We start from the raw sequence: 57,671 nt of genomic DNA, 5'->3' as shown, positions 1-57,671 counted from the left end.
AACCTGATTTTGACTATACAGAGACAGGGGTTGTGACCTATATTGGTGATGGAATCGCCCGTGCCCATGGTCTAGACAATGCCATGAGTGGAGAACTACTCATCTTTGAAAATGGCACCATTGGAATGGCTCAGAATCTCGAGACGGTGGATGTAGGGATTATTATCTTAGGTCCCTTTACTGACATTAGGGAGGGTTCTGTTGTTCGCCGTACAGGAAAGATTATGGAAGTGCCAGTTGGCCCAGCCTTGATTGGACGTGTGGTCAATCCGCTCGGCCAGCCTGTGGATGGTTTGGGTGACATTCGGACCAGTAAGACCAGACCGATCGAGTACCCAGCGCCAGGGGTTATGCAGAGAAAATCTGTTAATGAACCCCTACAAACAGGTCTGAAAGCTATTGATGCCCTCGTGCCAATCGGTCGTGGACAGCGGGAATTGATTATCGGAGATCGTCAGACAGGGAAAACGTCGATTGCGATTGATACCATCTTGAACCAAAAGGATCAGGATATGATCTGTATCTACGTGGCCATTGGACAAAAGGAATCGACTGTTCGGACTCAGGTAGAAACGCTTCGCCAGTATGGGGCCCTCGATTATACAATCGTGGTAACGGCTTCGGCTTCTCAGCCTTCACCCTTGCTCTTTTTAGCCCCTTATGCAGGCGTTGCGATGGCAGAAGAATTGATGTACGAAGGTAAGCATGTCTTGATTATCTACGATGATTTATCAAAACAAGCAGTTGCCTATCGGGAATTATCTCTCCTTCTTCGCCGTCCCCCAGGTCGTGAGGCCTACCCAGGAGATGTTTTCTATCTTCACAGTCGTTTGTTAGAGCGCTCTGCAAAGGTGTCAGATGAATTAGGTGGTGGGTCTATTACAGCCCTACCATTTATCGAAACCCAGGCAGGAGATATTTCGGCCTATATCGCAACCAATGTTATTTCGATTACAGATGGACAAATTTTCTTAAAAGATGACTTATTCAATTCGGGGATTCGCCCAGCGATTGATGCTGGTTCATCCGTATCGCGTGTCGGTGGCTCAGCTCAAATCAAGGCCATGAAAAAGGTTGCAGGAACACTCCGGATTGACCTAGCCTCTTATCGCGAATTAGAGGCCTTTACCCAATTTGGTTCGGATCTAGATGCAGCAACACAGGCAAAGTTGAATCGTGGACGTAGGACGGTAGAAGTTCTCAAACAACCCCTTCACAAGCCCTTACCAGTTGAAAAACAGGTGTTGATTCTTTACGCTTTGACAAACGGCTTCCTAGATTCCGTGCCAATCGATGATATTTTGGCCTTTGAAGAAGAGCTCTATGCTTACTTCGACCTGCACCACGACAGTCTGTTAGATACGATTCGTATCACAAAGGACCTGCCAGATACAGATGAATTAAGTGCTGCGATTCAAGAGTTCAAAGATCAATCGGTCTTTCAGTAAAGGAGAGTATGATGGCAGCTTCTCTCAATGAAATAAAAACCAAAATTGCCTCCACAAGGAAAACCAGTCAAATCACGGGTGCTATGCAAATGGTGTCCGCTGCCAAGCTAGCCAAGTCAGAGCAATTAGCTAAGTCTTTCCAGATTTATGCAAATAAGGTGAGGAAAATCACAACGGACTTACTCCGCGGAGAGTTGATGGAAGGCTCGACCAATCCCATGTTGATTCGCCGTCCCATTCAAAAATCGGGCTACATCGTGATTACTTCTGATAGTGGTTTAAAAGGTAGCTATAATGCAATGATTTTAAAAGCTGTTATGGAAATGATTGAACAAGATCATGCCAGTAAGGATGAATATGAAATCATTGCGATTGGTGGTATGGGAGCAGATTTCTTTCGGGCACGTGGTATCCAGCCTATCTTTGAATTGCGTGCTTTAGCGGATAATCCAAGTTTTGAGGATGTCCAGAAAATCATCTCAAAATCCGTTGAGATGTATAAGAATGAAATTTTTGATGAGCTATATGTCTGTTACAATCACCATATCAACAGTCTAAGTCGCCAAGTCCGTGTGCAACAGATGTTGCCTGTGGAAGACCTAGATCACAATGAAGCAGATGGTTACACTGCTACCTTTGAATTGGAGCCGAATCGGGAAGCCATCTTAGGGCAACTCTTGACTCAGTATGCAGAATCCACTATCTATGGTGCCATTTTGGATGCTAAAACGGCTGAAAATGCAGCCGGTATGATTGCGATGCAGACAGCGACAGATAATGCCAAATCAGTTATCAATGATTTGACCATTCGCTATAATCGTGCCCGTCAAGCAGCGATTACACAGGAAATTACAGAGATTGTTGCAGGAGCGAGCGCTCTTGACTAGATGAGAAGTCGGCAATTGTAGGAAGATGGGACCTAGTTGCCTAACCACTGGAAAGAGAAGGTTTGGCTGCTGCTATCGATATAGGAAGGTCCTCCTATCTTGTGGAATTGAGTTCAGCCTAAAACCTTGGAAAAAAGATAGGCAGCTGTTTCAGCTTTAGCTGATTACAGATGGGAATCCCTTTGAGGATAAATCTCATTGGTTGCAAAGCAACCTACTTCGATTTCCTATTTTTCATTCGGTTTTTAACGGCTTCACATCTTATGTAATTGAGTTCGGGCTAAGGCCTGTGTGAAAAAGATAGGCAGCTGTTTCAGCTTTAGCTGATTACAGCTGAGAATCCCTCTTTGGGGATAATTCTTCCTAGCTTCAAAGGTATGGTATACCTTTGAAGGCGAGAAATAGGAGTTTGCCTCAGCAAACTCTCTGTTAGACTCTGCGTCAGAATTCCTATTTTCACTTAGACCTTTTAACGTCCTCACATCTTAGTAAAGGAGAAAAAATGAGTTCAGGCAAAATTACTCAGGTTGTTGGTCCAGTCGTCGATGTTGTATTTTCGGCCGATGATAAACTTCCTGAGATTAACAATGCACTTGTCGTTTATAAGAACGATGAATCAAAACAAAAGGTCGTACTTGAAGTTGCTTTGGAGCTAGGTGATGGTGTTGTTAGAACCATTGCGATGGAATCGACAGACGGCTTGACTCGTGGAATGGAAGTTTTAGACACGGGACGTCCGATCTCTGTTCCTGTAGGGAAAGAGACTCTGGGTCGCGTCTTTAACGTTCTAGGTGATACCATTGACTTAGAGCCACCATTTGACGAGACAGTAGAACGCCAGCCGATTCATAAAAAAGCTCCTACTTTTGATGAATTGTCAACTGCGACAGAAATTTTAGAAACTGGGATTAAGGTGATTGATCTCCTCGCCCCTTATTTGAAAGGTGGGAAGGTCGGACTTTTTGGTGGTGCCGGGGTTGGTAAGACCGTTCTTATCCAAGAATTGATTCACAATATCGCTCAAGAGCATGGTGGTATCTCTGTATTTACCGGTGTTGGAGAGCGGACACGTGAAGGAAATGACCTTTACTGGGAAATGAAAGAATCTGGTGTTATTGAAAAAACAGCCATGGTATTTGGCCAGATGAATGAGCCACCAGGAGCTCGGATGCGGGTTGCCCTAACTGGTTTGACGATTGCAGAATATTTCCGTGATGTGGAAGGGCAGGATGTGCTTCTATTTATCGATAACATCTTCCGTTTCACGCAGGCAGGTTCAGAAGTATCGGCTCTCTTGGGACGGATGCCGTCAGCGGTAGGATATCAACCGACCCTGGCGACTGAAATGGGTCAGTTACAGGAGCGGATTACTTCGACCAAAAAAGGTTCTGTAACCTCTATCCAAGCGATTTACGTTCCAGCGGATGACTACACGGATCCCGCGCCAGCAACAGCCTTTGCCCACTTGGATTCGACCACTAATTTGGAGCGGAAATTAACCCAGTTGGGTATCTATCCAGCGGTAGATCCTCTTGCCTCCAGTTCTCGCGCTCTGGCACCTGAAGTTGTTGGAGAAGAACATTATGCAGTAGCCATGGAAGTCAAACGTGTCTTACAACGCTACCAAGAATTGCAAGACATCATTGCCATTTTAGGGATGGATGAATTATCAGAGGATGAAAAGACCTTGGTTGGTCGTGCTCGCCGAATCCAATTCTTCCTGTCACAAAACTTCAATGTTGCGGAGCAATTTACCGGTATGCCAGGTTCCTATGTGCCAGTTGCAGAAACGGTACGTGGCTTCAAAGAAATCTTAGACGGCAAGCATGATAAGTTGCCAGAGGATGCCTTCCGCAATGTGGGTTCCATTGATGATGTTATCGCCAAGGCAGCTAAAATGGGATTTTAGAGGTGTTTTATGGCACAAATGACAGTACAAATTGTAACGCCAGACGGTATTCGCTATGATCACCATGCGGCTTTCGTACTAGTTCGGACGACAGTAGGTGAGCTAGGAATCTATCCTGGTCACGTGGAGTTGATTGCTGTTCTTGCTATTGATGAAATCAAGGTACGGCGGATTGACGATGAAAATCATGTAGATTGGATTGCAGTTAATGGCGGTATTATTGAAATTTCCAAAGATTTGATTACCATTGTTTCAGATTCGGCAGAACGTGCACGAGATATTGATGTCAGCCGTGCGGAACGTGCGAAACTCCGCGCAGAAAAAGCATTGGAAGAGGCTCAGCATGCCCATAATATCGATATGGAAAAACGGGCAACCATCGCTCTTCAACGCGCGATTAACCGAATTCGTGTCGGAAACAAGTAAGGGGAGTGGCTGACTCAATGTAGGAAATGATGGAGAGGTCGGGATTTGTCCCGTCCTCTTTTTACCTCTAGCAACATGCGAAATTTCAGACATTTTTTGGTATAATAGGAGCATGATAAACTTACTAGTTACGATTTGTAGCCGTCTCCTGTTCATCTATATCGCCCATTCATTACTGATATCAGTAGTAGATTGGTCAAAATGGCTAAAAGGGACAGCAGAAAATCAAAAGAAAATTCAGCTATTCATTGTATTTTTGGCGATTGCCTTGGGCTACTTGGTGTCAGCATTCTTTCTGGATGTCTTATCCATTAGTCGAAATCTAACAGAAGCACTGCGCTAGAAGATGTATGAAAATCTGTCAAAAAATGGAATGAGAGGAAATGAAAAATGGATAAGATTATTGTCAGAGGTGGCAAGACACGCTTAGAAGGACAAGTTATTATAGAGGGAGCTAAGAATGCTGTCTTACCTCTCTTAGCCGCCACTATCTTAGCAAGTGAAGGACAGTCGCGCCTGTTCAATGTGCCGATTCTATCGGATGTTTTCACCATGAATCACGTAGTAGCCGGCTTAGGTGCCAAAGTTTCCTTCCATCAGGAGGAAAATGAGATTATCGTTGATGCTAGAGGTGGACTCGGTAGTCAAGCCCCCTACAAATATGTCAATCAGATGCGGGCTTCCATTGTCGTTTTAGGGCCTATCTTAGCCCGCAATGGCTATGCGAAGGTATCGATGCCGGGCGGTTGTACCATTGGTAGTCGGCCGATTGATCTGCATCTAAAAGGTCTGGAAGCCATGGGAGCTACGATTCACCAGCGGGCAGGCTATATTGAAGCAAGAGCGGAGCGCTTGCAAGGGGCTCACTTTTATATGGATTTTCCTAGTGTGGGTGCCACACAGAACTTGATGATGGCGGCCACCTTGGCTGAGGGAACAACTGTGATTGAAAATGCTGCACGAGAACCTGAAATTGTTGATCTGGCGATTTTTCTTACTAAAATGGGGGCTAAGGTTAAGGGAGCAGGTACAGAAACCATTACGATTAAAGGTGTTACAACCCTTCATGGTGCGGAGCATCAGGTGGTGCAAGATCGTATTGAAGCAGGAACGTTTATGGTTGCAGCAGCGATGACCGGTGGAGATGTCTTAATCAAGGATGCGATTTGGGAACACAACCGTCCCCTGATTTCAAAAATGCAGGAAATGGGTGTTGAAGTGACTGAGGAAGCTCAAGGTATTCGCATTCGATCATCTGTTGAGAAATTAAGGGCAGTTACTGTAAAGACCTTGCCTCATCCAGGTTTTCCGACGGACATGCAGGCTCAATTTACGGCTCTCATGGCAGTGGCCAGGGGTGAGTCGACAATGATTGAGACGGTCTTTGAGAATCGTTTCCAGCATTTGGAAGAATTACGTCGGATGGATCTACACTCAGATATTCTGCGTGATACAGCTATTATCACAGGTGGTACTCCCCTTCAAGGAGCAGAAGTGATGTCAACAGACTTACGAGCCAGTGCAGCCTTGATTCTAACTGGACTTGTAGCAGATGGTGTGACAACGGTTAGAAAACTCATCCATCTTGATCGGGGCTACTACCGCTTTCATGAAAAATTAGCGGCTCTGGGAGCAGATATTGAACGTGTTGAGGGAGAGGACGAATGAATCAGAAAGAACAGCTACGTTTTGTCGGTCATCAATTCTTATTGGTTCTCTTAGTCGCTTTCTTAGCGCTGATTCTATTTGCAATCGGCTTAATGGTTGGCTACGGTGTTATTGGTGATGGAGACAATATATGGGCCATTTTGTCAGCTGAGAAATGGCAAGAATTGATCGGGAAGTTTACAGGGAAATAGCTTGTATAGTCTTTTCGTTTACTTTTACTACTTAGCCTGAGCCTAAAAATTTGAGAGCGAAGTGGGCAAGGTTGGAAATAGGGAGACGGAGTTTCAGACGACCACTTTTTTAATGAAAGATGGCAGTCTGAAAAGCTCCAGTGGAGGTTTTCACTCGTCGAAGTAATAGAAGAGACGCAGCTGTTTCGGCTTTAGTCAATGACAGCTGTGGCTACCTTTAGGTATAAATGAAATGATGATACTTACGGTAGGCTAGATCTTCTACACAGATTGTGGTCTGCTGACGATTTCCTTGAGGATATTCTAACTATTTAAAGGCTGAAAACGATAGGAGGTTGGCTTAACCTCTTATACTATAAGAGGAGAGATATGGCAAAGAAAAAAGGAAAAAAACAGCAGCTTAGCCTGATGAGCTTGCTGCTGACGCTCTTGTTGGTGATGGGAGGGTATTTTTTTACAGGACATCCGATTAGAGATTCACATCAAGAGGCTATGGCTGTTGCCGAGAATGGTCAGACTCCTTCAGAGGAGTTGGCTGCCTCCGTTTTAACAGAAGCTGTTCGGGTCCAATTAGGAGCAGATCTTGTCTACAACGGAGCAGGAGCTTTTGTCGTTAATGGCAATAAAACTAATCTGGACGCTTCTGTAGCCAGTGTTCCTTATGCAGACAATAAAACGAAGATAGCACAGGGACAGGTTGTCCCCACAGTCGCTAACGCTTTGTTAAGTAAGGCGACGCGTCAGTATCAGAAACGGGAGAAAACAGGGAATGGGTCAACCAGTTGGAAGCCAGCAGGCTGGCATCAGGTCAAGGGGCTAGAGGGTGAATATGATCATGCTATTGATAGGGGACATTTACTGGCCTATTCTTTGATTGGAGGCTTAAAGGGTTACGATGCTTCCACTAGCAATCCCAAGAATATAGCTGTTCAGACAGCATGGGCTAATCAGGCCAATCGTCAAGAGGCGACTGGTCAGAATTACTTTGAGACACAGGTTCGTAAAGCCTTGGATATGAATAAGCGAGTGCGCTATCGTGTGACGCTGATTTATCAATCTAAAGAGGACCTAGTGCCTGTAGGCAGTCATTTGGAAGCCAAGGCGGCAGATGGAAGTCTTGAGTTTAACGTCTTTGTCCCCAATGTACAAAGGGGGTTAAAAATTGATTATCATAGTGGGCGGATTGACTCTACTCCGTAGAAGATAGTATGCTTGAAATGGATGAAACATTACGCTTATACTCAATAAAAATCAAAAGGATACTTCATCAACTTTTGATTTTTATTGAGTATTATTTTCCAGAAAGCCAAAAGAGAGCAAAGCCTTAGTCTGGTATCAAGATAGATTTGGTAGGGACCTATGGTTTAGAAAAATTACGGTGCATGTACGATTACCTTGATTGGTAGGGGAACTGTATACGATTGAGATTCGAGGACAGGAGGGCTGGAAAGCGATTGAAGATGTAAGCCTGTCGCCAGATGGTTTACCGACTGTAATTGGAGAGGTCACTTATCGTGGACAAGGGATAGGAAAAAGGGTGATTCAAGTCTTGATAGTAAAAGCACAAAGCCAAGGTTATTCAATGCTTGGTGTTCGTGAAATAGATAAGGAGAATCATGCCTTGCAGAAATGTTTTATGGTCTGCGGATTCAGACCAAACGCACCGATTGAGAAGGGGACTTCTTATTGTCGGAGATATTGATAGGATAAAATGGTAGGAGGACTATTGCAGCTTCCTATTATTTTTTTGAAATAAATCAGATGATTTTTACCTGATTTTTGCAAAAAAGGCGTTTTTTATGAAAAAAACAAAAAAATAATTGACAAAACATCAGATGAATTATACAATAAAGATACAACAAAAGCGCTTTCAAAAAATGTTGTAGAATTATTAAAGAAAACAGGAGATTTTCACATGGATAAAACAGTTGAGCAAAGAACAGCTGATGTTGCCTACAACCGTGCGAAATTATGGCAGATTATTCTATTTGCTATGAACAATTCGTCTACTAACATTTATCTGGTTGCCTTTGCCTTTGTGACTTACTTATCAACGGGTATACTTGGTTTAGCGGCCTTATTTGTTAGCCAACTAATGGGCTATATCCGTATTTTTGATGGTTTTATTGATCCGACTATAGGAGTGATTATCGACAAGACTGATACCAAGTTTGGTAAATACCGTCCGATTTTAGTGTTGGGGAATATCATCACTGCCAGCTCTCTTTTCATGATGTTAGGCTTGAGTGGGGTAAGCGAAGGATTGCGTCTCCCTCTCTTCATTCTTGTGATGATTGTCCATAAGATTGGCTATTCACTACAACAAACTATTACAAAAGCAGGACAAGTTGCCTTGACCAACGATCCCAAACAGCGCCCAATCTTTAACATTGTAGATGGAGTTGCGACTACTATTCTTATGACAGGAAGTCAAGTAGTCGTGTCTGGTGTTTTAGTTCCAAAATATGGTGGCTTTACTCTTGAATTTTTCACAACCCTATTTACCAGTGTAGTAATGATTTCTGCCCTACTAGGAATCTTAGCTATTATCGGTATCTGGGAGAAGGATAATAAAAAATATTTTGGTCTTGGTGAGAAAACACAGGAAACTAAGTTAAAAGATTACTGGCAAGTCGTTAAGGGAAATAAGCCCTTACAAGTCCTTTCTATTTCAGCTGCCTTTGTAAAATTTGTCGCCCAGTTGTTTGGCGATTCGGTTGTTGGTGTCATGCTCTATGGTATTGTTTTTGGAGACTACGCTCTTTCAGGTCAGATGTCCATGCTCTTGATTTTACCGGGAATTTTGGTGACAGTAGCGGTAGCTCAGCTCGCTCGTCGGAAAGGTTTGCGTTTCGCTTACGTAAGCGCTCTTCAACTTGGTATTGTAGGATTGGCTGTACTAACTGGTCTTTTGTTTGTTGCAAAGCCTGGTATGTTGGATTTGCGTAATTGGAATTTTTATACTATTACTTTCTTCATAGTATTTATCGTTGCTCGCTATGCTTCTAGTGCCCCGTCTGGCTTAGTATTAACTATGGGTGCCGACATTACAGATTATGAAACCTCTGTTTCTGGTCGATATCTGTCTGGTATGATTGGAACAATCTTCTCTTTAACTGACTCCATTGCCTCATCATTTGCTCCTATGGTGGTTGGATTTGTTTTGGCGACTATCGGCTTTGGTAAGGAATACCCGACAGTAGAGACGGCTTTTTCAAATGATTTGAAGATAGCTACCATCGTCCTATTAACTGTGATTCCTGCCCTTGTCTTATGCATCTCTTTGTTTTTGATGAAATTTTACAAATTAGATCGTAAGGAAATGGCACGTATCCAAGAGAAAATTCATGTTATGAAGGCAGCAAAGGATGAAGAACGTGTGCGTGATATTGCCAAGAATGTTCCACTGTCTGATATGGATTATGTTGACGTGTCACAGTATAAAGTAGATCAGTACAAAGACTAAGTTGAGGTCTATAGGTATTTAGTTTATCTTACCTAGGACACTCACTTTGCCGTACTCTACAATAGTTACTTGCTTTCGCAAGCTCTATTTCTCACCTTCTATAGTCCACTGGACTATAGAAGCAGCCTGCATCTCGTTGTCTAGTACTAAAAAACCAAAATATTATAATAAAAGTAAACTAAGTATACTCTATTAGGCAGCAGGCCGAAATCATATATTTCGCCTGCTATTGTTATATGATTTCATTAGATATAGTAGTGCCTATCTAAAAATGGGAGGAGAGACGATGAAGAAAGTATTGGCTTTTGGGGAGATTTTGTTACGTTTGTCTCCCCCTTATTATCAAACTTTGACGCAGACCACAAGTTTAGAGTGTCAATTTGGCGGGTCAGAATTAAATGTTTTAGCGACGTTGGCCCAGTTAGGGCATCAGACATCTTTGATTTCAGCTATTCCTGATAATGAACTGGGAAAGAAGGCGGAGCATTTCTTGTTTGCTCGTCAAATTTGTCAAGACTACATCATCAAAAATGCAGGGCGTCTGGGATTGTATTACTATCAGAAGGGATTTTCCATCAGGGCTAGTCAGGTTATCTATGATCGAGATTTTTCAGCTTTTTCTCAGTCAAGTTATAAAGACTATCGCCTAGGTGGCGTCTTTGATCAAGTGGATTGGTTCCATGTGAGTGGTATTACAGCAGCGCTGAATGAGGAGACCTTTGATTTGACCTATCGTTTGATGACCTTAGCGAGAAAAAAGGGGATTAAGGTATCCTTGGACTTGAACTATCGTGCCAGTCTATGGAGGTCGTTTCAAGAAGCACGGGAACGATTGTCTCCTTTGCTACAACTGGCGAATGTCTGTATCGGTTTGGAGCCGATCTTATTGCTTGATGAACAAGGACGTGATTTAAAGGATGTACTACAGTTGAGTCCTCCTTATGAAGATAGGAAAGCCCTGTTGACAGTGTTAGAAGCCATTGAGGAGCATTATCAGCTTGATACGATTGCTTTTACCCAAAGGGAGATGAGCTATTCTAATGAATATCAACTCAAGGCCTTTTTATACCAAGATGGAACCCTATATGAGACCGACAAAGAGATGATTCAGGTCTTAGATCGGGTCGGAACGGGAGATGCTTTTACAGCAGGGATTATTCATGGGTGTGTGAAGGAGACCGCTCCCCAAGAGATATTGGAGATTGCTATGGCGACTTTTGTCTTTAAGCATACCATTGAGGGAGACATCAATGTGATGACACCATCTGATATAGAACATTTACTAGCGCATGAATCTTATGAAATAAAACGATAAAAGTTACGAGGAGGTAGAGTATGTTATATCCAATCAATACAAAAACAAGAACGGTCCAAAGTCTGAATGGTGTTTGGCGCTTTAAACAAGGGAGTCATAATCCACAAGTGGCTCTAAACAAGGACGAAGTCATGGTGGTACCAAGCTCTTTCAACGATGTGGTGGTAGATAAAGAAAAGCGCTCTTATATTGGTGACAGTTGGTATGAGATAGATTGTCTCCTTCCAAAAGTTGGCAGTCAAGAAGAAGTGGTCCTTCGGTTTGGCTCTGTTACCCACCATGCAACTGTTTATGTTGATGGAGTTGTCCTTGGGAAACATAGGGGAGGCTTCACGCCGTTTGAGTGTGTCATCCCAGCGGAATTCTATCGGGAAGATAGTATTCGACTAACTGTTTGTGTCAACAATGAATTAAACTACACCACCTTGCCAGTTGGAAATTATGTCGAAGAAGTTCAAGAAGATGGAACGGTTCGCAAAAAGGTGTTGGAGAATTTTGATTTTTATAATTACGCCGGTATCCATCGTAATGTCCATCTTTATACACGACCCAAAAATCATATCCGGGATATTGTCATTACTAGCCAGTTATCAGATGATTTGTCAGAAGCGCACGTAGAGGTAGCAGTCGAAAGTGTAGCAGCGGTTGATGCAGTCCGCATTCAAATTTTTGATGAAGAAAGGCAACTGGTTGGTGAACTAGAGAATGGTCACCTCACCCTCAAGCACCCTCGTCTCTGGCATGTCTTGGATGCCTATCTTTATACTGCTCATGTCGAATTGTGGATGGCTGGTGAGCTACTTGATAGCTATACAGAATCCTTTGGTATCCGCAGTATTCATGTTAAAAATGGGCAATTTTTCATTAACCATAAACCATTTTATTTCAAGGGTTTTGGTAAGCACGAAGATACCTATATCAATGGACGTGGGTTGAACGAGGCGGCCAATCTTATGGATTTGAATTTGTTAAAAGAAATCGGTGCCAACTCTTTTAGGACATCGCACTATCCTTATTCTGAAGAAATGATGCGTTTGGCAGACCGTATGGGCATCGTAGTGATTGATGAAGTTCCAGCAGTAGGTTTGTTTCAACAATTCAGCGCAGCCTTGGATTTATTGAATGATGGTGAAAAACAAGGGAATACATGGGAACTGATGCAAACAAGTGTCGCCCATGAACAGGTGATTGATGAGCTGATTATGCGGGATAAAAATCACCCGTCAGTTGTCATGTGGGTGGTGGCCAATGAACCAGCTAGCCATGAGGCAGGGGCAAGAGCCTACTTTAAACCGTTGATTGAGCGTATGAGAGAGACAGATCCGCAACATCGGCCTGTTACGCTGGTCAATATTATGATGGCGACACCTGATAAGGATGAGGTGATGGACTTGGTTGATGTGATTTCCTTGAACCGTTACTATGGCTGGTATGTACATCATGGAGATCTGGTAAAAGGCGAGCAGGGATTAAGAGCAGAATTAAATCACTGGCAGGCCCTATATCCAGATAAACCGATTTTAATAACAGAATACGGGGCGGATACCTTACCAGGCTTGCAGTCACTGTGGGATATTCCCTATACAGAAGGCTATCAGGTAGACTATTATGACATGCATCACCGTGTCTTTGATACGATACCCAATGTGGTGGGTGAGCAGGTCTGGAATTTTGCAGATTTTGAGACCAATGTTATGCTGATTCGGGTGAAAGGAAATCACAAGGGACTCTTTTCCCGAAATCGTGAACCCAAGCAAGTGGTTCGTGAGTTTAAAAAACGCTGGAAAGCTATTCCTAACTACCATTATAAGTCAAAATAGGCTATAATGATGGGGAGAGTAATCTTTCCAAGGAGGAATAGGGATGGCAAGACCTTTGGTTGAAAAAACAGCGGACCGTTTATTAGAATTGATTTTGAACCGTGGCTATGTTGTCGGAGATAAACTACCGAATGAGTATGAATTAGCACAGGATTTGGAGGTTGGACGTTCAACGATTCGAGAAGCTGTTCGGAGCCTTGCTACGCGCAATATTTTAGAAGTGCGTCAAGGTTCGGGGACCTATATTAGCTCTAAAAAGGGAGTCTCAGAGGATCCCTTAGGCTTTGCTATGGTTCGAGATCGTGTCAAACTGACGACAGATTTGTTTGAACTGCGCTATCTTTTAGAGCCTAGAATAGCAGAGAGAGTAGCTCAGTTTGCTTCTGATGAGGATATTAGACGACTGGAAGAAATTGTTTATGCGATAGAAGACGCTGTTCAACGTGGGGATGAAAGCCACTTGGAACTCGATGTCCAATTTCATAGCATGTTGGCAGAGATGAGTGATAATATTGCGATGACGAGTTTACTACCGGTGATTAACCAATCCATTCATCTCATCAATGAAAATTATACAAATCGTCAGATGAAATCAGATAGTCTAAAAGCCCACCGTAATATTTTATCGGCTATTAAGCAACGGCACCCCGTGGCAGCTTATGATAGTATGTTAGCCCATATAGTTGCTGTTAGACAGAGTGTTTTGACGGAATGGTTTGATAAGGATCTAACGATCCACGGTCTACATTCAGTAGAAAAATAGTAAAAGAAGATAAGTTTTCAAGTAATTTTTGGAGACTTATCTTCTTTTTTTGCTGTTTTTCTTGACAAATCATCAGATGAATTATATACTAGAATCATAGTGATAGCGTTTCCGAAAAGAAAGGAGAACATATGTTACAACAGCTAAAAGAGAATTATTTCTTTGCAGTTATTCGCGGAAAGGATGAGGCTGACGCGGTTGAGATTGCCAGGCATGCTATTTTAGGTGGGATAAAAAATATTGAAATTACCTTTTCGACTCCTAATGCAGAACGAGTAATCCATGATTTAAGGTGTGAGTTCTCAGATGACTTATCTGTCATTGTGGGGGCAGGAACAGTCATGTCAACTGATTTGGCTCAAAAGGCCATCGGTGCAGGAGCCAAATTCCTGGTCAGTCCACATTTCTCAGAAACCATTCAAGCATTAGCAGGACAGCAGGAAGTCTTGTATTTTCCAGGATGTGCAACGGCAACAGAAATCGTGTCGGCTCAAACAGCGGGTTGTCCGATTATCAAATTGTTTCCTGGAGGAATCTTAGGCCCTAATTTCATCAAGGATATTCATGGCCCGATTCCAGAGGTTAACCTGATGCCATCAGGTGGCGTTTCGGTTGCTAATGTTCTAGCTTGGAAAAAGGCTGGAGCCTGTGCGGTGGGGATTGGTTCAGCCCTTGCTAGCAAGGTGGCTGAAGGTGGGTACGAGAGCGTGACAGAAATTGCTCGGTCTTTTGTAGAAGCAGTGGAGGGCTCAGATGACCTTTAATGACGATTCTTTTATGTTGAAAAATCAACCTGCTCATCGCCTCTATCATCGGATAAAAGACTTACCCATTTATGATTTCCATTGTCACTTAGATCCGAGAGAAATATATGAAAATCGGCCTTACGATAATATTGTAGATTTGTGGCTAGGTGGGGACCATTATAAATGGCGCTTAATGCGTGCCAATGGTATCCCGGAAGAAGAGATTACAGGGAAAGCTCCCAAGTTGAGCAAATTTAAAGCCTGGGTCAAAACAGTCAGCAGGGCCTATGGCAATCCGCTCTACCACTGGAGTCATTTGGAGTTACAGCAGGTTTTTGGAGTGAGCGAGCCGCTGGCTGAAAAAAATGCAGAAGAATTATATAGACACTTGAATACTGTTTTGCAAGAAAAGCAAATCACTCCTAGAAAGCTGATTAAGGATGCTAGAGTGACCTTCATCGGCACAACGGACCATCCCTTGGATGATTTAAAATGGCACAAAGCCTTGAGAGATGATCAGAGTTTTGAGACAGTTGTGGCGCCGACCTTCCGACCTGATGAAGCCTTTATCGAACATCGGAATTTTGGTGATTTTGTCCACCGTCTAGCAGAAAAAACACATCGCACGATTGCTCACTTTGACAGTTTTGTTGCTGCTTTGGAAGATAGGATTGCTTACTTTGCTCAAGTGGGGTGTTTGGCGAGTGATATTAGTTTTACTGAGATTTGCTTTGAAATGGCAAGCAAGGAAGAATTGGACGCCTTGTTGCAGGCTAGTTTAGCAGGTCAAATACCAAGTGTTTCAGATATTCGAAAGTGGCAGACTGCTATTTTTGTTGAACTGTGCCGACTTTACAAGCAGTATGGCCTTGTTACCCAAGTGCATTTTGGAGCCCTTCGGAATAATCATACAGACCTCTTCCGTCGCCTTGGTGCAGATGTTGGGGTAGATTCGATAGGAGAGCAGATACATTTGACCAGTCATTTAAATCAACTCTTAGATTATTTGGTGCAGGTAGACTATCTGCCGAAGATGATTTGGTATAACTTAAATCCGGTCTACAATATTGCCTTAGCCAATACCTTGGCTAATTTCCAAGCCAATGAAAAAGGAATCAAAAGCCAGCTGCAATTTGGAGCAGGTTGGTGGTTTAACGATACTAAACTTGGTATGGTAGAACAGATGAATGCTTATGCAGAGCAAGGCATGCTAACGAATTTCATCGGCATGCTGACAGATTCACGTAGCTTCTTATCCTATCAGCGGCACGACTATTTTAGGAGAATTTTGGCATCATACATCGGTCAATGGATAGTAGATGAGGAAGTGCCAGAAGATTATCAGGCCTTGGGAGAAATGGTGGAAGCTATTTCTTATCACAACGCTAAACAATTTTTTGAAGAATAGATGAGGTAATAAAGATGAAAATGTCTTTTCGTTGGTATGGGAAAAAGGACCCCGTGAGTTTGGCAGACATCAAAGCAATTCCGGGAATGCAGGGAATTGTTACAGCAGTCTACGATGTTCCGGTTGGTCAGGTCTGGCCTTTGGAAAAAATAGTAGAGTTGAAAAAAATGGTAGAGGATGCGGGTCTTGAAATCACGGTGATTGAGTCCATCCCCGTACATGAAGATATTAAGCAAGGAAAGCCCAACCGTGATGAGTTGATTGAGCATTATAAGACTTCCATCAAACACGTTGGTCTTGCTGGTATTCCGGTTGTATGCTACAACTTTATGCCGGTCTTTGACTGGACTCGTTCAGATTTGCATCACCCTCTTCCTGATGGGTCGACCTCACTTGCTTTCCTGAAGGAAGATTTGGCAGGGGTGGATCCTGTGGCAGATGACTTGAATTTGCCAGGCTGGGATTCTTCTTACTCTAAGGATGAAATGAAGGCTATTATTGAAAATTATCGTCAGCATATATCAGAAGAGGACTTGTGGGATAATCTCGCTTACTTTATTCGAGCGATTATGCCGACTGCTGAAGCTGCTGGTGTGAAAATGGCCATTCACCCTGACGATCCGCCGTACGGTATTTTTGGACTCCCACGTATTATTACTGGGCAAAGAGCAGTGGAGCGTTTTCTTGATTTATATGATTCGCCGACCAATGGTATCACAATGTGTGTCGGTTCGTACGCTTCAGATCCTACAAATGATGTTCTTGCTATGACAGAGTATGCCTTGAAGCGTCATCGTATCAACTTTATGCATACGCGAAATGTCACGGCTGGCGATTGGGGCTTCCAAGAGACTGCCCATCTATCGCAGGCAGGTGATATTGATATGAACGGGATTGTAAAATTGCTAGTGGAGTACGATTGGCAAGGAGCGCTCCGCCCTGACCACGGTCGTAGAATCTGGGGCGATCAGACTAAGACGCCAGGATATGGACTCTATGACCGAGCCTTGGGGGCAACCTATTTCAATGGTTTATATGAAGCCAATATGAGAGCAGCAGGTAAGGTGCCAGATTTCGGTATACAGGAAAAGACGGTTGGGCAGAAATAAATAAGAGGAGAAAGACAGATGACAAGAGTAATTGAATTTAAGGACAAGGTTGTGGTGATTACAGGTGCCGGAGGTGTCTTGTGTGGCTATTTGGCTAAAGAATTTGCAAGGGCAGGTGCCAAGGTTGCACTTCTTGATTTAAATGAAGCAGCTGCCCAAGTCTTTGTTGATGAGATAAGAGCAGCTGGTGGGGTGGCAAAAGCCTATTCATCAGATGTTCTATCAAAAGAGAATGTAGAAGAGGTACACAAACAGATATTGGCAGATTTTGGACCGGCAGATATTTTGATCAATGGTGCCGGGGGAAATAATCCGAAGGCAACAACAGATAATGAGTTTTACGAGTTGGATTTACCAAGTGACACAAAGACCTTCTTTGATTTAGATGAAAGTGGCATCAACTTCGTTTTTCACTTGAATTATTTGGGAACCTTGCTTCCTACTCAAGTCTTTGCTCAAGATATGGTGGGGCGAAAAGGAGCTAGTATCATCAACATCTCTAGTATGAATGCCTTTACTCCTCTTACAAAAATCCCTGCCTATTCAGGTGCCAAGGCAGCGATTAGCAACTTCACCCAGTGGTTGGCAGTACATTTTTCCAAGGTTGGTATTCGTTGCAATGCGATTGCTCCAGGCTTCTTGGTGACCAATCAAAATCGTGGCTTACTCTTTGATGAGACTGGTCAACCTACTGCACGTGCCAATAAAATCTTGACCAATACTCCAATGGGACGATTCGGCGAAGCAGAAGAATTAGTCGGCGGTGTTTTCTTCCTAGCAGATGAGAATTTAGCAAGTTTTGTCAACGGGGTAGTGCTACCGATTGATGGTGGTTTCTCAGCCTATTCTGGAGTATGATATGGATAGAGACTACGTATTTTGTATTGATTCAGATGGTTGTGCTATGGATACCATGACCTACAAGCATCAGCTCTTTTTCGGCCCTTTGGCAGCAGAGATCTTTGATATTTCAGATAAGGCTGATTTTTTGACTGAATGGAATCGTGTCAACCTCTATTCAAAAACACGGGGAATCAATCGTTTTGTAGGTTTGTTGACGGGTCTAAAATATGCAGGTGTGACAGGCATTGACCGGTTGGAAGCCTGGGTCACAACGACCCCATCCTTATCCAATGATTCCTTGAAAGAGGCTCTTGAATCTTCTCCGTCAGAAGACTTGCAGAAGGCCTTGGATTGGTCTTTGCAAGTCAACCAGTCCATCAAAGATTACAAGGGAGAAGTCCGTGCTTTTGAAGGCGTACGAGAGGCGCTTGCATTTCTCGCAACAAAGGGAAAAATCTTTGTTGTCTCTTCGGCTAATAAGGAAGCTGTGCTAGAAGAATGGCAGACTCAAGGTCTACTGGAGTTTGTGGATGATCTCTATTGCCAAGATCGAGGAAAAAAGGAAGATGTTCTGTCTAGCTTAGTCAAATCGGGGTATGAGAGAAGTCAGATGTTGATGATAGGTGACTCACCAGGAGACTTGAAAGCTGCTGAGCAGAATGGCCTATCTTTTTATCCGATTTTAGTTGGAAAAGAGGCAGCTTCTTGGCAAAACCTGCTCCAAATCTATAGCCGGGACTGGTTGAGTAAGGAGTGGACGAAGGCATTAGAAGCAGAATTGATAGACCAATTTTGGAAGAATTTAAAATAAGATACGAGAGCGTTAAAAAAGCGACTGAACAATAGGAAGCTGACGCAGTTTTTGAAGAAGACAAGGAGGGCTGTCTTTTTTCCGAGCTTTTAGCACGAGTTCAATTAAGATGTGAGGACGTTAAGAAAATGTGAAGAAAAATAGGGAATCGGAGCAGATGACTCAGGCGACCAGTAGCCTCGCCTTTTCATTTTTATGCTCGGGTAACAATAGTCACTTCCCTGACTATTGCTATCTTTTTTCTAACATTTTTAGTCCGAACTCAATTACACAAGATACAAAGGGTATTAAAAACTCAAAGCGAAAATAGGAAATTTGGCGTAAGAGGTCAACGGAGAGTTTACCTTGTCAAACTCCTATTTCCCGCCTTCAAAGGTATAGTATACCTTTGAAGCTAGGAGTATTTATCCTCGCTTATCTATTTCTTGGCTTGGGCTTCCATGTTCATTTTCTTGTTTCTGGGTGACTAGCTGAAACAGTTCCCTGCACTGTTTCACTCCACTGCCTATGCCTCGCTTTCCGATTTTTATGCTCGGACTTCCGTGTTCACTTTCTAGTTTCTGAGTGACCAGCTGAAACAGTTCCTCGAACTGTTTCACTCCACTGCCTACGCCTCGCTTTCCGATTTTTATGCTCGGACTTCCGTGTTCACTTTCTAGTTTCTGAGTGACCAGCTGAAACAGTTCCTCGAACTGTTTCACTCCACTGGATTCGTTTTATTATCAGTGAGTTGTAGCTTGAGTTCAATTCCAAATGTAGATGAAAAGACTGTATAAAATTCTAAATATTAGACAGAGGCAGTTTTGACTGCTGATAGAAAGAGGTGTCGAATGACCAGATTAGTTGATTTACGCAAAAAACCATATTATTTAAACGAAGACCAGCTTGAATGGGTGGAGTCTACACTAGCAGGCTTGACAGATGAAGAGAAAATTGGGCAGTTATTCGTCAATCTTTTCTTTTTTGGTGGTGATGCCTTTAGCGGAAATACCTTAACAAATCAAGAGATTATTGACAAATACCACATCGGTGGTGCGCGCTACATGAATGGTAGCCCAGAGCAAGTACAAGGGCTAATCAATGAATTACAGGGTTATTCCAAGGTGCCACTTTTGGTTGCTGCCAACTGTGATTCTGGTGGAGATGGTGCCGTCAAGGGTGGAACCTATATTTCTTCAGGAGCCCAGTCAGAAGCAAGCCGAGATACCCGTGTTCCCTATCTAGCAGGATTGGTATCTGCTCGTGAAGAAACAGCGCTCGGTGTCAATGTCAACTTTGACCCGTGTGTGGATATTTTGGAAAATTGGCGTAACACCATCGTCAATACCCGTTCCTATGGGACAAATGCAGACGATGTCATTCGTTATACCAGTGCCTATTTAGATGGTCTAACGGCAGAGCGTGAAGTGATTCAATGTATCAAGCACTTCCCTGGTGATGGAACAGAAGAACGGGATCAGCACTTGGTGCTTGGTGTTAACGAGTTATCAAAAGAGGAGTGGGAGGCTTCCTTTGGTCAAGTGTACCGTCATCATATCGAACGTGGAGTAGAGATGATTATGGCGGGCCATATTGCGCTTCCGCATTATCAGAAAGAGCTAAACCCAGCCTTAAAGGATGAGGATATTCTACCTGCGACCTTGGCACCAGAGTTGATTGAGGGGCTGTTGAAAACCAATCTTGGTTTCAATGGTTTGGTGATAACAGATGCCAGCCACATGTTGGGAATGACAGCAGCCATGCGCAGGGAAGACTATGTACCAGGAGCCATCGCAGCGGGCTGTGACATGTTCCTTTTTTTCAACGATATGGAAGAGGATTTCCAGTTTATGTTGAATGGCTACCGTAAGGGTGTGATTACTGAGGAACGTTTGAACGATGCTGTTCGTCGCATTTTGGGCTTAAAGGCGAAGTTGAATCTTCATCTGAAACAGGTTCAAGGTAGACTGTTAAAAACCGCAGAAGATTTAAAAATAATTGGCTGTGAAGAACACTTGGCTTGGCAGAAAGAGGCGGCAGACAAGTCTATTACCCTCTTGAAAGATACGCAAGACAATTTACCGATTAGCCCGGAAACCCACCGCCGTATCCGCCTGTACTACCTAGAAGGGGAAAAAGGGGGAATCATGGCAGCCAGTGATGAGGTAGTGGAGAATCTCAAGGCTGCTTTGGAGCGCAGAGGTTATGAAGTTACCGTCAATGACGGAAATACTCGTATCAAGGGTCCGACCTTGAAGTATCGGGAAGAGGTTGACCTAGCTTTGACAGTGGCAAATGTCGTTGGTTATGGTGCGCAAAATAACTACCGTATTCAATGGAAAACAGCTATGTCAAATGAAGTGCCTTGGTATGTACACGAAGTGCCGACAATCTTGGTATCGCTCAACTATACGACCCATTTGCACGACGCAACGATGGTGAAAACAGCCATCAATGCCTATCATCATAATTCCAATACCCTTGAAGTCCTCATTGATAAATTGGAAGGAAAAACTCCCTTCCACGGTGTTCCAAACGAACATGTTTGGACTAAGAAATGGCAGGCAAAGTTGTAATATAAGATGTGAGGACGTTAAGAAAATGTGAAGAAAAATAGGGAATCGGAGCAGGTGACTTAGGTCAACAGCTAGCCTCGCCTACTTCGCTCTCAAATTTCTAGGCTCAAGCTGAAACAGTTCCCCGAACTGTTTTACTCTCCTAGATTATTGGAACTCGCTTTGCCGTACTCTACGATAGTTGCTTGCTCTCGCAAGCCCTACTTCCCGCCTTCAAAGGTATACTATACCTTTGAAGCTAGGAAAATTTATCCCAAAGGGATTCTCAGCTGTAATCGGCTAAAGCCGAAACAGCTGCCTATCTTTTCGCACAGAGTGTAGTCCGAACTCAATTACATCAAGATACAAAGGACGTTGAAAGAGCGAATATCCTTGAACGAAGCAACTCTCCACTGGCTAGTTGTTTCCATGTCTGTAAGGCAGGCAAAGTTTGTAACAGCTACGTCAAAAATAGGAGGCTGACGATGTGTTGGATGGATACCTGATGAGCCTGGATCTTCAATTTTAGATTAGGGTAGTAACAATCACTGAACTCCCTACTTCCCTAAAACAGAAATATTAGATCCTTGCCAAATCTGGCTATTTTTGCTAGAATGGTGGTAATTGAATAGAAGCCTGCGAGATTAGTAGATTTAGGGAAGCTGTCTAGGGAGATGAGCCGTGACTGGAAGCTCATTCAGTGAAAATAGGTTGAATTCACTCGCATAAGGGCTTAGAATAAAGGTTTGCAATGGGCAAATGAAAACGGATGGTACCGCGTGACAACGCTCCGATTGGGTGTGGTCATGCGTTTTTTATTTTGGAGGAACTATGTCAACAATTGAACAACAGCTAGCAGAATTGAAACAATCAACGCTTGATGAGTTGCAAAAGATTCGTCATGAAAATGCCAAGGACTTGCAGGATTTGCGGGTCGCTGTTCTTGGGAAAAAAGGTTCTTTGACCGATTTGTTAAAAGGCTTGCGAGACCTGTCAAATGAGATGAAGCCGATTATTGGAAAGCAGGTGAATGAGGTTCGAGACCTATTGACGAAGGCTTTTGAAGAAAGAGCAGCATTGGTGGAAGCTGAAAAAATCAAGGCACAATTAGCGCAAGAGTCCATTGATGTGACCCTGCCAGGACGTGCAGTTAGGCAGGGGTACCGTCATATTTTGACTCAGACGAGTGAAGAAATTGAAGATATTTTCCTAGGCATGGGCTTCCAGATTGTCGATGGTTTTGAAGTAGAAAAAGATTACTATAACTTTGAGAGGATGAATCTGCCAAAGGATCATCCGGCTCGCGATATGCAAGATACCTTCTATATCACTGAAGACATCTTAATGCGAACCCACACTAGCCCCGTTCAGGCACGCACCATGGATCAACATGACTTTTCAAAAGGTGATCTCAAGATGATTTCTCCGGGGCGTGTTTTTCGCCGGGATACCGACGATGCGACCCACAGCCACCAGTTCCATCAGATTGAGGGTCTGGTTGTTGGGAAAAATATTTCCATGGGCGACTTGAAAGGTACGCTTGAGATGATTATCAAGAAAATGTTTGGAGAGGATCGGCAGATTCGTCTTCGACCATCCTATTTCCCATTTACAGAGCCTTCAGTTGAGGTTGATGTTTCCTGCTTCAAGTGTGGTGGTGATGGCTGCAATGTCTGCAAGAAAACTGGCTGGATTGAAATCCTAGGTGCAGGAATGGTACATCCTCATGTCCTTGAAATGAGTGGTATTGACCCGACTGAATACTCTGGATTTGCTTTTGGTCTTGGTCAGGAACGGATTGCTATGCTCCGTTATGGAATCAATGACATTCGTGGTTTCTATCAAGGTGATATTCGTTTTTCTGAGCAATTCAAATGAGGTGTCAGATGATTGTTGAAATTGAGAAAAAAGACCTTCCCTTGCTGAGGGAAATGGCTATGCAGACCTTTCGAGAAACCTTTGGAGAATGGATTAAGGAAGCGGATTTGGAGTATTTCTATACCCATGATTTAGCTCTTGAAACTTTGGAAAAAGAGTGGAGTCATCCAGAATCTGCCCATTATTTCGTTCTCTATGAGGGAGAGCCTGTTGGTTTTTTGAAGGTGAATTGGGGGCAGGCTCAGACTGAACACGAACTGGAATCTGCCTTTGAAATTCAACGCCTGTATGTCCTAAAATCCCATCAGGGCTATGGTCTGGGCAAGGCCTTGTTTGAATTTGCCTTACAAGAAGCTAAAAAAGCTGGCTTTACCTGGGCTTGGCTAGGAGTGTGGGAGAAGAATGTGAAGGCCCAACAATTTTATTTCAAGTATGGATTTGAACGCTTTGGTCAGCACGAATATGTAACAGGAGAAACAGTAGATATTGACTGGCTTTTGAAAAAGCAGCTAAGGGAAGAAAAATGAGGAAGTAACATGTTAGTAAGTTATCAATGGTTAAAAGAATTGGTGGATATTGATGTGCCGAGTAAAGACTTGGCTGAAAAAATGTCCACAACAGGGATCGAGGTAGAGGGAGTGACCACCGCTGCAACTGGTTTATCAAAACTTGTGGTAGGAGAGGTTCTCTCTTGCGAAGACGTACCAGATACGCATCTCCATGTCTGCCAAGTGGATGTGGGAGAAGGTACACCACGTCAAATCGTGTGTGGAGCACCGAATGTTCGTGCAGGAATCAAAGTTATAGTGGCACTTCCTGGCGCGCGTATCGCTGGTAATTACAAGATTAAAAAAGGGAAGATCCGTGGTTTGGAATCGCTCGGTATGATTTGCTCGCTCGGGGAGCTAGGGATTTCGGAGTCTGTTATTCCAAAGGAATTTGCAGACGGGATTCAGATTTTGCCAACAGAGGCAATCAATGGTGAGGAAGTGTTCCCTTATCTAGGCTTGGATGACGAGGTGATTGAATTATCGATTACACCAAATCGTGCGGATGCTCTTTCCATGCGTGGAGTGGCTCATGAAGTCGCAGCAATTTATGACAAGGCAGTTCAGTTTAGGGACTTTCCGCTTACTGAAGTGGAGAAAGCAGCTAGCGATGTGATTGAGGTGAAAATTGAGTCTCAGAAGGTTGCGACCTATCGAGCGCGTGTCATTGAAAACGTGACGATTGCCCCAAGTCCTCAGTGGTTGCAAAATCTTTTGATGAATGCTGGGATTCGTCCGATTAACAATGTAGTCGATGTGACCAACTACATCTTGCTGTATTTTGGACAACCAATGCATGCTTTTGATGTGGATAAATTTGAAGCCAGGACCATCGTGGCGCGTGATGCAAGAGACGGGGAAAGTCTAGTCACCTTGGATCAAGTGGAGCGTGAACTGGTAGCAGATGATATCGTCATCTCTGTTGCGGATAAGCCTGTAGCTCTCGGTGGTGTCATGGGTGGTGCAACGACCGAGATTGATATCAACTCTAAAAATATTGTCTTAGAAGTCGCTCTTTTTGATGGAAAATCAATCCGCAAGACTTCTAATCGGTTGAATCTACGTTCAGAATCATCTTCTCGTTTTGAAAAAGGAATCAATGTGGAAGATATGACTGCGGCACTAGATGCAGCAGCGAGCATGATTGCAGCACTAGCAGGCGGTCAAGTGCTGGCAGGAGTGGTTTCTTCAGGAGACGTCAAGACCAGCCCGCTACCTGTTTCTGCTAGTCTGGACTATGTCAACCGTACTTTAGGAACTCAGCTTGCTTACAGTGACATTGCGGCGATTTTCCGTCGTCTGGGTATGGATACTACAGGAGATGAAGGGAATTTCACCGTTCAAGTTCCGTGTCGCCGCTGGGATATTCGCATTCCAGCAGACTTGCTCGAAGAAATTGCAAGGATTTATGGATATGATAATCTTCCGACCACTCTACCGAAAGCGGACGGAACAGTCGGCGAGCTGACGAGTAGCCAAAAACTCCGCCGTCACATTCGGACAGTGGCGGAAGGGGCAGGTCTGAGTGAAATAATAACCTATGCTCTGACAACTCCTAAAAAGGCAGTTGAATTTAACCTGACTCCAAGCACTTTGACAGAACTGATGTGGCCGATGACGGTGGATCGCTCTGTTCTGCGTCAAAATATGATTGCAGGCATGCTTGAAACCATCTCCTATAATGTAGCTCGTAAAAACAAGGATTTGGCCTTATATGAAATCGGAAAAGTCTTTGAACAGGTAGAGGATCCAAGTCAGGAATTGCCTCAGGAAGTAACGAAGTTTGCCTTTGCCTTGACAGGTCTAGTAGCAGAAAAAGACTTTCAAACGGCAGCAGTTCCCTTTGATTTTTTCCATGCGAAAGGCATATTAGAAGCCCTGTTTGCCAAGTACTCACTGGAAGTTGACTATGTGGCGACGCAAGACCTTCTCGCCCTTCATCCGGGTCGAGCTGCGCAGATTGAGCTAGATGGTCAGGTGATTGGTATTGTCGGACAGGTACACCCACAACTGGCAAAAGACTACGGCATCCCAGAAACCTATGTGGCAGAGGTGGATATAGATGCAATCGAGGCAGCATTGCAACCAGCTCAACCGTTTGCAGACATTTCAAAATTCCCAGCGGTCAGCCGTGATATTGCCCTCTTGGTCGCTCAAGAGACCCAGCACCAAGCTATTCTTGATGCGATTACATCGGCCAAGGTCAAACGCCTCACGAAGGTCAGTCTCTTTGATATTTACACTGGAAGCAACATTGAGGCAGGTAAAAAATCGATGGCCTATAACCTGACCTTCCAAAATCCGCAGGATAGTCTGACAGATGAAGAAGTGGCTAAATATATGGAGAAAATCTCTAGCGCCCTTAGTCAAATAGGTGCAGAAATTCGGTAGTAGGCTGCTACACTGCTTCAAACCGGAAATCCATCACATCCAAAACGAATGAATGGACATTAGTTTCCAACAGCTAAGTATCCTCATTCGTTTTTTTATTGGGAGAGTCTATAATTTGTAGTTGCTGGTATTTTTCTAAAATAGTACGGATACAACTCCCGCCTTTTGGGGCTTTTCCCTCATGTTTGAATCTCAACAATCCCGTTTTAGATAATAATATAGTACTTGTCTAGAATAGCACGAGGGTGGAGCCTATCTCAAAATGTTCACTTCGTTCGCTACTTATACTCAATAAAAATCAAAAGGATACGTTGTCAACTTGTCTCGGTGAGTGAAAAGCTCCAGTGGAGGTTTTCAGCCTGTTCCCTTGAAATAGGGTGGAACAGAGTTCTACCTTCGCCTGCGTCTCCTAGTCTACTTTTGATTTTTATTGAGTATTATGTTGTGCCTATCGAGTGATTCGTATAGCCAATTTGAAAATAGTTTAAGGTTTCTTTAATGAAACTTTCAGTTTTCTTTCAAGTTTTTCCGTTAGACTATTACTATCGATGAGAAAGGAAGTAGCAGATGAAAACAAGAATGATCCAAAAACAGTTTAAGCGCAGGGAATCTAAGTACATTGTAGACAAGAAGGTGCTGGTTCAACTAGAAAAAGACTTGAAAGAGTATATGGTTGCAGATGAGTATGCGACATCTACCATTACCAATATCTATTTTGACAATCATGATTTTGAGATGATTCAAGATGCCATTGATAAGAAATATGGTCGGGAAAAGGTGAGAATGAGGGTCTATGATGCCAAACCAAGCGAGACGAGTCAGGCTTTTTTAGAAATCAAGAAAAAAGAAAATAAAATTGGCTTCAAGTACCGCCTGACCTCAACTCCACTAGCAGTCATGAATTACGTGGAAAATGGCTGGACTGATCAGATGATTGCTGATGAGAAAGTTGGCTTGGAGTTAGCCGCCTTGCGGAAGCGCTACGGGACAATCGCCCCCAAAATGTATATCTATTATGATCGGATTTCTTTCAAGGGAAAAGAGGATAGGAAGGTACGCGTGACAATCGATCAAAATCTCCTCTATCGTGATGAGCATGTTGGGATAAATAAGGGGAAATTTGGGAAGCATTTACTTGAACCCGACAAGGTCATCATGGAAATCAAGGTGCCAGAGGAGCAACCAGCGTGGCTCATCGCCCTACTGGAAAAATACCAAATTGAAAAATGCTCTTTTTCTAAATACGGTAATGCCTATCGCCTAGCTCAAGCAAGTAGAGGAGGTGATTGCCATGTTGACGCAGCTATTTAGTAGTGTTTTTACGAGCAGTACAGTCAACGTCTCCATTTGGCAATTAGGACTGTGCTTTGCTGTCAGTTTGCTCTTGGGGTTGCTGCTAGCGGGGATTTACAAGTATAAGGCTAGCTATACCAAGGAGTTTGTTGTCACTCTGACCCTGCTTCCCAGTCTCATTGCGGTGATCATCTTTTTGACCAATGGAAGTTTAGGGACAAGTGTGGCAGTAGCGGGGACCTTTAGCCTCGTTCGCTTTCGCTCAGCTGCGGGTAGTTCAAAAGAACTCTTGGCAGTCTTTATGGCGACTGCCATAGGACTTGCGACAGGGATGGGGCATCTGGCCCTTGCAATAGCTGTCACCCTTATTTTAGGAGGAGTCATCTTGTTATTGGAACAGACCCGCTTTGTTCAAGTGAGTCAACATCAGCGCTACCTTTTAATTGGTATTGCAAAAGATTTTGATTACCAAGATTTCTTTGAACGCCAACTTGGCAAGACTTGTCAGCAGGCGGACTTGTTATCTGTCCAATATAAATCCAAGAAAAATCTCTTGGTCTTGGAATACCAGGTATTGCTGGACAGCACTGTCACCGACAAGGAATTGATGGACCGTTTACTGGTCGCAGGTCCCGTCTCGGTCAATCTTCATCGGCAAGTCCCTAAGAAAAAATATTTATAGTCATCACCTTCTACATCCTCCAGTTGGTTCTGGGGGATTTTTTGATTTTTATCGAGTATTAGGTTGCCCAAATTTGTAGACTAGGTAAAGGATTTCTGTATTTTGTCTGTGCTTTGTAGCAACAAACGATAGATAAAGTACAGATTTTGCGAGAATGTTCGTCATTTTTGTTTAATAAAACGATAAAATAAAAAAACGGTCGTTGAATGTAGGATTTTTGAAAAAATAATCTAAAAAACAATCGTGTTTTTGAGATGCCTAGGTATTTTGGCTAGGTTTGTCACCCCAGTATTTTTTATATATAATGGTGGTAAGAATCGGATTAGACCAGTTATGCTGAGTAAGTAGAAAGGTAACCTTATATGAAAAAACAATTATATGTAGCAGCAACAGCGGCGACCTTAGCATCGCTAGCCCCTCATCTTGTGCAGGCTGAGCAAGTAGTGCCAAGTGCAGATGTTCAGCTTGAAGATAGTTTAGGTGTCAACAAGGTCTTAGCAGGTGCTGTAGATAGTCAGCTCAATCGTTCTGCGCATGTTGTATCTCCGAGCATTCCGACGGTTCAACCTCTTGGTCAAGTCTCACCAGCAGATCAGGGAGCAGAGAATAAAGTTCAAGAAGAGCAGGCACAACTAGAGGCAGCAAAAAAACAAGCGATTGCAGCAGTTTCCCAAATGCAGGATTTGCCAAGCTCCTTGAAAAATACCTATCTGGCTAAGCTACAACAGGCGACTACTCTCCAAGAGATTGAGGCAGTCAAGCAAGAAGTGGCGCAATATGTAGCCCAACGTCAGCAACTGGAGGCCAAAAAAGCAGCTGCTAAAGAGACTCTGACTAAGAAAGAGTACCTGTTTCCAGGTCAGCGTTCGGACTATCTAGCTCGACTAGAGCAGTTAGGGACGGAGGCAGAGATTGACGGCTTGCTAGCAGAAGCAGACCAGATGTCTACAGCAAACAAAGCGATTTTTCAAAAGAGAGATGCCATTGACAAAGGGATTGATCAGTTGCGCTATCTGAGTCAGGAGCAAAAAGCAGATTTTAAAGGGCCATTAGAAGCATTACAGTCTGATAAAGAGCTGGATGCTATCTTCCTTGCAGCTAAAAAAGCCAATATCCAAGCCTTGAAGGACAGGGAAAAAGAGGCCCTTACAAAGGCAAAAGCGATTTTGAAGGGAATTAAGCAGTTGCCGGAAGTGACGGATGAAAGTCTATACAAGGGGCAGATGGAAGTTTGGCAGGCAGTGGGAAGTTATTTAGATGGCTATCTACACGTTTTTGACAGTTTGAATCCCGAAACAGATGCTCATCTGACGAATCAGGAGCTGAAGGGTCGTTTAGTACGTCTATATGATGCTCTTCAGTATGGAGAAATGGAATACATTGCTCGTGATTTGGAACAGAAGCGTAAGCAATATCCAGACAATCAGGAACTAAGGAATTTGCTTAGAGACATGTTCTATGACTCTTATGCTTCTGTGGCAACAGGTAGTAGGGATGCTTCGTTTGTAGGGTTTATCAATAGGGATATTTATCCGCGTCAGAAGAGATTCAATGAATTGTATCGCATTCTATCAGGTACACCGCTGATACCACTGACGCCTGCTCAGCCGATTCCTAAAAAAGAGGAACCTGCTCCATCAGACAAGCCTAAGATAACAGCTCGCCTAGAAACGCGGGAGGAGCAACTTGATTTTCAGACCATCACTCGGGAAAATCCTAACTTGCCAAAGGGTGAGAAACGAGTCATCACAAAAGGTGAGAAGGGTGTGCGTACTATCGTTGAAGAGGTACAAGTAAGAGGGAATGACATCTTATCACGTAAGGTAATTTCAGATGTGGTGACAAAACCTGCTATTGATGAAGTAGTGGAGATTGGCACCAAAGAAGCCGACGAGAAAATGATGGACACACCAACTCCGCCAAACAAGGATGAAGAGTCTGTCCCACAACAGAATGAACCAAGCGCTGAATTGGTAAAACCAGGACAGAATCAGAATAAGGACAGACGGATCTTGCCAAGGACCAACGACACTCCAAGTATCCTATCTGCTGTTGGTATTGCCCTAGTCAGTCTGACAGGTCTATTCATCAAAAAACGTAAAAAATAATCTACCAAAGGATAGGGAAGGGATGAGACAGAAGCTCATCCCTTTTTGGGAGAGTATTTTCTTTGAGTATAAAAACTCAAGAATCCCGTCCTAGATAGTAAATAAGTTATGTTTAAAGAGGATGAAAACATAGATAAATGATAGATGACCGATAGAGAAAGAAGATAGACGTTTGCTATACTGAAACTAAGATATGTATAGTTGGTTTGTAAAAGGAGTGAGCCAGCAGCAACTTAAAAAAATCTTATTGGTAAAGGAGAATCTATGAATTCGTTTACCCGTGCAGTCTTGTACCTGAAGCGACATCCTATTAAAAGTGTTATTTTGACAGGATTATTCGTCTGTATCAGTCTGGCTCTGGGGGTATTGATAGCACTGAATACCACTCTTGAAGGGGATATAAAGCGCCTATCAGACCAGCAAGATAAGCAGTTCTTACTGACAAAGATTGAGGAAGGTTTAGCCTCCCTTCCAACTTCTAGTCGACTAGACTTGGAGAAGGTGATGTCTGAACATCAGCTCCTCACTCGTTCCTTGGTTTCAGAAGAAGTGGCGATTGCAATAGATCAGTCTGAAAATAGCCGTTCCTATAGTTTGGTTAATTACGATTTTTTTGAAAAAAGTCAGGTATTTGAGGAGCAATTTGTGCTGGAGACAGGGTCCTATCTGACTGTTGCTGCCGGGCAGGCTCTGGTAAGCCGGGCAGTTGCGGATAAGTATGAGCTATCAGTAGGAGATACCATCACTGTTCGATCCAAAAATGGACAGGAGCTTGGAGTGGAGGTAGTGGGTATTTTTAGAGCAAAGCAGCATCCTTTTGCCATCAAGGAGAGTGATGCGTTTGAGAATAATCTCTTAACGACCACAGAAACGATCGAGCGCGTCAACCCTAATGTCGGCTATCACACCGTGATGGTGGATGCCGAGTCAAAGACGATGGCGCTCCAGTCTCAGATGGCTTTTCAGACAGATGAAGTGCTGTACCAAACCTATCAGATAAAACCGAATTCGATGATCCAAGCCCAGCTTAAAACATTAAAAAATCAGCAACAATTCTTAAAAATGGTCATTGGAGGTATCCTTATCTTGAGCCATCTTATCCTCCTTTGTTTCCTCCACCTATGGATGAAAGGACGACAGCTAGAAATCGGTATTTTACAATCTCTTGGCAACAGTCGTTTGGAGATTGTACTCCAGTATGTTATTGAGGTGCTACTTCTAGCCCTTCTCACCTCGGTGCTAGGCCTCTTCGTGGTAAGTGTCGTGCTTGCTCCTCTGAGGGGGAGTTTGATGCAGGATATACTCAAGACTACCTATGAGAATGTAGATAATGGTGAATTTTTACCGGCAGTATTCTCCGCCAATTCCTATCAGCTCAAAGAGCTATTGAGGCATCCTGTCGGGATAACAGTATTGGATAGTCTCGTTATAATAGCTAGTGTGCTTGTTTTATCAGTTGGTGCGGTATTGATTTCTTGCTTTGCTCTACTGAAATATTCACCCAAAAAAATCTTTTCCATGATGTCATAGAAACAACAGAAAAAGGAGGGAACATGTCATTTATCGTTCGTGCAATCTATTATGTAAGACGCAAAATAGCTAAAAATTTCGTCACTTTTTTCCTCTTTGCATCAGTTGCTAGTTTTTTAGTGGCGGTACTAGCCTTATCAACTTCTATGGCAAAGGGGGTCGTTGAGAAAGACAATATCGCCCAAACTGTGACCTTATCCGCTAGCTATTTCCTGGTTGGAGATGGCTATGGTTCGGGAGAATTGTCTGAAAAGGCAGTGCAAGAAATTGGAAATTATCCAGAAGTAGAGGGGTATATATCGTCTGTATCTTCTTTTTCTAATTTACAAGACGCAAAACCTGTTCCGATTGGAACGGCTGAGGGTGACTACCGAAAACCTGTAATTGAAACGACTGTCAATGTCGAAGGAATCTCAGATAGTCAAAAAGATAACCGTTTTGCAACGGGGATGTTGACCCTAAAGAGTGGTCGTCATCTTCATAAAGGAGAGCGGTACAAGGTTGTCGTCCATGAAGATTTTGCCACCCACAATCAACTAAAGGTCGGAGACTATGTAACCTTGGGGCGAGATCCCTTACGCTATATCGGCCAGGATAAGATGTCGATTTCTGCAGAGATTGTGGGGATCTTTTAAGGGAAAACCTTCAATCGTCCGAACTATAGTGATGAGTTAATATCCAATACCTTGCTGTCAGATACTTCTTTGGCGAGTGATTTATATGGTTATAAGAAGGTGAAAACCTCTATAGTGAAGTCACCTATACCTTGAAAAAATCTGTCGATACCAAGGCGTTTATCACAAAAATCAAGCAGAGTGTTTCGAGCGTCAACTGGCAGAAATATCAGCTAACAGAGCAAAATCCAGCCCTCCAGTCCTATAATCGGAGCATTCACCTGCTACAAAAAACGGTCAAACGCTTGGTGATTGTGACCATTGTGATGAGTGCGGTGTTGTTTGTGCTTCTTTTAGTCTTTGCCATTCATGGGCGCCAGAAAGAAAGTGGTCTGCTCTTAGATCTAGGTAAGTCCAAACTGAGTATCCTTGCCCAATACATGGTTGAACATACCATCTTATTAGTACCTGCCATCGCTGTAGCCAGCTTCATTGGCCAGAGATTGGGACAATTTTTTGCGAATCAGACGGTGGATTCTGTCGCAAAAACAGTCTGTGGCGATATTTTGAAGCAGCTAGGTGGCTATAGTCTGGGAGCAGATATCCAGCCAGACCTGATTATGCAAACGGTCAAACAGTTCCAAGCAACAGTGACGACAACAGATTTGGTGAACATGTTGACCATTTGTATAGGTTTGATGCTCATCGATATTATCATTACTAGCTTACCGATGCTATTGTTAAAACCAAAAGATATGTTAAATAAGATTTCATAAGGAGGGACGGAATGCTAGTCATAAAAGATTTATCCTACACCTACGCTGGTATGAGCCGACAGCAGATTTTTCAGAATTTGAATTATCAGTTTGAAGAAGGAAGGTTTTATTCCATTGTCGGGCATTCAGGTGCAGGAAAGACCACCTTATTGTCTCTTTTAGCAGGCTTAGATCAGCCGACTTCTGGTCAACTCTTATTCAACGGTAAGGATGTGAGGGAGATTGGCTATCAGACTTATCGTAGGAAACATGTCTCTCTCGTCTTTCAAAATTATAACCTTCTGGATTATTTAACTCCTCTAGAGAATATCCGTCTGGTCAATCCAAAGGCAGATTCTAAGGTCTTACTTGATCTGGGGTTATCTCAGGAGCAGATTCATCGCAATATTCTGCAACTATCGGGTGGGCAACAGCAGCGTGTAGCCATTGCTCGTTCCTTGGTATCGGGAGCTAGTATCATGTTGCTAGATGAGCCGACTGGTAATTTGGATGAAGAGATTGCGATAGAGATTGTAGTGCATTTGAAAACGATTGCTCACAGGGATAAAAAATGTGTCATTATGGTAACCCATAGCAAGCACTTGGGCAGCATGGCAGACATTCAGCTAACACTTAGAAATGGTCAATTTCGTTCGTGAGGAGACGGAAACTAGGAAGCTAAAAGAGGAGCAGATGCTGCTGATGGTAGAGTAGCCGTCCTTGTTTTGAGGGAGTTATACTCTTTAAAAATCAAAAGGATACTTCGTCAACTTGCCTTGGTGAACGCTAGTTCTACCTTCGGCTTCGATTATAAGGAAATTAGCGGTGCTAATCTCATTTCCAACCTTTCACAATTCTTAATTGTGAAAGCTAGTCTACTTTTGATTTTTATTGAGTATTAGTATTGAATTGCTTTCATAAGGAAGTCCTGTATCTGTACTTTATCTGTTTTTTTGGCAATTCGGCAAAACTTCCCTTGAACTGGTGTATAATAAAGAGGGAAGTTTTTAAAATAGACACTAGATAGGAAAAGGAGAAGATAATGTCTAAGATTTTAGTAGTCGAAGATGATGTGACTATCAACCAGGTGATTTGTGAATTTTTGAGGGAGCATGACTACCAAGTAATCTCTGTGATGGATGGAGGAGAGGCTTTGGAGTGCTTTGAAAAAGAGAATTTTGATCTAGTCATTTTAGACATCATGCTTCCGACTGTCAGTGGCCTTGATGTCTTAAAGGAAATTCGCAAAAGTTCTCAAGTTCCAGTCATGATGTTAACAGCCTTGGATGATGAATATACCCAATTAGTGAGTTTTAACCACTCGATTAGTGATTATGTGACCAAGCCTTTTTCACCTCTGATCCTCATCAAACGAATTGAAAACATCTTGCGTCGTTCGGTTACCTATTCTGAGATTGTGATAGATGAGCTGCGCGTGTCTCTAGAAGATCGTACGGTCTATTGGAAAGGGCAAAAAATGTCGCCCACAAAGACTGAATATGAGTTGCTGGAAACCCTTGCAAAACGTAAATACCATCTCGTTACACGTGATCAACTCATGGATGTCATTTGGGGCTATAGTGAGCTGGATACGCGTGTCTTGGACAATCATATTAAAAATATCCGTAAGAAAATACCAGGGATTCCTCTGATCACTATTACCGGAATGGGCTATCAGCTAGGGAGAGAGCCAGAGTGAAGATTGCAAAAAGACATTTTCTCTGGACCAGTAGCTTGATTTTTCTGATTGTGACAGCTCTTTTGACCACCTTGTATTTCGTGATGCCGCTCTATTATCAATCGGTCAAAGTTTCCGAGTTGAAAGAGGAGTTTAACTATGTCTCAAGCAGTATTCAGGGCAAATCAATTTCTGACATTGAAAAACTTTTGGAGCGTTTTGATAAAAAGAATGGACGGATGTGGTTCAGTTTATCGGACAAGGAAGGGATGATTTATTATCCTCGAGTGGAGGGGCTTCAGTCGGATATAAAATTAGAAGTTAAACCCTTTATATCAGAAAATGTGGAGTTCGAGAAGTTACACGAGACAATTCAAGATAAGGAAGGGAAAATCTATAGCCTAGAGGGGGAGTATTCGTTACAGCCCGTCTCTGATGCAAGCCAGATATTGCTCCGTTTGTCGCCATATTTTCTCATCTTTTTTCTGTGTCTAGGGACTGCTGTATCCTATGTCTATAGCCGAGTTTCGACCAAGCGGCTCAAGCAGATTTCTGAGACAACCCGAAAGATGGTTAGTCTATCCCCAGATGTGACTTGTCAGGTAGAGGGGTACGATGAAATTGCCGATCTCGCGCAAGATGTCAATACGCTCTATGCCAGTCTCTTACGCAATATGGAAAGCCTGCGTCTTGAAAACGAGAAGGTAGCAGAGAGTGAGCGGAGTAAGGCTGAGTTTCTGCGAATGACGTCCCATGAATTAAAAACCCCTATCGCAGGGATGATGGGGATTATCGATGGCATGATTTATGGGGTTGGTGATTTTAAAGACAAAGAGAAGTATCTAAAGAAGTGTCGAGACATTTTAGAACAACAGTCACAGCTGGTTCAGTCGATTTTATCTATCTCTAAATTGGAGATAGAGACCATAGAAAACAAGCCCCAGCCTTTCTCCCTGTCTGATACATTGCAGGAGGAAATCGAATTTTACCAGACTCTGGCTGAGGTGCAAGGCTACCACTTCACTGTCCAATTAGCCCCCTTAGAGATTGAAGGAAACAAGACCTACCTCCTCAAGGTTATTAAAAATATCCTAGATAATGCCTTTCATTACACACGTGCAGGGGGACAGATTGTTCTTCAATTAAAAGGGAGGCAACTCATCGTTAAAAATGAGGTTGAAAAAGTCCTGACCAAGGAGCAACTTGACAAGATTTTCCAACCATTTTATCGACCAGATTATAGTCACAGTCGTAAGGATGGAGGCACTGGATTAGGACTCTTTATCGTCCAACAAATTTTAGAGCAACATCAGTTGAGCTACCAGTTTGAAGCGATTGAGGATAGGTGGATGCAGTTCAGTATTTTCTTTTGATCGTCAACCAACATGATTGGTCTATGCCGCCGGAGGATGTTGATGCTAGGAGAGTGGCACAGGACATGAATCAAGGGTGGACGTCATGTGGTAGGAAATAAGGATACACATTTCCTAGATAATCGCACACTCTTTAAAATGTGTCAACAAAAGGTGTAGAAAATGCTTTCTATACCTTTTGTTTTAGGGCAAGGTTTTATTGAGTATGAGGAAAGAAGCGTCTCAAAATAAATATGGGAAAGAAAATAAATTTTTCCTCAGACTCCTCTCAGAAAAACTGCCTGACCGACCCCCATCTTATACTCAATAAAAATCAAAAGTAGACTAAGATACAAAGGGCGTTTGACACGAGTTCCACTCGTTCTATTTCCAACCTTCAACAGTCTATTCCCAGACTGTTGAAGCGAACCAAGCGAGTTTTAAAAGCTATTTCCCGCCCTAGTGGTATTCCAGACAATCACTGTGTTGCTGTCTGGAACGGGAGTTTTGAGACTGAGACCCCAAAATGAGGGATGACATTTCAAAGGAACTTGCTGCTGTCCGTACGATTTAAGGGAAATCTCGAAAAATATAAAATGTAAGACTAGGCTATGCAAGGTTCGTAAAAGCTCGAAGGAACGGAAGGCAGCTATAGCTATAAGACGAATTGGTTTTATTGAATATGGTTCAGTATGAATGAGGTGTATATGAAGAAACAATCCAGATTTATTGCCCTAGGAGTTGTGATGTTGGGTGCAGTCATGCGTGTGCCAATTACTGCCATTCCTCCTATCCTAACAGATATTGCAAATAGCTTTGGGGTGCCAGTGAGCGATTTGGGTATTCTGACCTCCATCCCCTTGCTGATGTTTGCGCTTTGCTCTTCCCTAGCCCCTAAACTGGCGAGGAGGATTGGCATGGAGCGCTTGATGGGGATCGTTTTGTTGGTCATGGCTTTGGGGTCAATCTTGCGAGTCCTCAATCTGCCCTCTTTATATTTGGGTACTATCTTGGTTGGTGCTACCATTGCGGTCATCAATGTTCTGTTACCGAGTATTGTTGCGGCAAATTTTCCACGGAAAATCGGTCTGTATACTACCCTTTATATTACGGTGATGGGGCTTACTTCAACGCTTGCCTCCATGGTGGCTGTTCCAGTGGTATCTGCTAGTTCCTGGCAATTTTTCACCATCTTGGTGACAGGTCTGGTGGGTCTAGCCTTTGTTTGCTGGTTGCCCAATATGAAAGAGCATCATCAAGAAGAACTAATCTTGACGACTACAAGTCAATCGCTGTGGAAGAACAGGGCAGCGGTTATTTTTCTCATCTTTAGTGGCCTTCAGTCCCTGCTTTTTTATACGGAACTGACATGGCTTCCGACTATGGCGCAAACGGCAGGATTAGAACAAGCACAGGCAGGATTTTTAGCAGGAATTTTTAGTTTGGTCAGCATTCCTGTGTCAATGATAATTCCTGGCATTGTATCCCGTTTAAAGAAAGAGCAGCGGGCAATCATGATGATTGGCCTATCGAGTTTAACAGTGATGGGCTTGGTGTTCATCTTGTTTGCTCCAGCTAGTTTTATGGTCTGGCTTATCATTCACCTTCTATTGGGAGTATCGGTCAGCTCGCTCTTTCCATACATGATGTTATCGCTGTCACTCAAAACCAGTAATAGTCAGGCAACAGCGCGTCTATCGGGCATGGTACAGACAGGAGGTTATCTCATCGCAGCTGTAGGACCTCTTGTCTTGGGCTACAGCTACTCTATTGTGGCTTCCTGGGTTCCGCTAGTGATTAGCTTACTTCTTGTAACCCTAGTGATGATGGTGACCATTTTCTTCATTGAAAAAGAAGATCTTATCGTGTGAGGCCTGTTTTGTTGGCTATTTGACGAGGGTATGTCCCCAGGATGGCTTCTTGTTTCCGAATCTGTCTATAGAAAAATCATTGTAATAATTATGTTTGGCAAGTGGGGGCGGTTAGCAAGTGCTGAGGTCCTTGTCTTTTTTGTGGCGTCATAGAATGGTGAGCCGCCAGGGAGATAATCCGTTTTCCACTTTTAGATCTATGAAAAAAATACCCTGTTGGGTATCATTTGCTATTCTATTTTTAAGCTCATGAAAAAATGCTCCACTGGAGCATTTTTTTAACGTGCGACGCGACGGCGTGCTGCTTTTTTGCGATTTTCTTCAATGAAGGCTTCTTTTTTTTCTTCAGGTTCGATAATTGTTTTATGAATGGTAAAAATTGCACCTGCAGCAAGAGCAACTGTGCTAGCAACTCCTGTCAAGAAACCTTTTCCAAAACCTTTAGCCATAGTTGTTTCTCCTTTACTTGTGTTATAATAGATTGTAGCGAAAAAACAAAAAATTTTCAAGGAAAAAGATGAAAACAAAGATAATAGTAGTAGTAGGGCCGACCGCAGTGGGGAAAACAGCCCTAGGAATCGAACTGGCCAGACGGTATGACGGTGAGATTATCAGTGGTGATAGCCAGCAGGTTTACAGGCAGTTAGATATTGGAACAGCTAAGGCAAGCAAGGAAGAGCAAGAACTTGCTGTCCATCACTTGATTGACGTACGCGATGTGAATGAGGGCTACTCTGCCTTTGACTTTGTCTCAGAAGCAGGCAAGTGGATCGAAGAGATAGCTAGTAGGGGAAAAGTGCCGATTATCGTAGGAGGTACAGGCCTTTATATCCAGAGCCTGCTGGAGGGCTACCATCTAGGTGGTCCGGTGGCCCATGAAGAGATTCTTGCCTACCGTCAGACGCTAGATAATCTACCTGATGAGGTCTTATTTGAGAAAATAGCAGAGCTGGGCATTGAGATTTCACAGATGAATCGCCGGCGTGCGATGAGGCAGTTGGAGCTAGCACATTTTAACCAAGACTTAGAAAATCAAGAACCGCCTTACGACTTCCTATTGCTGGGACTCTCAGATGATCGCCCTACCTTATATGAACGGATCAACCAACGGGTAGATCAGATGCTAGAAGCTGGTCTACTTGCCGAGGCGAGGTGGCTCTATGAAACCTATCCAAGCTCTCAGGCTAGTTTGGGGATTGGCTACAAGGAGTTCTTCCCCTACTTTGCAGGACAAGTCAGTCTAAAAGAAGCCGTTGATAAGGTCAAGCAGCATACCCGTCGCTTCGCTAAACGCCAACTAACTTGGTTTCATAACCGTATGCAGGTGGATTTTGTTCGGTTATCTGACGTGGGGGTGAGGGATACGATTGACCGACGAGTAGGAGAATTTTTAGGGGAGAATCATGATTGAAACGCGAAAGGAAGCAGAGAGCGTCTTGCTGATAGGGGTGGAATTACAGCAGACGGAGAACTTTGCTATGTCAATGGAAGAGCTGGCTAACCTTGTCAAGACAGCTGGGGCAGTGGTCAAGGGAACTTACACCCAGAAACGGGAAAAGTATGACAGCAGGACCTTTGTTGGCTCGGGGAAATTAGAAGAAATCAAGCGGATGGTCGAAGCTGACGCCATTGATACAGTTGTTGTCAACAATCGCTTGACCACGCGCCAGAATGTGAATTTAGAAGAAGTACTGGGAATCAAGGTCATTGACCGGATGCAGTTAATTTTAGATATCTTCGCCATGCGAGCCAGAAGTCATGAGGGGAAATTGCAGGTGCATTTGGCACAGTTGAAATACATGTTGCCACGCTTGATAGGGCAAGGAGTCATGCTCAGCCGTCAGGCGGGTGGAATTGGGTCTCGTGGACCAGGAGAGAGCCAACTGGAACTCAATCGTAGGAGTATCCGCAAGCAAATTACAGACATTGAACGTCAGCTAAAAGTTGTGGAAAAAAATCGCGCCCGAGTAAGGGAGCGTAGGCTCCAATCAGGTATTTTTAAAATTGGACTAATCGGCTATACCAATGCAGGCAAGTCTACTATCATGAATGCCTTGACCGATAAGCATCAGTATGAGGCCGATGAACTATTTGCGACCTTGGATGCGACAACCAAGCAGGTTCAATTATCAGATACCTTTCAGGCAACGGTGACCGATACAGTCGGATTTATTCAGGATTTACCGACAGAGTTCATTTCAGCTTTTAAGTCCACCTTAGAGGAGTCCATGAATGTCGACTTGTTACTCCATGTCATCGATGCCTCAGATCCCCATCATGCAGAGCAAGAAGAGGTCGTCTTGACGATTTTGCAAGACTTGGACATGCTGGACATTCCACGTCTAGCCCTTTATAATAAATTGGACAAGACAGATGATGGGTTTACACCGAGTCAATTTCCCCATGTCATGCTATCGGCTAAGGATAAAAAGGCCAAATCCCACATTCAGATGATGATCATCGCCAAGATAAAAACCATGTTTGAACCCTTTGAGATTCGTGTTCCCCTGAAAGATAGCTATCAGCTTCATGATCTTGGACGGGTATCTTTGATTGACAGCCGTTCCTATGAAGGGGATTGTGAAATCATCAAGGGCTATATTGCCAAGGAGTATAAGTGGAAATTAGAGGAGTTTCAAAATGGACTATATTGACTTAGCTTTACAGTATGGTGGTTTTACCAGTCTTGATAAGGCCTACCTAACCCACCAGTTACAAGGCTTGACGGATGACCAAAAGCTGGCCTTTATCACACCACCCCCCTCTGTCATCAATGCTTATTTTTCCGAACTCTATCAAAAGAGAAGCCCGCAGGATGCGACAAATTATTATATTCACTTATCCAAGCACCTCAATTTATTCATGGAACATCCCTCCTTTGTAGAAGAAAAGCCCTTCGTCCGTCTGAATTTGTCTGGTAGAGCCTTTGGTTTTGCCTATCAGAACGACAAGGAGTTGGCCTGCGTGTTTGCAGAGCAAGAGGAAGCAAAGACACCTGCTCTACTCTTTGAGGTTGCGCAAATCTTTCCCCACTATAAGGTTTTTGTCCAAGATGAAGGGGTGTATATGCAACCCCTAGCAATAGAGGAGGAAGGTTTTGAAGAGCTTGAAAGTGACTACCTATTAACAGAGCTTGCCAAAAGTGAGAATTGGGTACGGATTTCAGGCTTGAATCAAGAAGAGGTTATAGAGGCAGCAAGTCATTATCAAGGGCAAGCCTACTATGCTTGGTCGGGGCGGACAGCCATTATCTATATTCAGCAAGAAAAGGAATAATATGTATATTCAATTTTTAGGAACGGGAGCGGGGCAACCCTCCAAATCACGTAATGTATCTAGTTTGGCCCTAAAGTTACTAGATGAAATCAACGAAGTCTGGCTATTTGATTGTGGGGAGGGGACGCAGAATCGCATTTTAGAGACTAACATCCGTCCCCGTAAGGTCAGCAAGATTTTTATCACCCATTTACATGGCGACCATATCTTTGGTCTACCAGGTTTTCTATCCAGCCGTTCATTTCAGGGAAATGAAGACCAAACCGATATTGATATATATGGTCCGACAGGCATTCGCCAGTTTGTCTTGACCAGTTTGAAGGTATCGGGTTCTCGTCTGCCTTATCGTATTCATTTTCATGAGTTTGAAGTAGGTCAGGTTGATAAGGTGCTGGAGACAGATAAATTTATGGTATTTGCAGATCAATTAGACCATACAATCCCCTGTGTCGGCTACCGTGTCATGCAAAAAGACTTGGAAGGGCAACTTGATGCAGAGGCCCTCCGTGCAGCTGGGGTACCATTTGGTCCTCTCTTCGGGCAGATAAAAAATGGTAAAAATGTAGTGTTGGAGGATGGGACAGAAATTATTGCAAGTGACTATGTTTCAGAGCCTCGTCCAGGAAAAATTGTGACGATTTTAGGGGACACACGGAAGTGCCATGCCAGTGTGCGCCTTGGGGTCAATGCAGATGTACTGGTGCATGAAGCAACCTATGGAAAAGGGGACGAGGTCCTTGCTCGTAAGCACGGACACTCGACCAATATGGAGGCAGCTTTAGTTGCAAAAGATGCAGGGGCCAAGCGCCTGTTGCTCAACCATATTAGCCCGCGCTTTTTGTCCAAGGACATCAGCCAGCTTCGGAGAGATGCAGGGAGTATTTTTGAACAGGTGCATGTTGTCAAAGATCTAGAAGAGGTCGAAGTGTGAGAAACATTCTGATAACAGGGGCTTCTGGTGGTTTGGTTCGAGAAATGGTTCCACTTTTGACAGATGATTTTCTGATTTTATTGGGGCGGGATAAGGAGAAGTTAGAGCAACTCTATGCTCGTCATGCCAATAAGTTGGTCTTTGAGACAGACATTCAAGATGAAGCCGCCCTAAGAGAATTATTGAGTCAGCTAGAGCAGCGCATAGGTACGATTGATATTTTGGTTAATAATGCGGGCTACGGCCGTTTTGCAGACTTTAGCGATTTTTCTAGCCAAGAAGTGCGGCAGATGTTTGAAATCAACACCCTTGCCCTGATGACCCTCTCACGCTTGGTGGGAGAGCAGATGAAGAAGGAGCAAAAGGGTCAGATTATCAATATTGTCAGTATGGCTGGCTTGATTGCTTCTAGCAAGTCCTCGGTTTACTCAGCGACAAAGTTTGCAGCGATTGGTTTTTCAAATGCTCTGCGCCTGGAGCTAGCCCCATCAAATGTCGTGGTAACGACCGTCAACCCAGGACCGATTGCGACAGCCTTCTTTAATCAGGCAGACCCAGACGGTACCTACTTAGCGTCTGTCAAGCCCTTTTTATTACAGCCGAATATAGTGGCTCGTAAGATTGTGAAGGTGATGGGGACTAGAAGGCGAGAACTGAACCTACCTTGGACCTTAGCAGTGGCTCATAAGTGCTATACCCTATTTCCACGATTAGCAGATTTTCTTGCTCGGACTGTTTTCAATTACAAATAACCGCTAGACGCCCCAGTGGTCACCTAGGCAGCTGTTGCGGCTTTAGCTGATTACAGCTGAGATTGAAACAGTTCAGTGAACTGTTTCAACTGGTCACCAAGAAATCAGAAAGTGACCACAGGAGGACGGGGAACTGTTTCAACTGGTCACCTAGAAATCAGAAAGTGGCCACAGAAGCCCGAGCCTAAAGACTAAGAAGCGAATCTAGTCAGGGAAGTAAGATAATTCTATAGATTATTTAGTAATTGAAGATAAGAAATAGGCCGAAAACCTCCACTGGAGCTTTTCGCTCGTCGTATTTCCTATTTTCGCTTTGAGTTTTTAACGGGCTTTGTATCTTATGGAATTGAGTTCGGACTAAAAATGTGAGAAAAAAGATGAATTGGCTTGATGACCTGAGTCATCTGCTCCAATTCCCTATTTTTCTTTACATTTTCTTAACGTCCTCACATCTTAACTGAACACGGGCTACGAGCTGTGCAAAAAAGATAGGTTTCCTAGAGTCTCTGGACTCTTCGTCAACCTCCTATTTTTGCTTTGCTCGCTTCAACAGTCTAGGGATAGACTGTTGAAGGTGGGAAATAAAACGAGTGAAACTCGTGTCAAACAGTCTAGGGATAGACTGTTGAAGGTGGGAAATAAAACGAGTGAAACTCGTGTCAAACAGTCTAGGGATAGACTGTTGAAGGTTGGAAATAAAACGAGCGAAACTCGTGTCAAACAGTCTAGGGATAGATTGTTGAAGGTTGGAAATAAAACGAGTGAAACTCGTGTCAAACAGTCTAGGGATAGACTGTTGAAGGTTGGAAATAAAACGAGTGCAACTCGTGTCAAACAGTCTAGGGATAGACTGTTGAAGGTTGGAAATAAAACGAGTGCAACTCGTGTCAAACAGTCTAGGGATAGACTGTTGAAGGTTGGAAATAAAACGAGTGCAACTCGTGTCAAACAGTCTAGGGATAGACTGTTGAAGGTTGGAAATAAAACGAGTGCAACTCGTGTCAAACAGTCTAGGGATAGACTGTTGAAGGTTGGAAATAAAACGAGTGCAACTCGTGTCAAACAGTCTAGGGATAGACTGTTGAAGGTTGGAAATAAAACGAGTGCAACTCGTGTCAAACAGTCTAGGGATAGACTGTTGAAGGTTGGAAATAAAACGAGTGAAACTCGTGTCAAACGCCCTTTGTATCTTATTAATTGAGTTCAGCCTAAAACCTCGGAAAAAAGATAGGCAGCTGTTTCGGCTTTAGCCGATTACAGATGAGAATCCCTTTAGTGGATAGGCAGCTGTTTCGGCTTTAGCCGATTACAGATGAGAATCCCTTTAGTGGATAGGCAGCTGTTTCGGCTTTAGCCGATTACAGATGAGAATCCCTTTAGTGGATAGGCAGCTGTTTCAGCTTTAGCTGATTACAGCTGAGAATCCCTTTAGGGATAAATCTCATTGGTTGCAAAGCAACCTGCTTCGATTTCCTATTTTTCATTCGGTTTTTTAACGGCTTCACATCTTAATGAAAGGATCTCACATGAAAAAGTTATGGAGATTGATTTATAGTCGTACGTTTATTGTCCTCTTACTGATTATGGTGACGGTTGGAGCTATTTTGTGGACGGTCACATCGGCAACGGTGCTAGCGCCAGCCCTGCTTTCTGTCTTGCAGATTTTTTCGATTGTAGTGGCTATTTCAGTCATTAACCGACCGATGAATGCCAGCTTTAAATTGACTTGGATTATTTTTATCATCGGGATTCCGATCTTTGGAGCTCTCTTTTACTTTATCTTGCAGTCCAATATTGAAACCAAACGTTACCGAAAGACGTTTAAACAGCAAAGTTTACTCTTGCGGCAGTATGGGCAGACCTCACCCAAAGTGTTACATGCGCTGGCAGAGCAGGACCAGGATCAGTTGAAACTGGCTCACTATATGAATCAATATGTTGGCTATGCTCTGCATTCGAATACTGATGCGACTTATTTTCCATCTGGAGAAGCCAAGTTTGAAGCCTTATTGAGTGAGTTGCGCAAGGCGGAAACCTACATCTTCATGGAGTATTTCATTGTTGACTTTGGCTACATGTGGGATTCTATTTTAGAGATTTTAAAAGAGAAGGCAGCACAGGGGGTGGAGGTTCGGTTCATGTACGACGGGACCAATTCACTGACCCTTTTACCCTATAATTATTATAAAACCTTGAGAAAGTACGGAATCAAGGCCAAGGTCTTTTCGCAGATTATCCCTGCCCTTTCAACGGTTCAAAACAACCGAGATCATCGGAAAATAGCGGTGATTGATGGAAAGGTAGCATTTACAGGTGGGGTCAATATCGCTGATGAATACATCAATCGCAAGGAGCGCTTTGGCCATTGGAAAGATGCTGCTATTATGATTAAGGGAGAAGCGGTAGCCAATTTTACCCTCATGTTCTTGCAGATGTGGAATTTCAATGAAAAAACACCCAATAATGACTTGAACTACCTAAAAGACCACCATGAAAAAGAAAAATCGGTCATTGATTCAGAAGGATTTTTCCTGCCTTACGGCGAAAGTCCCTTCGATGGGGATGAGGTGGCCAAGCGAGTCTGTCTCGATATGATTCAGTCGGCAACCAACTACATCTACATCATGACCCCTTATCTAGTCTTAGATGACGAGATGCTGGACAATCTGACCTATGCGGCTAAGCGAGGGGTAACGGTCCGTCTCTTATTACCGCATATCTATGACAAGCAGTCGGCTTATCTGGCGGCACGAACAGATTTTCCGATGTATCTAGAAGCAGGCATTGAGATTTACGAATATACACCGGGCTTCGTCCACTCAAAGGTGGTCCTTGTTGATGATAAAAAAGCGACTGTCGGAACGGTGAATATGGATTTCCGCAGTTTTTATCTCAATTTTGAGTGCGGTCTCTACATTTACAAACATCGCCAAGTGTTAGCTGACATCCATCAGGACTTTGAAGATGCCTTTGCTCAATCAGAGCGGATAACGCTGATTGATTTTGCACGAACCTATCCTTGGTATAAACGGTTTGCTGGTGCGTTGATGAAGATTATTGCCCCGCTCTTATAGTTTTTTTATTGAGTATTAGAACTGCTTCGTGATATAATGGGAGGCAGCTATCATACTTTCTTGAACACAACCAGCAATCTCTGTTTAAGGAGTATAAGGAGAACAATAGTGATACAATCAACTTATAACTGGACTCTGGTTCCAACGATTTCAGATGAAGGATTTGTGAAAATAGCCAAAAAAGCGGGATTGGATCTGGCTGCGGCTCATTTTCTGTATACAAGAGGGATTCAGACGGAAGAAGCCCTCAGGACATTTTTAGAGCCTAGTTTAGAGGATTTGCACGATCCTTATCTACTGCATGGAATGAAGGAAGCTGTAGAGCGAATTCGCCGTGCTATTGAACATCAAGAGCAGATTTTAGTTTATGGGGACTATGATGCTGATGGGATGACATCAGCATCTATTGTAAAAGAAGCCCTGGAGGAGCTAGGAGCGGAGTGTCTAGTCTATCTGCCCAACCGCTTTACAGATGGTTATGGCCCCAATCAGTCGGTCTATCAGTATTTTATTGACCAGCACGAAGTTTCCTTGATTATTACGGTAGACAATGGTGTCGCCGGACACGAAGCAATCGATTATGCCCAGAGCGTCGGCGTTGATGTCATTGTGACAGACCACCACTCCTTACCTGAAACCTTACCCAATGCCTATACGATTGTCCATCCGGAGCATCCAGACGGGCAGTATCCATTCCCTCATCTGGCAGGATGTGGTGTAGCCTTTAAGCTGGCCTGTGCCTTGTTAGAGACCGTACAGGTAGAGTGGCTTGATTTGGTAGCTATTGGTACCATAGCAGATATGGTTAGCTTGACAGATGAGAATCGGGTGTTGGTCAAATACGGCTTATCCATGCTCCAGCAGACAGAGCGACTAGGCTTACAAGAATTGATGTCGCTTGCTGCTATTCGTCCAGAAAGCCTAACCGAAGAAACAGTTGGCTTTCAAATAGCGCCACGCTTGAACGCCTTAGGGCGCTTGGATGATCCCAATCCTGCTATTGAACTACTGACAGGATTTGATGAGGAACAAGCCCAGGAGATTGCCCAGATGGTCGATGGGAAAAATACTGAGCGTAAAGACCTTGTCCAGACTATTTATGATGAAGCAAAGATTATGGTTGATAAGGAGCGAGTCGTTCAGGTTTTGGCGAAGGAAGGCTGGAATCCTGGAGTGTTAGGAATCGTTGCGGGACGCTTACTAGAAGAACTGCAACAACCGATTATTGTTTTATCTATCGATGAAGGACGGGCTAAAGGATCAGCGCGTTCGGTTGCTTCTATTGATATTTTTGAAGCCTTAAAAGACCATCAAGATCTCTTCATTGCCTTTGGCGGTCATGCAGGTGCGGCTGGGATGACCTTGGAAGTGGACAAACTAGAGGCCTTATCTGACACCCTATCAGCCTATATCTTGGACAATGATTTAGACCAAGTTCATAAGGGAGAATTGTTGCTAGATGAGGAGTTGGATTTAGAAGCACTATCCCTCCAGACCTTAAAATCATTTGAGAGTTTAGCTCCGTATGGCATGGACCATAAAAAACCTGTTTTTTATGTGAAGGATTTTCAGGTTGAGTCAGCCCGAGTCATGGGGCAGCAGGGCGCTCATCTAAAATTCCGTATTTCAAAAGGGCAGGCTAGCTTTGATGTCGTTGCGTTTGGCATGGGTCACTTGGCTTTGGAAATTTCCCAGAGTAAGAATTTGGAGTTGGCTGTCAGTCTGTCGGTCAACCAATGGAATGGACAGACGACTCTACAGTTGATGTTAGTTGATTTGCGGGTAGAAGGGGTTCAGCTCTATAATCTGCGCAGTAAGAAGGCGCATTTCCCAGTTGACCTTGTCGCAATAGATTTTGCAGCCCCCCTACCTGATGTGACAGGACAAAAAGCTATTGGGATAGCGACAGTGCCCGATAATCTGCGACTTTTAAAAGAGTTTCTACAGAACCATGATTTTCAGGCCATTTATTTCAAAAATGACATAGCAACTCCCTACTACTTGGATGGCTATGGCAGCAGGGAGCAATTTGCCCGCCTCTACAAAACGGTGTATCAGTTCAAGGAATTTGATGTGCGCTACAAATTAAAAGAGTTGGCTAACTACCTGAACATCCCGGCTTCCCTCTTGATTAAGATGATTCAAATTTTCCAAGAACTAGGATTCGTCGCGATTACAGATGGAATCATGACCGTCAATAAAGGGGCAGAAAAACGAGAAATCAGTGATAGCTCCATTTATCAGCAGTTGAAACAACAGGTTGCTGAGCAAGAGCTCATGGCCCTTGGTACCGTTCAGGAAATATACGATTATCTAATGGAGAAAGAGTAATGAACGAATACTCTTTAAAAGTCAACAGGATACGTTGTCAACTTGCGTATCGCTTGGAAATATGACAGCTGTCCTGTTCGATTTTATCGACTATCAGGAATAGCTGTGTTTCCTTTTTTAAAATCTCCCAAATGGGGAAAAACATGGTATAATAAAGGGCAAGACTCTTTAGAAAATCGATTTCAAACTCCCTAGGTTTGTGTGGCAGATTTGCCATCTGCGAGCATCAAAGGGGAGCAGAACTCGTTAGGTGAGAGTACGTGTAATAGAACAATAAAGTGAGAATACGATGAACTTAAAAGATTATATTGCTTCCATTGAGAATTACCCACAAGAAGGGATTACCTTCCGTGACATCAGTCCTCTAATGGCTGATGGCAATGCCTATAGCTATGCCGTCCGTGAAATTGTCCAATATGCGACAGATAAAAAGATTGATATGATTGTAGGACCTGAAGCGCGTGGTTTTATCGTGGGTTGTCCCGTTGCATTTGAGCTTGGTATTGGCTTTGCTCCTGTTCGTAAGCCAGGGAAATTGCCACGTGAAGTGATTTCAGCTGACTATGAAAAAGAGTACGGAATCGACACCCTGACCATGCACTCAGATGCTATTAAACCTGGACAACGCGTTTTGATTGTCGATGATTTATTGGCAACAGGTGGTACAGTCAAGGCGACCATTGAAATGATCGAGCGCCTAGGAGGGGTTGTTGCAGGCTGCGCCTTCTTGATTGAATTAGATGATTTAAAGGGACGCGAAGCGATTGGAGACTACGATTACAAGGTCTTGATGCATTACTGATATAAGAATCTGATTCATAGCTCAGCACGTCCATCTTAGGGAATTGAGTTCAGCCTAAAACCTCGGAAAAAAGATAGGCAGCTGTTTCGGCTTTAGCCGATTACAGATGAGAATCCCTTTAGTGGATAGGCAGCTGTTTCAGCTTTAGCTGATTACAGATGAGATTGCAACAGTTCAGTGAACTGTTTCAACTGGTCACCTAAAAATTAGAAAGTGACCACAGCAGAACGGTGAACTGTTTCAACTGGTCACCTAGAAATCAGAAAGTGACCACAGCAGCCCGAGCCTAAAGACTAAGAAGCGAATCTAGTCAGGGAAGTAAGATAATTCTATACATTATTTAGTAAATGAAGACTAAGAAATAGGCCGAAAACCTCCACTGGAGCTTTTCGCTCGTCGTATTTCCTATTTTCGCTTTGAGTTTTTTACGGGCTTTGTATCTTGTAATTGAACACGGGCTAAAAGCTCGGAAAATAGATAAACATTCCTAGAAGTTAGACTTCTTCGTCATGTTTCCTAATTTTCAGTCGCTTTTTACACGCCCTTTGTATCTTACTACAGGTTCTAAGTGTAGGCTATAGGGATTCCTATTTTTCTTCTAATTGAAAAGCAGTTACTCCTGTTATATAATAGAACAAAGGAGGAGAGAACAATGCCGATTAAGTTGGAGAAATCCCTACCTGCTGTTGAGCAGTTGAAAGCAGAGAATATCTTTGTTATGGACAATGACCGTGCCAATCATCAGGATATTCGCCCCTTAACGATTTTAATTTTAAATTTAATGCCACAAAAAATTGTGACAGAAACGCAGTTGTTACGCCTTTTAGCAAATACTCCTCTACAATTAGAGATTGCATTTCTGTATATGGAGACCCATCAATCGAAAACCACTCAGGTCGCACATATGGAAGAGTTTTACCACACCTTTGAAGAAGTCAAGGAACGATATTTTGATGGTCTAATCGTCACGGGCGCTCCCGTTGAAAATCTAGCCTTTGAAGAAGTAGATTACTGGGAGGAGCTGCTCACAGTATTCCATTGGGCGCGCCAGCATGTCTACTCGACCCTCCATATCTGTTGGGGAGCGCAGGCAGGGCTTTATGCTCGTTATGGAATCGAAAAGCATAGCCTCCCTCACAAGTTATCAGGTGTCTATTGTCAGGAAGTGACGGATGACCGCAATCCCTTGATGCGAGGATTTGATGATGTATTTTATGCTCCCCATTCGCGGTATACCAATGTAACAGCCGCAGATGTTGAACGTTTGGATCATCTTCATGTCTTGGCCCAGGGAGAAGAAATCGGTCTTTCTATTATTGCTAGTAGCGATCTTCGTGAAGTCTATAGCTTCGGACATTTAGAATATGACCGCGATAGTCTTGCAAAAGAGTACGACCGCGATCGCTTGGCAGGGCTAGATCCAGCTCTTCCCAAGCATTATTTTAAAGGGGACGATCCGACCGCGCGTCCATCCTTGACGTGGAATTTACCAGCTGCTCAATTTTTTACGAACTGGATTAACTACGCTGTCTACCAAGAAACGCCGTATGATTGGAAGCACTTTGAGCAGCCAGCCTTATAGTCATTTGTTTTATACCTAAAGGTAGCCATAGCTTTAGCTGATTACAGATGAGATTGAAACAGTTCAGTGAACTGTTTCAACTGGTCACCTAAAAATCAGAAAGTGGCCATAGCAGAACAGTGAACTGTTTCAACTGGTCACCTAAAAATCAGAAAGTGACCATAGCAGAACGGTGAACTGTTTCAACTGGTCACCTAGAAACACGACAGTGACCACAGAAGTCTGAGCCAAGAAGCAGGAAAGTTAGTAAATAGGCTGAAAACCTCCACTGGAGCTTTTCACTCGTCGTATTTCCTATTTTCGCTTTGAGTTTTTTACGGGCTTTGTATCTTACTAATTGAACACGGGCTAAAAGCTCGGAAAAAAGATAGGCAGCTGTTTCAGCTTTAGCTGATTACAGCTGAGAATCCCTTTAGTGGATAGGCAGCTGTTTCGGCTTTAGCTGATTACAGCTGAGATTGAAACAGTTCAGTGAACTGTTTCAACTGGTCACCTAGAAACACGACAGTGACCACAGAAGTCTGAGCCGAGAAGCAGGAAAGTTAGTAAATAGGCTGAAAACCTCCACTGGAGCTTTTCACTCGTCATGTTTCCTAATTTTCATTCGCTTTTTACACGCCCTTTGTATCTTTTCTTATTTTAACTACCTTCGCCTTCAATTATAAGGAAATTAGTGGTGCTAATCTCCTATCCCAGCTTTCACACTTCTCAATGGTGAAAGCTAGTCTACTTTTGATTTTTATTGAGTATAAAAGACTGTATCGGCCAGTTTATAAAGAGGAACTATGAATTATTTACAGCAATTTCAGAAAGGGTATCTGGTCTTACCACCAGCTATGCTCTTTCATTTCAAGGACTTATTTCCCTCAGCGGATGCCTATCTTGTATGGCAATTCTTCTTTTATCAACATACCAGCAATACTGAGGGATTAGCGCCTAGCCAGATTGCCCAATCTTGCGGCAAGACTACTTCTGAAATCAACCGTTTGATTGAGCAACTACAAGAAGCAGGTTTGTTAGATTTTAAGACCATCAATTTATCTGGGGAAATTGAGATGATTTTTGATGCCTCGCCTGCCCTAGAAAAACTAGATGCCCTCTTGCAGCCCAAGCCATCCATGCAGGAATCTCAGGAAGTTTCTTATGACTTGAAGCGTCTGGTGTCAGATTTTGAGGTAGAGTTGGGACGCTTGCTGTCGCCGCTTGAAATTGAAGACCTACAAAAAACGCTGCAAGATGATCATACTGCTCCAGAAGTAGTACGAGAAGCCCTTCGTGAAGCTGTTTTTAATAATAAAACGAATTGGAAGTATATTCAGGCTATTTTGAGAAACTGGCGCAGGGAGGGAATCACGACAGTCGCCCAAATAGAGGCTAGGCGACTGGAGCGAGAAGGACAACAAGTAAAAAATGTCTCAGCGTCATCAGAGTTTTTAGAAGCGATGGATTATTGGAAAGAGTAGAAGATGAATCAGAAAATCTCAAAACGCTTGAAACAAGTGGCACAGTTTGTACCACAGGATGCTCGTCTGGTAGATGTAGGGAGTGACCATGCTTACCTCCCTCTTTTTTTGGTAGAAAGCGGAGTGATTCGCTATGCCATTGCCGGGGAAGTCGTATCTGGCCCCTACCAATCAGCTCGACAAAATATACAGGATTCTATCTACAGAGACTGCATTGAGGTTCGTTTGGCAGATGGGCTTGCAGCCTTTGAGGAGGAGGACCAGATGACGGTGATTACGATTGCTGGGATGGGTGGACGCTTGATAGCAGACATCTTAGAGGCTGGAAAAGATAAGCTCCGTCAGATGGAGAGACTCGTCCTACAACCAAATAACCGAGAAAGCGACGTGCGGGCATGGTTGGAAAGAAACGACTTTCAGCTAGTCGCAGAAACCATTTTAGAAGAACATGGGAAATTCTATGAAATTCTGGTAGCAGAGCCAGGGAGAAAGGAACTAACTGCAATAGAAAGGCAGTTTGGTCCCTATCTAGTGCAGGAAATGTCCCAAGATTTTCAGCAAAAATGGAAGCGAGAAGCAGTTAAATTGCAACGGGCGCTCTACCAGATTCCTGCGAATCATACAATGGAGCGTACCCGCATGGGGGAAAAAATACGGCAGATTAAGGAGGTGCTAGATGTTAGCCAGTAAAGTCATTGAGCGGTACCAGACCTTTTGTCCTTCAAGTTTATCTATGGAGGGTGATGTATCTGGACTTCAGATTGGTAGCTTAAATAAGGATATTCAAAAGGTGATGGTAGCACTGGATATTCGGGAAACAACAGTCGCTGAAGCTATTGATAAGGAGATTGATTTAATCATTGTCAAGCATGCTCCGATTTTTCGTCCCATCCATCATCTGCTGGCAGAGGATTTGCAGACAAATATCTATCTGGAGCTGATTAAGCATGATATTGCTGTCTATGTTAGTCATACCGATATAGATGTTGTGGAGGGGGGACTAAACGATTGGTTCTGTGAGCTACTGGATATAAAAGAGACTACCTACCTCTATGAAACTCAGACGGGTCAGGGGATTGGTCGGATCGGAACGGTAAAGGAGCAGACCTTAGAGGAACTAGCCCTGACCGTCAAGCAGGTCTTTGATTTAGAGACGGTTCGCTTAGTGACGTATGCCCATCAAGCACAGCAATATATTAGCTGTGTTGCTATCTGTGGAGGGAGCGGAGAACGCTACTATAAGGAGGCCTTAAAAAAAGGAGCAGATGTTTATATTACAGGTGACATCTACTACCACACTGCCCAAGACATGCTGACACAGGGCTTATTGGCGATTGATCCTGGACATCATATTGAAGTGCTGTTTGTCGAAAAAATTGCTCAAAAACTAAAAGAATGGAAGGAAGAAGAGGGATGGGACATCACCGTTGAAACCTCGACAGTATCCACCAACCCATTTCGACATTTATAAGATGTGAGGACGTTAAGAAAATGTAAAGAAAAATAGGATTGAAACAGTTCAGTGAACTGTTTCAACTGGTCACCTAAAAATCAGAAAGTGACCACAGTAGAACGGTGAACTGTTTCAACTGGTCACCTAAAAATCAGAAAGTGACCACAGCAGAACGGGGAACTGTTTCAACTGGTCACCTAAAAATCAGAAAGTGACCACAGCAGAACGGGGAACTGTTTCAACGGTCACCTAGAAACAAGAAAGTGACCATAGAAGCCTGAGCTAGGGAATAGAAATTTGACGAGTGAAAACCTCCACTGGAGCTTTTCACTCACCGAGACTTTTGACAACGTATCCTTTTGATTTTTAAAGAGTATAACAAGATATGAGGACGTTTGACACGAGTTTCCCTCGTTCTATTTCCCACCTTCAACAGTCTATTCCTAGACTGTTTGACACGAGTTTCCCTCGTTTTATTTCTAACCTTCAACAGTCTATTCCTAGACTGTTGAAGTGAGCCAGAAAACCCTCCTTTAAAGCTATAGCTGTCTTGTTACTTTACGGATATAGAAGAAGTAGCCTAGTGGAGAGTTTCTTAGATACTGAGGGTCTATAAGGGCTGCTGAATGGTTCTGATAGCTCTGTATCTTGGAAATCCGTGACAGTTTTGACAAAAAATGGTAAAATAAGACAAATAAAATCGAAAGGCTTTTGCAACTATGAAAGGTATTATTCTCGCAGGAGGTTCAGGGACACGTCTGTATCCTTTGACCCGAGCAGCATCGAAGCAACTGATGCCTATTTATGATAAACCGATGGTGTACTATCCTCTCTCCACCCTAATGTTGGCTGGCATTAAGGATATTCTCATCATTTCCACACCGACAGATTTACCGCGCTTTGAAGAGATGTTAGGGGACGGATCTGAACTTGGTATCTCCCTTTCTTATGCGGTGCAACCAAGCCCGGACGGTCTTGCCCAAGCCTTTATTATTGGTGAGGACTTCATAGGAAAAGATTCAGTAGCCCTCATTCTTGGGGACAACATTTACCATGGAAATGGCCTGACCAAGATGCTCCAATGTGCAGCAGCTAAAGAAAAAGGAGCAACGGTCTTTGGCTATCAAGTAAAAGATCCCGAGCGTTTTGGTGTGGTCGAATTTGATGCAGATATGAATGCTGTTTCTATTGAAGAAAAACCAGAAGCTCCTAAATCAAACTTTGCTGTGACAGGTCTTTATTTCTACGATAACGATGTCGTTGAGATTGCTAAAAATATCAAACCTTCTCCGCGTGGAGAGCTGGAAATCACAGATGTCAATAAGGTTTATTTAGAGCGTGGAGATTTATCTGTAGAGCTGATGGGACGCGGTTTTGCTTGGCTTGATACAGGTACGCATGAGAGCTTGTTAGAAGCGGCGCAGTATATCGAAACTGTACAACGCTTACAAAATGTTCAAGTCGCTAACCTTGAAGAGATTGCCTATCGCATGGGCTATATTACAAAAGAGCAGGTCTATGAGCTTGCTCAACCATTGAAGAAAAATGAATACGGACAATACTTGCTCCGTCTGATTGGAGAGGCTTAATGACAGAGAATTTTTTTGGTAAAGACTTAGCAGTCAGAAAGATTGACGCTATTCCAGGTATGTTGGAATTTGATATTCCTGTTCATGGAGACAATCGTGGCTGGTTTAAAGAAAATTTTCAAAAAGAGAAAATGCTACCTCTAGGTTTTCCAGAAAACTTTTTTGTAGAAGGAAAATTACAAAACAATGTCAGCTTTTCCCGCAAACACGTTTTGCGTGGTCTGCATGCAGAACCCTGGGACAAATACATTTCCGTTGCAGATGCAGGAAGAGTGCTTGGTGCTTGGGTTGACCTGCGTGAAGGGGATACATTTGGAAATGTCTATCAGGCAGAGATTGATGCCAGTAAGGGAATCTTTGTCCCTCGGGGTGTAGCCAATGGTTTTCAAGTCTTATCAGATGTTGTTGCCTATAGCTACTTGGTCAATGACTACTGGGCTTTGGAATTAAAGCCCAAATATGCCTTTGTCAATTATGCAGATCCGACTCTGGGGATTCAGTGGGAGAATCTTGAGGCCGCAGAAGTATCTGAAGCGGATAAGCATCATCCGATGCTCAAGGACATCAAACCATTGAAAAAAGAGGAGCTCTAATGTTTGCAGCTTTTTTGGAAATAGCAGAGCAGCTGAATAAAATTGGTATTACACCACTTTTGATGGGGAGCCTTGGATTGGAAATCCGCACGGGAGAGACTTGGAATCCTCAAGATATTGATATTCATGTTCCCAGTGATCCAAGAGGTTGGGAAGCCCCTGATGAAGGTCGTATTTACCAATTTAATGTTCTGAACCAAGTCATGGAAAACTTGGGCTATCACTTAGTCGATCGCCATGAACATGCATTTCAAAAAGATGACCTATGGGTCGAATTTGGAGGGCTTCACTCTCTCCCAGATTTTGCTGGTGTAGCACTTGAAGAGTTGGAAGAATTAGAGACGAATGGTGTTCGTTACTACCTCCCGACACTCGGGCAATACTTGAAAATCTATCAAGCCTCGTCTAAAGACTCGTATCGTGCAGACAATAATAATCAAAAAGATTTTATAAAAATCGACTATTTAAAAAGACTATTACAGGAGACAACTGTGTCAGAATTTAAAAATATTATCGTAACTGGTGGAGCTGGCTTTATCGGCTCAAACTTTGTGCATTATGTCTATAACCATCATCCAGATGTTCATGTGACCGTCTTAGATAAGCTAACCTATGCTGGAAATCGTGCGAATCTTGTGGAGATTCTTGGTGAACGTGTAGAGCTAGTTGTTGGAGATATTGCCGATGCTGAATTGGTGGATAAGCTCGCTGCAAAGGCAGATGCCATTGTCCACTATGCAGCTGAAAGCCACAATGATAACTCGCTTAACGACCCTAGCCCTTTTATCCATACCAATTTTATCGGAACCTACACACTCTTGGAAGCCGCTCGCAAGTATGATATTCGCTTCCACCATGTCTCAACAGATGAGGTTTACGGAGATCTTCCACTTCGCGAAGATTTGCCAGGCCATGGAGAAGGCCCTGGTGAAAAATTCACCGCCGAAACCAAGTACAATCCAAGTTCGCCTTATTCTTCTACCAAGGCAGCTTCTGACTTGATTGTAAAAGCATGGGTGCGTTCGTTCGGTGTCAAAGCGACCATCTCCAACTGTTCCAATAACTACGGTCCTTACCAGCATATTGAAAAATTTATTCCACGTCAAATTACCAATATTTTGAGTGGTATTAAGCCAAAATTGTATGGGGAAGGAAAAAATGTTCGGGACTGGATTCATACCAATGACCACTCATCAGGTGTCTGGACTATTTTGACCAAGGGTGAGATCGGGGAGACCTATCTGATTGGTGCGGATGGTGAGAAAAACAATAAGGAAGTCTTGGAACTGATCTTAGAGAAAATGGGGCAACCTTCTGATGCCTATGACCATGTGACAGACCGTGCAGGTCACGATTTGCGCTATGCGATTGATGCCAGCAAACTTCGTGATGAACTGGGGTGGAAGCCAGAGTTTACTAACTTTGAAGCAGGTCTAGAAGACACCATCAAATGGTACACGGATAATGCCGACTGGTGGCAGGCTGAAAAAGAAGCTGTCGAAGCCAACTATGCTAAGACCCAAAAAGTGATTAAATAAAAGAAGAACCCCGTCCATCGGATTATTTGACCGAGGACGGGTTTTATGTTGTATAGTCATTTAGACAATATGTAAAGACCCCCAGTTGAGAATTCGTGGATTTACCTGTACACTAGAATAAAAAAACAATCAACTTCTAACAGGAATTACCACACTCAATTGGAGGTCTTATATGTTTCATTTTACCACACTTTTCATCGGAATGGATGTTCACAAAGAAAGTTTTTCACTTTGCTATTATGA

Annotated in this window: 49 protein-coding genes (1 of these 49 running past the window's edge); 48 read left to right on the top strand and 1 reads right to left on the bottom strand. The window is 43.3% G+C overall.

Features of this window, described 5'->3' with window-relative positions:
* The 32 genes from atpA to BVE84_RS04960 form a co-directional block, all read left to right on the top strand.
* Positions 1 to 1,448, top strand: the 3' portion of a protein-coding gene (gene atpA, locus BVE84_RS05120) for a F0F1 ATP synthase subunit alpha (protein WP_076995991.1). 58 nt of this gene lie to the left of the window's left edge; the window shows 1,448 of its 1,506 coding nt (coding positions 59-1,506); its start codon lies off the left edge, out of view; its stop codon occupies positions 1,446 to 1,448.
* Between the two features lie 11 nt (positions 1,449 to 1,459).
* Complete coding sequence (locus BVE84_RS05115; protein ID WP_076995990.1) at positions 1,460 to 2,335, top strand: F0F1 ATP synthase subunit gamma; 876 nt, start codon at positions 1,460 to 1,462, stop codon at positions 2,333 to 2,335.
* 502 nt (positions 2,336 to 2,837) lie between these two features.
* Positions 2,838 to 4,244, top strand: a complete 1,407-nt coding sequence (gene atpD / locus BVE84_RS05110; protein WP_076995989.1) for a F0F1 ATP synthase subunit beta — start codon at positions 2,838 to 2,840, stop codon at positions 4,242 to 4,244.
* Between the two features lie 9 nt (positions 4,245 to 4,253).
* Positions 4,254 to 4,670, top strand: a complete 417-nt coding sequence (locus BVE84_RS05105) for a F0F1 ATP synthase subunit epsilon (RefSeq protein ID WP_076995988.1) — start codon at positions 4,254 to 4,256, stop codon at positions 4,668 to 4,670.
* Positions 4,671 to 4,782: 112 nt separating this feature from the next.
* The gene (locus BVE84_RS05100; protein ID WP_076995987.1) at positions 4,783 to 5,013 is read left to right on the top strand and encodes a DUF1146 family protein; all 231 of its coding nucleotides are present in this window, start codon (positions 4,783 to 4,785) and stop codon (positions 5,011 to 5,013) included.
* 47 nt (positions 5,014 to 5,060) lie between these two features.
* Positions 5,061 to 6,338: a UDP-N-acetylglucosamine 1-carboxyvinyltransferase gene (murA, locus tag BVE84_RS05095; protein WP_076995986.1), complete on the top strand. Its 1,278-nt coding sequence runs from the start codon at positions 5,061 to 5,063 to the stop codon at positions 6,336 to 6,338.
* Positions 6,335 to 6,529 (top strand): DNA-directed RNA polymerase subunit beta, encoded by a 195-nt coding sequence (locus BVE84_RS05090; protein WP_076995985.1) that lies wholly within the window; start codon positions 6,335 to 6,337, stop codon positions 6,527 to 6,529. The genes murA and BVE84_RS05090 overlap by 4 nt, the downstream gene beginning before the upstream one ends.
* 369 nt (positions 6,530 to 6,898) lie before the next feature.
* Positions 6,899 to 7,729, top strand: a complete 831-nt coding sequence (locus BVE84_RS05085) for a DNA/RNA non-specific endonuclease (RefSeq protein ID WP_076995984.1) — start codon at positions 6,899 to 6,901, stop codon at positions 7,727 to 7,729.
* A gap of 199 nt (positions 7,730 to 7,928) precedes the next feature.
* Positions 7,929 to 8,231, top strand: coding sequence for a GNAT family N-acetyltransferase (locus BVE84_RS05080; RefSeq protein WP_076995983.1), 303 nt, complete (start codon positions 7,929 to 7,931; stop codon positions 8,229 to 8,231).
* 213 nt (positions 8,232 to 8,444) lie between these two features.
* A complete protein-coding gene (locus BVE84_RS05075) occupies positions 8,445 to 9,995 on the top strand; it encodes an MFS transporter (RefSeq protein WP_076995982.1) in 1,551 nt (516 codons plus the stop codon).
* A 286-nt stretch (positions 9,996 to 10,281) separates the two neighbouring features.
* Positions 10,282 to 11,310: a sugar kinase gene (locus BVE84_RS05070; protein ID WP_076995981.1), complete on the top strand. Its 1,029-nt coding sequence runs from the start codon at positions 10,282 to 10,284 to the stop codon at positions 11,308 to 11,310.
* A 20-nt stretch (positions 11,311 to 11,330) separates the two neighbouring features.
* A complete protein-coding gene (gene uidA, locus BVE84_RS05065; protein WP_076995980.1) occupies positions 11,331 to 13,130 on the top strand; it encodes a beta-glucuronidase in 1,800 nt (599 codons plus the stop codon).
* Between the two features lie 43 nt (positions 13,131 to 13,173).
* Complete coding sequence (locus tag BVE84_RS05060; protein WP_076995979.1) at positions 13,174 to 13,893, top strand: FadR/GntR family transcriptional regulator; 720 nt, start codon at positions 13,174 to 13,176, stop codon at positions 13,891 to 13,893.
* A 131-nt stretch (positions 13,894 to 14,024) separates the two neighbouring features.
* Positions 14,025 to 14,657, top strand: a complete 633-nt coding sequence (locus tag BVE84_RS05055) for a bifunctional 4-hydroxy-2-oxoglutarate aldolase/2-dehydro-3-deoxy-phosphogluconate aldolase (protein ID WP_076995978.1) — start codon at positions 14,025 to 14,027, stop codon at positions 14,655 to 14,657.
* Positions 14,647 to 16,047 (top strand): glucuronate isomerase, encoded by a 1,401-nt coding sequence (gene uxaC, locus BVE84_RS05050; RefSeq protein ID WP_076995977.1) that lies wholly within the window; start codon positions 14,647 to 14,649, stop codon positions 16,045 to 16,047. The genes BVE84_RS05055 and uxaC overlap by 11 nt, the downstream gene beginning before the upstream one ends.
* Before the next feature lie 14 nt (positions 16,048 to 16,061).
* Positions 16,062 to 17,156, top strand: coding sequence for a mannonate dehydratase (gene uxuA / locus BVE84_RS05045; RefSeq protein ID WP_076995976.1), 1,095 nt, complete (start codon positions 16,062 to 16,064; stop codon positions 17,154 to 17,156).
* A gap of 18 nt (positions 17,157 to 17,174) precedes the next feature.
* Positions 17,175 to 18,014 carry an SDR family oxidoreductase gene (locus BVE84_RS05040; RefSeq protein WP_076995975.1) on the top strand — a complete coding sequence of 280 codons (840 nt, stop codon included), beginning with the start codon at positions 17,175 to 17,177 and terminating at the stop codon, positions 18,012 to 18,014.
* 1 nt (position 18,015) lies between these two features.
* Complete coding sequence (locus tag BVE84_RS05035; protein ID WP_076995974.1) at positions 18,016 to 18,810, top strand: HAD family hydrolase; 795 nt, start codon at positions 18,016 to 18,018, stop codon at positions 18,808 to 18,810.
* A gap of 830 nt (positions 18,811 to 19,640) precedes the next feature.
* The gene (locus tag BVE84_RS05025; protein ID WP_076995972.1) at positions 19,641 to 21,365 is read left to right on the top strand and encodes a glycoside hydrolase family 3 protein; all 1,725 of its coding nucleotides are present in this window, start codon (positions 19,641 to 19,643) and stop codon (positions 21,363 to 21,365) included.
* A gap of 810 nt (positions 21,366 to 22,175) precedes the next feature.
* Positions 22,176 to 23,222 (top strand): phenylalanine--tRNA ligase subunit alpha, encoded by a 1,047-nt coding sequence (pheS, locus tag BVE84_RS05020; RefSeq protein ID WP_076995971.1) that lies wholly within the window; start codon positions 22,176 to 22,178, stop codon positions 23,220 to 23,222.
* Positions 23,223 to 23,230: 8 nt separating this feature from the next.
* Positions 23,231 to 23,749 (top strand): GNAT family N-acetyltransferase, encoded by a 519-nt coding sequence (locus tag BVE84_RS05015; protein ID WP_076995970.1) that lies wholly within the window; start codon positions 23,231 to 23,233, stop codon positions 23,747 to 23,749.
* 9 nt (positions 23,750 to 23,758) lie between these two features.
* Positions 23,759 to 26,161: a phenylalanine--tRNA ligase subunit beta gene (gene pheT / locus BVE84_RS05010; RefSeq protein ID WP_076995969.1), complete on the top strand. Its 2,403-nt coding sequence runs from the start codon at positions 23,759 to 23,761 to the stop codon at positions 26,159 to 26,161.
* Positions 26,162 to 26,728: 567 nt separating this feature from the next.
* Positions 26,729 to 27,472, top strand: coding sequence for a polyphosphate polymerase domain-containing protein (locus BVE84_RS05005; protein ID WP_076995968.1), 744 nt, complete (start codon positions 26,729 to 26,731; stop codon positions 27,470 to 27,472).
* Entirely contained in the window at positions 27,453 to 28,136 is a 684-nt protein-coding gene (locus tag BVE84_RS05000; RefSeq protein ID WP_076995967.1) for a DUF4956 domain-containing protein, read from the top strand. The genes BVE84_RS05005 and BVE84_RS05000 overlap by 20 nt, the downstream gene beginning before the upstream one ends.
* A gap of 362 nt (positions 28,137 to 28,498) precedes the next feature.
* Positions 28,499 to 30,244 (top strand): G5 domain-containing protein, encoded by a 1,746-nt coding sequence (locus BVE84_RS04995; RefSeq protein ID WP_076995966.1) that lies wholly within the window; start codon positions 28,499 to 28,501, stop codon positions 30,242 to 30,244.
* A 264-nt stretch (positions 30,245 to 30,508) separates the two neighbouring features.
* Complete coding sequence (locus tag BVE84_RS04990) at positions 30,509 to 31,774, top strand: FtsX-like permease family protein (protein WP_076995965.1); 1,266 nt, start codon at positions 30,509 to 30,511, stop codon at positions 31,772 to 31,774.
* A 23-nt stretch (positions 31,775 to 31,797) separates the two neighbouring features.
* A complete protein-coding gene (locus BVE84_RS04985; RefSeq protein ID WP_076995964.1) occupies positions 31,798 to 32,409 on the top strand; it encodes a hypothetical protein in 612 nt (203 codons plus the stop codon).
* A 131-nt stretch (positions 32,410 to 32,540) separates the two neighbouring features.
* Positions 32,541 to 33,164, top strand: coding sequence for an FtsX-like permease family protein (locus BVE84_RS04980; protein WP_076995963.1), 624 nt, complete (start codon positions 32,541 to 32,543; stop codon positions 33,162 to 33,164).
* An 11-nt stretch (positions 33,165 to 33,175) separates the two neighbouring features.
* Complete coding sequence (locus tag BVE84_RS04975) at positions 33,176 to 33,802, top strand: ATP-binding cassette domain-containing protein (protein ID WP_076995962.1); 627 nt, start codon at positions 33,176 to 33,178, stop codon at positions 33,800 to 33,802.
* Positions 33,803 to 34,185: 383 nt separating this feature from the next.
* Positions 34,186 to 34,842, top strand: a complete 657-nt coding sequence (locus tag BVE84_RS04970; protein WP_076995961.1) for a response regulator transcription factor — start codon at positions 34,186 to 34,188, stop codon at positions 34,840 to 34,842.
* Positions 34,839 to 36,194, top strand: a complete 1,356-nt coding sequence (locus tag BVE84_RS04965) for a HAMP domain-containing sensor histidine kinase (protein ID WP_076995960.1) — start codon at positions 34,839 to 34,841, stop codon at positions 36,192 to 36,194. The genes BVE84_RS04970 and BVE84_RS04965 overlap by 4 nt, the downstream gene beginning before the upstream one ends.
* 686 nt (positions 36,195 to 36,880) lie before the next feature.
* Complete coding sequence (locus tag BVE84_RS04960; protein WP_076995959.1) at positions 36,881 to 38,044, top strand: MFS transporter; 1,164 nt, start codon at positions 36,881 to 36,883, stop codon at positions 38,042 to 38,044.
* A gap of 278 nt (positions 38,045 to 38,322) precedes the next feature.
* Here the strand turns inward: BVE84_RS04960 and BVE84_RS04955 are convergent, their stop codons facing one another.
* Positions 38,323 to 38,493, bottom strand: coding sequence for a DUF3042 family protein (locus BVE84_RS04955; protein ID WP_076995958.1), 171 nt, complete (start codon positions 38,491 to 38,493; stop codon positions 38,323 to 38,325).
* Between the two features lie 68 nt (positions 38,494 to 38,561).
* On the opposite strand from BVE84_RS04955, the gene miaA reads away from it, so the two are divergent.
* From miaA to rfbB, 16 genes are all read left to right on the top strand, one after another.
* Complete coding sequence (miaA, locus tag BVE84_RS04950) at positions 38,562 to 39,455, top strand: tRNA (adenosine(37)-N6)-dimethylallyltransferase MiaA (RefSeq protein WP_076995957.1); 894 nt, start codon at positions 38,562 to 38,564, stop codon at positions 39,453 to 39,455.
* Entirely contained in the window at positions 39,448 to 40,698 is a 1,251-nt protein-coding gene (gene hflX, locus BVE84_RS04945) for a GTPase HflX (RefSeq protein WP_076995956.1), read from the top strand. The genes miaA and hflX overlap by 8 nt, the downstream gene beginning before the upstream one ends.
* The gene (locus tag BVE84_RS04940) at positions 40,685 to 41,320 is read left to right on the top strand and encodes a cystathionine beta-lyase (protein ID WP_076995955.1); all 636 of its coding nucleotides are present in this window, start codon (positions 40,685 to 40,687) and stop codon (positions 41,318 to 41,320) included. Before hflX ends, BVE84_RS04940 begins: the two co-directional genes overlap by 14 nt.
* A gap of 1 nt (position 41,321) precedes the next feature.
* Complete coding sequence (gene rnz / locus BVE84_RS04935) at positions 41,322 to 42,251, top strand: ribonuclease Z (RefSeq protein WP_076995954.1); 930 nt, start codon at positions 41,322 to 41,324, stop codon at positions 42,249 to 42,251.
* Positions 42,248 to 43,003 (top strand): SDR family NAD(P)-dependent oxidoreductase, encoded by a 756-nt coding sequence (locus BVE84_RS04930; RefSeq protein ID WP_076995953.1) that lies wholly within the window; start codon positions 42,248 to 42,250, stop codon positions 43,001 to 43,003. The genes rnz and BVE84_RS04930 overlap by 4 nt, the downstream gene beginning before the upstream one ends.
* Before the next feature lie 568 nt (positions 43,004 to 43,571).
* A complete protein-coding gene (locus BVE84_RS04925; protein WP_076995952.1) occupies positions 43,572 to 44,204 on the top strand; it encodes a hypothetical protein in 633 nt (210 codons plus the stop codon).
* Positions 44,205 to 44,529: 325 nt separating this feature from the next.
* Entirely contained in the window at positions 44,530 to 46,077 is a 1,548-nt protein-coding gene (gene cls / locus BVE84_RS04920) for a cardiolipin synthase (RefSeq protein WP_076995951.1), read from the top strand.
* 108 nt (positions 46,078 to 46,185) lie between these two features.
* Positions 46,186 to 48,408, top strand: a complete 2,223-nt coding sequence (gene recJ, locus BVE84_RS04915; protein WP_076995950.1) for a single-stranded-DNA-specific exonuclease RecJ — start codon at positions 46,186 to 46,188, stop codon at positions 48,406 to 48,408.
* A gap of 289 nt (positions 48,409 to 48,697) precedes the next feature.
* Positions 48,698 to 49,210 carry an adenine phosphoribosyltransferase gene (locus BVE84_RS04910; RefSeq protein WP_076995949.1) on the top strand — a complete coding sequence of 171 codons (513 nt, stop codon included), beginning with the start codon at positions 48,698 to 48,700 and terminating at the stop codon, positions 49,208 to 49,210.
* Between the two features lie 652 nt (positions 49,211 to 49,862).
* A complete protein-coding gene (gene metA, locus BVE84_RS04905; RefSeq protein ID WP_076995948.1) occupies positions 49,863 to 50,792 on the top strand; it encodes a homoserine O-acetyltransferase MetA in 930 nt (309 codons plus the stop codon).
* Positions 50,793 to 51,577: 785 nt separating this feature from the next.
* Positions 51,578 to 52,255, top strand: coding sequence for a DnaD domain-containing protein (locus BVE84_RS04900; RefSeq protein ID WP_076995947.1), 678 nt, complete (start codon positions 51,578 to 51,580; stop codon positions 52,253 to 52,255).
* Positions 52,256 to 52,258: 3 nt separating this feature from the next.
* Positions 52,259 to 52,945: a tRNA (adenine(22)-N(1))-methyltransferase gene (locus BVE84_RS04895; RefSeq protein WP_076995946.1), complete on the top strand. Its 687-nt coding sequence runs from the start codon at positions 52,259 to 52,261 to the stop codon at positions 52,943 to 52,945.
* Positions 52,932 to 53,726 (top strand): Nif3-like dinuclear metal center hexameric protein, encoded by a 795-nt coding sequence (locus tag BVE84_RS04890; RefSeq protein ID WP_076995945.1) that lies wholly within the window; start codon positions 52,932 to 52,934, stop codon positions 53,724 to 53,726. The genes BVE84_RS04895 and BVE84_RS04890 overlap by 14 nt, the downstream gene beginning before the upstream one ends.
* A gap of 701 nt (positions 53,727 to 54,427) precedes the next feature.
* Positions 54,428 to 55,297 (top strand): glucose-1-phosphate thymidylyltransferase RfbA, encoded by an 870-nt coding sequence (gene rfbA / locus BVE84_RS04885; RefSeq protein WP_076995944.1) that lies wholly within the window; start codon positions 54,428 to 54,430, stop codon positions 55,295 to 55,297.
* Positions 55,297 to 55,890 (top strand): dTDP-4-dehydrorhamnose 3,5-epimerase family protein, encoded by a 594-nt coding sequence (locus BVE84_RS04880; protein WP_076995943.1) that lies wholly within the window; start codon positions 55,297 to 55,299, stop codon positions 55,888 to 55,890. Before rfbA ends, BVE84_RS04880 begins: the two co-directional genes overlap by 1 nt.
* 491 nt (positions 55,891 to 56,381) lie before the next feature.
* Complete coding sequence (rfbB, locus tag BVE84_RS04875) at positions 56,382 to 57,428, top strand: dTDP-glucose 4,6-dehydratase (RefSeq protein ID WP_076996031.1); 1,047 nt, start codon at positions 56,382 to 56,384, stop codon at positions 57,426 to 57,428.
* Positions 57,429 to 57,671 lie beyond the last annotated feature (243 nt).

It is taken from the genome of Streptococcus azizii, from assembly GCF_001984715.1.
Classification (GTDB): domain Bacteria; phylum Bacillota; class Bacilli; order Lactobacillales; family Streptococcaceae; genus Streptococcus; species Streptococcus azizii.
The sequence above is the reverse complement of the archived record's forward strand: the minus strand, read 5'-3'. Positions and strand labels throughout refer to the sequence as shown.

What these genes read in the sequence shown, in the direction of transcription:
- BVE84_RS05115 (WP_076995990.1), top strand. Translation starts at nt 1,460, where the DNA reads ATGGCAGCTTCTCTCAATGAAATAAAAACCAAAATTGCCTCCACAAGG.
- atpD (WP_076995989.1), top strand. Translation starts at nt 2,838, where the DNA reads ATGAGTTCAGGCAAAATTACTCAGGTTGTTGGTCCAGTCGTCGATGTT.
- BVE84_RS05105 (WP_076995988.1), top strand. Translation starts at nt 4,254, where the DNA reads ATGGCACAAATGACAGTACAAATTGTAACGCCAGACGGTATTCGCTAT.
- BVE84_RS05100 (WP_076995987.1), top strand. Translation starts at nt 4,783, where the DNA reads ATGATAAACTTACTAGTTACGATTTGTAGCCGTCTCCTGTTCATCTAT.
- murA (WP_076995986.1), top strand. Translation starts at nt 5,061, where the DNA reads ATGGATAAGATTATTGTCAGAGGTGGCAAGACACGCTTAGAAGGACAA.
- BVE84_RS05090 (WP_076995985.1), top strand. Translation starts at nt 6,335, where the DNA reads ATGAATCAGAAAGAACAGCTACGTTTTGTCGGTCATCAATTCTTATTG.
- BVE84_RS05085 (WP_076995984.1), top strand. Translation starts at nt 6,899, where the DNA reads ATGGCAAAGAAAAAAGGAAAAAAACAGCAGCTTAGCCTGATGAGCTTG.
- BVE84_RS05075 (WP_076995982.1), top strand. Translation starts at nt 8,445, where the DNA reads ATGGATAAAACAGTTGAGCAAAGAACAGCTGATGTTGCCTACAACCGT.
- BVE84_RS05070 (WP_076995981.1), top strand. Translation starts at nt 10,282, where the DNA reads ATGAAGAAAGTATTGGCTTTTGGGGAGATTTTGTTACGTTTGTCTCCC.
- uidA (WP_076995980.1), top strand. Translation starts at nt 11,331, where the DNA reads ATGTTATATCCAATCAATACAAAAACAAGAACGGTCCAAAGTCTGAAT.
- BVE84_RS05060 (WP_076995979.1), top strand. Translation starts at nt 13,174, where the DNA reads ATGGCAAGACCTTTGGTTGAAAAAACAGCGGACCGTTTATTAGAATTG.
- BVE84_RS05055 (WP_076995978.1), top strand. Translation starts at nt 14,025, where the DNA reads ATGTTACAACAGCTAAAAGAGAATTATTTCTTTGCAGTTATTCGCGGA.
- uxaC (WP_076995977.1), top strand. Translation starts at nt 14,647, where the DNA reads ATGACCTTTAATGACGATTCTTTTATGTTGAAAAATCAACCTGCTCAT.
- uxuA (WP_076995976.1), top strand. Translation starts at nt 16,062, where the DNA reads ATGAAAATGTCTTTTCGTTGGTATGGGAAAAAGGACCCCGTGAGTTTG.
- BVE84_RS05040 (WP_076995975.1), top strand. Translation starts at nt 17,175, where the DNA reads ATGACAAGAGTAATTGAATTTAAGGACAAGGTTGTGGTGATTACAGGT.
- BVE84_RS05035 (WP_076995974.1), top strand. Translation starts at nt 18,016, where the DNA reads ATGGATAGAGACTACGTATTTTGTATTGATTCAGATGGTTGTGCTATG.
- BVE84_RS05025 (WP_076995972.1), top strand. Translation starts at nt 19,641, where the DNA reads ATGACCAGATTAGTTGATTTACGCAAAAAACCATATTATTTAAACGAA.
- pheS (WP_076995971.1), top strand. Translation starts at nt 22,176, where the DNA reads ATGTCAACAATTGAACAACAGCTAGCAGAATTGAAACAATCAACGCTT.
- BVE84_RS05015 (WP_076995970.1), top strand. Translation starts at nt 23,231, where the DNA reads ATGATTGTTGAAATTGAGAAAAAAGACCTTCCCTTGCTGAGGGAAATG.
- pheT (WP_076995969.1), top strand. Translation starts at nt 23,759, where the DNA reads ATGTTAGTAAGTTATCAATGGTTAAAAGAATTGGTGGATATTGATGTG.
- BVE84_RS05005 (WP_076995968.1), top strand. Translation starts at nt 26,729, where the DNA reads ATGAAAACAAGAATGATCCAAAAACAGTTTAAGCGCAGGGAATCTAAG.
- BVE84_RS05000 (WP_076995967.1), top strand. Translation starts at nt 27,453, where the DNA reads ATGTTGACGCAGCTATTTAGTAGTGTTTTTACGAGCAGTACAGTCAAC.
- BVE84_RS04995 (WP_076995966.1), top strand. Translation starts at nt 28,499, where the DNA reads ATGAAAAAACAATTATATGTAGCAGCAACAGCGGCGACCTTAGCATCG.
- BVE84_RS04990 (WP_076995965.1), top strand. Translation starts at nt 30,509, where the DNA reads ATGAATTCGTTTACCCGTGCAGTCTTGTACCTGAAGCGACATCCTATT.
- BVE84_RS04985 (WP_076995964.1), top strand. Translation starts at nt 31,798, where the DNA reads ATGTCATTTATCGTTCGTGCAATCTATTATGTAAGACGCAAAATAGCT.
- BVE84_RS04975 (WP_076995962.1), top strand. Translation starts at nt 33,176, where the DNA reads ATGCTAGTCATAAAAGATTTATCCTACACCTACGCTGGTATGAGCCGA.
- BVE84_RS04970 (WP_076995961.1), top strand. Translation starts at nt 34,186, where the DNA reads ATGTCTAAGATTTTAGTAGTCGAAGATGATGTGACTATCAACCAGGTG.
- BVE84_RS04960 (WP_076995959.1), top strand. Translation starts at nt 36,881, where the DNA reads ATGAAGAAACAATCCAGATTTATTGCCCTAGGAGTTGTGATGTTGGGT.
- BVE84_RS04955 (WP_076995958.1), bottom strand. Translation starts at nt 38,493, where the DNA reads ATGGCTAAAGGTTTTGGAAAAGGTTTCTTGACAGGAGTTGCTAGCACA.
- miaA (WP_076995957.1), top strand. Translation starts at nt 38,562, where the DNA reads ATGAAAACAAAGATAATAGTAGTAGTAGGGCCGACCGCAGTGGGGAAA.
- hflX (WP_076995956.1), top strand. Translation starts at nt 39,448, where the DNA reads ATGATTGAAACGCGAAAGGAAGCAGAGAGCGTCTTGCTGATAGGGGTG.
- BVE84_RS04940 (WP_076995955.1), top strand. Translation starts at nt 40,685, where the DNA reads ATGGACTATATTGACTTAGCTTTACAGTATGGTGGTTTTACCAGTCTT.
- rnz (WP_076995954.1), top strand. Translation starts at nt 41,322, where the DNA reads ATGTATATTCAATTTTTAGGAACGGGAGCGGGGCAACCCTCCAAATCA.
- cls (WP_076995951.1), top strand. Translation starts at nt 44,530, where the DNA reads ATGAAAAAGTTATGGAGATTGATTTATAGTCGTACGTTTATTGTCCTC.
- BVE84_RS04910 (WP_076995949.1), top strand. Translation starts at nt 48,698, where the DNA reads ATGAACTTAAAAGATTATATTGCTTCCATTGAGAATTACCCACAAGAA.
- metA (WP_076995948.1), top strand. Translation starts at nt 49,863, where the DNA reads ATGCCGATTAAGTTGGAGAAATCCCTACCTGCTGTTGAGCAGTTGAAA.
- BVE84_RS04900 (WP_076995947.1), top strand. Translation starts at nt 51,578, where the DNA reads ATGAATTATTTACAGCAATTTCAGAAAGGGTATCTGGTCTTACCACCA.
- BVE84_RS04895 (WP_076995946.1), top strand. Translation starts at nt 52,259, where the DNA reads ATGAATCAGAAAATCTCAAAACGCTTGAAACAAGTGGCACAGTTTGTA.
- BVE84_RS04890 (WP_076995945.1), top strand. Translation starts at nt 52,932, where the DNA reads ATGTTAGCCAGTAAAGTCATTGAGCGGTACCAGACCTTTTGTCCTTCA.
- rfbA (WP_076995944.1), top strand. Translation starts at nt 54,428, where the DNA reads ATGAAAGGTATTATTCTCGCAGGAGGTTCAGGGACACGTCTGTATCCT.
- BVE84_RS04880 (WP_076995943.1), top strand. Translation starts at nt 55,297, where the DNA reads ATGACAGAGAATTTTTTTGGTAAAGACTTAGCAGTCAGAAAGATTGAC.